The organism is Ensifer sp. Root423 (genome assembly GCF_001426275.1).
Taxonomy (GTDB): Bacteria; Pseudomonadota; Alphaproteobacteria; order Rhizobiales; family Rhizobiaceae; genus Ensifer; species Ensifer adhaerens.
In genome coordinates, this window is record NZ_LMEG01000015.1 from 1 (window position 1) to 57,167 (window position 57,167).

Annotated in this window: 47 protein-coding genes, 1 tRNA gene and 3 pseudogenes; 29 read left to right on the plus strand and 22 right to left on the minus strand. The window is 61.6% G+C overall.

Annotated features, from left to right (window positions below; translation table 11 throughout):
• Positions 1-672: 672 nt before the first annotated feature.
• The 3 genes from ASD01_RS15785 to ASD01_RS15795 all read left to right on the plus strand — a co-directional run bounded on the left by ASD01_RS15785 (position 673) and on the right by ASD01_RS15795 (position 2,734).
• Positions 673-1,293 (plus strand): helix-turn-helix domain-containing protein, encoded by a 621-nt coding sequence (locus tag ASD01_RS15785; protein ID WP_034791373.1) that lies wholly within the window; start codon positions 673-675, stop codon positions 1,291-1,293.
• A gap of 11 nt (positions 1,294-1,304) precedes the next feature.
• Positions 1,305-2,102 carry an SRPBCC family protein gene (locus tag ASD01_RS15790; protein ID WP_034791371.1) on the plus strand — a complete coding sequence of 266 codons (798 nt, stop codon included), beginning with the start codon at positions 1,305-1,307 and terminating at the stop codon, positions 2,100-2,102.
• Positions 2,103-2,311: 209 nt separating this feature from the next.
• The gene (locus tag ASD01_RS15795; protein WP_034791369.1) at positions 2,312-2,734 is read left to right on the plus strand and encodes a DUF4864 domain-containing protein; all 423 of its coding nucleotides are present in this window, start codon (positions 2,312-2,314) and stop codon (positions 2,732-2,734) included.
• Positions 2,735-2,756: 22 nt separating this feature from the next.
• On the opposite strand, the gene tgt is transcribed toward ASD01_RS15795, so the two are convergent.
• From tgt to coaD, 5 genes are all read right to left on the minus strand, one after another.
• Positions 2,757-3,887, minus strand: coding sequence for a tRNA guanosine(34) transglycosylase Tgt (tgt, locus tag ASD01_RS15800; RefSeq protein WP_034791366.1), 1,131 nt, complete (start codon positions 3,885-3,887; stop codon positions 2,757-2,759).
• Entirely contained in the window at positions 3,888-4,970 is a 1,083-nt protein-coding gene (gene queA / locus ASD01_RS15805) for a tRNA preQ1(34) S-adenosylmethionine ribosyltransferase-isomerase QueA (protein WP_034791364.1), read from the minus strand.
• A 73-nt stretch (positions 4,971-5,043) separates the two neighbouring features.
• Positions 5,044-5,553: a peptidylprolyl isomerase gene (locus ASD01_RS15810; protein WP_034791362.1), complete on the minus strand. Its 510-nt coding sequence runs from the start codon at positions 5,551-5,553 to the stop codon at positions 5,044-5,046.
• Positions 5,554-5,575: 22 nt separating this feature from the next.
• The gene (locus ASD01_RS15815) at positions 5,576-6,148 is read right to left on the minus strand and encodes a peptidylprolyl isomerase (RefSeq protein ID WP_034791360.1); all 573 of its coding nucleotides are present in this window, start codon (positions 6,146-6,148) and stop codon (positions 5,576-5,578) included.
• A gap of 35 nt (positions 6,149-6,183) precedes the next feature.
• The gene (gene coaD / locus ASD01_RS15820) at positions 6,184-6,678 is read right to left on the minus strand and encodes a pantetheine-phosphate adenylyltransferase (protein ID WP_034791358.1); all 495 of its coding nucleotides are present in this window, start codon (positions 6,676-6,678) and stop codon (positions 6,184-6,186) included.
• A gap of 226 nt (positions 6,679-6,904) precedes the next feature.
• On the opposite strand from coaD, the gene ASD01_RS37265 reads away from it, so the two are divergent.
• Both ASD01_RS37265 and ASD01_RS37270 read left to right on the plus strand, forming a co-directional pair.
• Complete coding sequence (locus ASD01_RS37265; RefSeq protein WP_277112095.1) at positions 6,905-7,027, plus strand: hypothetical protein; 123 nt, start codon at positions 6,905-6,907, stop codon at positions 7,025-7,027.
• A gap of 11 nt (positions 7,028-7,038) precedes the next feature.
• Positions 7,039-7,167 carry a hypothetical protein gene (locus ASD01_RS37270; protein WP_255380878.1) on the plus strand — a complete coding sequence of 43 codons (129 nt, stop codon included), beginning with the start codon at positions 7,039-7,041 and terminating at the stop codon, positions 7,165-7,167.
• Positions 7,168-7,300: 133 nt separating this feature from the next.
• On the opposite strand, the gene ASD01_RS15825 is transcribed toward ASD01_RS37270, so the two are convergent.
• The 3 genes from ASD01_RS15825 to ASD01_RS15835 all read right to left on the minus strand — a co-directional run bounded on the left by ASD01_RS15825 (position 7,301) and on the right by ASD01_RS15835 (position 11,242).
• Complete coding sequence (locus tag ASD01_RS15825; protein WP_034791355.1) at positions 7,301-8,710, minus strand: MATE family efflux transporter; 1,410 nt, start codon at positions 8,708-8,710, stop codon at positions 7,301-7,303.
• A gap of 143 nt (positions 8,711-8,853) precedes the next feature.
• The gene (locus ASD01_RS15830) at positions 8,854-10,167 is read right to left on the minus strand and encodes a TCR/Tet family MFS transporter (RefSeq protein WP_082573008.1); all 1,314 of its coding nucleotides are present in this window, start codon (positions 10,165-10,167) and stop codon (positions 8,854-8,856) included.
• 166 nt (positions 10,168-10,333) lie between these two features.
• Positions 10,334-11,242 carry a LysR family transcriptional regulator gene (locus ASD01_RS15835; RefSeq protein WP_034791353.1) on the minus strand — a complete coding sequence of 303 codons (909 nt, stop codon included), beginning with the start codon at positions 11,240-11,242 and terminating at the stop codon, positions 10,334-10,336.
• A gap of 121 nt (positions 11,243-11,363) precedes the next feature.
• On the opposite strand from ASD01_RS15835, the pseudogene ASD01_RS15840 reads away from it, so the two are divergent.
• Positions 11,364-12,356, plus strand: a pseudogene (locus ASD01_RS15840) (aldo/keto reductase).
• A gap of 61 nt (positions 12,357-12,417) precedes the next feature.
• On the opposite strand, the gene ypfJ reads toward ASD01_RS15840, so the two are convergent.
• On the minus strand, positions 12,418-13,356 hold the full coding sequence (gene ypfJ, locus ASD01_RS15845; RefSeq protein ID WP_034791344.1) for a KPN_02809 family neutral zinc metallopeptidase: 939 nt from the start codon (positions 13,354-13,356) through the stop codon (positions 12,418-12,420).
• A 263-nt stretch (positions 13,357-13,619) separates the two neighbouring features.
• Between ypfJ and ASD01_RS15850 the strand changes: the two genes are divergently transcribed.
• From ASD01_RS15850 to ASD01_RS15860, 3 genes and pseudogenes are all read left to right on the plus strand, one after another.
• On the plus strand, positions 13,620-14,648 hold the full coding sequence (locus ASD01_RS15850) for a zinc-dependent alcohol dehydrogenase family protein (RefSeq protein ID WP_034791309.1): 1,029 nt from the start codon (positions 13,620-13,622) through the stop codon (positions 14,646-14,648).
• 218 nt (positions 14,649-14,866) lie between these two features.
• The gene (gene carB, locus ASD01_RS15855) at positions 14,867-18,358 is read left to right on the plus strand and encodes a carbamoyl-phosphate synthase large subunit (protein ID WP_034791307.1); all 3,492 of its coding nucleotides are present in this window, start codon (positions 14,867-14,869) and stop codon (positions 18,356-18,358) included.
• Between the two features lie 134 nt (positions 18,359-18,492).
• A pseudogene (locus ASD01_RS15860) lies at positions 18,493-18,852 on the plus strand (hypothetical protein); the annotation flags it as partial.
• A gap of 31 nt (positions 18,853-18,883) precedes the next feature.
• Here the strand turns inward: ASD01_RS15860 and ASD01_RS15865 are convergent.
• The gene (locus ASD01_RS15865) at positions 18,884-20,377 is read right to left on the minus strand and encodes an MFS transporter (RefSeq protein WP_051659216.1); all 1,494 of its coding nucleotides are present in this window, start codon (positions 20,375-20,377) and stop codon (positions 18,884-18,886) included.
• Positions 20,378-20,670: 293 nt separating this feature from the next.
• Here ASD01_RS15865 and greA point away from each other — a divergent pair, with 293 nt between their 5' ends.
• Complete coding sequence (gene greA / locus ASD01_RS15870; RefSeq protein WP_034791305.1) at positions 20,671-21,147, plus strand: transcription elongation factor GreA; 477 nt, start codon at positions 20,671-20,673, stop codon at positions 21,145-21,147.
• Between the two features lie 87 nt (positions 21,148-21,234).
• Positions 21,235-22,293: a glycosyltransferase family 4 protein gene (locus tag ASD01_RS15875; RefSeq protein ID WP_034791298.1), complete on the plus strand. Its 1,059-nt coding sequence runs from the start codon at positions 21,235-21,237 to the stop codon at positions 22,291-22,293.
• 38 nt (positions 22,294-22,331) lie between these two features.
• On the opposite strand, the gene ASD01_RS15880 is transcribed toward ASD01_RS15875, so the two are convergent.
• Genes ASD01_RS15880 through ASD01_RS15890 form a run of 3 tightly spaced genes read right to left on the minus strand, consistent with a single transcriptional unit; the run spans position 22,332 to position 24,663 of the window.
• Positions 22,332-23,354 carry a glycosyltransferase gene (locus ASD01_RS15880; protein WP_034791296.1) on the minus strand — a complete coding sequence of 341 codons (1,023 nt, stop codon included), beginning with the start codon at positions 23,352-23,354 and terminating at the stop codon, positions 22,332-22,334.
• Between the two features lie 7 nt (positions 23,355-23,361).
• Positions 23,362-24,183 carry a glycosyltransferase family 2 protein gene (locus ASD01_RS15885; RefSeq protein WP_034791294.1) on the minus strand — a complete coding sequence of 274 codons (822 nt, stop codon included), beginning with the start codon at positions 24,181-24,183 and terminating at the stop codon, positions 23,362-23,364.
• Positions 24,184-24,192: 9 nt separating this feature from the next.
• Entirely contained in the window at positions 24,193-24,663 is a 471-nt protein-coding gene (locus ASD01_RS15890; RefSeq protein ID WP_034791292.1) for an Lrp/AsnC family transcriptional regulator, read from the minus strand.
• Positions 24,664-25,287: 624 nt separating this feature from the next.
• On the opposite strand from ASD01_RS15890, the gene trxB reads away from it, so the two are divergent.
• The 5 genes from trxB (at position 25,288) to ASD01_RS15915 (ending at position 30,213) form a co-directional block, all read left to right on the plus strand.
• The gene (trxB, locus tag ASD01_RS15895) at positions 25,288-26,262 is read left to right on the plus strand and encodes a thioredoxin-disulfide reductase (RefSeq protein ID WP_034791290.1); all 975 of its coding nucleotides are present in this window, start codon (positions 25,288-25,290) and stop codon (positions 26,260-26,262) included.
• A 116-nt stretch (positions 26,263-26,378) separates the two neighbouring features.
• Positions 26,379-27,275, plus strand: a complete 897-nt coding sequence (locus tag ASD01_RS15900) for a LysR family transcriptional regulator VtlR (RefSeq protein ID WP_034791460.1) — start codon at positions 26,379-26,381, stop codon at positions 27,273-27,275.
• 614 nt (positions 27,276-27,889) lie between these two features.
• The gene (locus ASD01_RS15905) at positions 27,890-28,180 is read left to right on the plus strand and encodes an ArsR/SmtB family transcription factor (protein ID WP_034791288.1); all 291 of its coding nucleotides are present in this window, start codon (positions 27,890-27,892) and stop codon (positions 28,178-28,180) included.
• A gap of 44 nt (positions 28,181-28,224) precedes the next feature.
• Positions 28,225-29,346: an alkene reductase gene (locus tag ASD01_RS15910; RefSeq protein ID WP_034791286.1), complete on the plus strand. Its 1,122-nt coding sequence runs from the start codon at positions 28,225-28,227 to the stop codon at positions 29,344-29,346.
• A gap of 63 nt (positions 29,347-29,409) precedes the next feature.
• Positions 29,410-30,213, plus strand: coding sequence for an aminoglycoside phosphotransferase family protein (locus ASD01_RS15915; protein ID WP_034791415.1), 804 nt, complete (start codon positions 29,410-29,412; stop codon positions 30,211-30,213).
• 2 nt (positions 30,214-30,215) lie between these two features.
• On the opposite strand, the gene ASD01_RS15920 is transcribed toward ASD01_RS15915, so the two are convergent.
• Positions 30,216-30,785 carry a helix-turn-helix domain-containing protein gene (locus tag ASD01_RS15920; protein WP_034791283.1) on the minus strand — a complete coding sequence of 190 codons (570 nt, stop codon included), beginning with the start codon at positions 30,783-30,785 and terminating at the stop codon, positions 30,216-30,218.
• Positions 30,786-30,822: 37 nt separating this feature from the next.
• On the opposite strand from ASD01_RS15920, the gene ASD01_RS15925 reads away from it, so the two are divergent.
• A complete protein-coding gene (locus tag ASD01_RS15925; RefSeq protein WP_034791281.1) occupies positions 30,823-31,332 on the plus strand; it encodes a GNAT family N-acetyltransferase in 510 nt (169 codons plus the stop codon).
• A gap of 178 nt (positions 31,333-31,510) precedes the next feature.
• A complete protein-coding gene (locus ASD01_RS15930; protein ID WP_082566343.1) occupies positions 31,511-32,383 on the plus strand; it encodes a lytic transglycosylase domain-containing protein in 873 nt (290 codons plus the stop codon).
• Between the two features lie 45 nt (positions 32,384-32,428).
• Here ASD01_RS15930 and ASD01_RS15935 read toward each other — a convergent pair whose 3' ends face one another.
• A complete protein-coding gene (locus tag ASD01_RS15935; protein ID WP_034791269.1) occupies positions 32,429-33,436 on the minus strand; it encodes an NAD-dependent epimerase/dehydratase family protein in 1,008 nt (335 codons plus the stop codon).
• Between the two features lie 101 nt (positions 33,437-33,537).
• On the opposite strand from ASD01_RS15935, the pseudogene ASD01_RS15940 reads away from it, so the two are divergent.
• A pseudogene (locus ASD01_RS15940) lies at positions 33,538-34,453 on the plus strand (LysR family transcriptional regulator).
• 101 nt (positions 34,454-34,554) lie between these two features.
• Here the strand turns inward: ASD01_RS15940 and gyrA are convergent.
• On the minus strand, positions 34,555-37,335 hold the full coding sequence (gene gyrA / locus ASD01_RS15945; protein ID WP_060644132.1) for a DNA gyrase subunit A: 2,781 nt from the start codon (positions 37,333-37,335) through the stop codon (positions 34,555-34,557).
• A 421-nt stretch (positions 37,336-37,756) separates the two neighbouring features.
• Here gyrA and ASD01_RS15950 point away from each other — a divergent pair, with 421 nt between their 5' ends.
• Positions 37,757-38,386: a MarC family protein gene (locus ASD01_RS15950; protein WP_034791266.1), complete on the plus strand. Its 630-nt coding sequence runs from the start codon at positions 37,757-37,759 to the stop codon at positions 38,384-38,386.
• A 112-nt stretch (positions 38,387-38,498) separates the two neighbouring features.
• On the opposite strand, the gene ASD01_RS15955 is transcribed toward ASD01_RS15950, so the two are convergent.
• Positions 38,499-39,059 carry a single-stranded DNA-binding protein gene (locus tag ASD01_RS15955; RefSeq protein ID WP_034791264.1) on the minus strand — a complete coding sequence of 187 codons (561 nt, stop codon included), beginning with the start codon at positions 39,057-39,059 and terminating at the stop codon, positions 38,499-38,501.
• Between the two features lie 279 nt (positions 39,060-39,338).
• On the opposite strand from ASD01_RS15955, the gene uvrA reads away from it, so the two are divergent.
• From uvrA to ASD01_RS15985, 5 genes are all read left to right on the plus strand, one after another.
• Positions 39,339-42,260 carry an excinuclease ABC subunit UvrA gene (uvrA, locus tag ASD01_RS15960; RefSeq protein WP_034791261.1) on the plus strand — a complete coding sequence of 974 codons (2,922 nt, stop codon included), beginning with the start codon at positions 39,339-39,341 and terminating at the stop codon, positions 42,258-42,260.
• A gap of 44 nt (positions 42,261-42,304) precedes the next feature.
• Positions 42,305-42,757 carry a GNAT family N-acetyltransferase gene (locus ASD01_RS15965; protein WP_051659220.1) on the plus strand — a complete coding sequence of 151 codons (453 nt, stop codon included), beginning with the start codon at positions 42,305-42,307 and terminating at the stop codon, positions 42,755-42,757.
• 42 nt (positions 42,758-42,799) lie between these two features.
• Positions 42,800-43,603 (plus strand): DUF72 domain-containing protein, encoded by an 804-nt coding sequence (locus ASD01_RS15970; RefSeq protein ID WP_034791394.1) that lies wholly within the window; start codon positions 42,800-42,802, stop codon positions 43,601-43,603.
• A gap of 787 nt (positions 43,604-44,390) precedes the next feature.
• The gene (locus ASD01_RS15980; RefSeq protein ID WP_034791212.1) at positions 44,391-48,188 is read left to right on the plus strand and encodes a vitamin B12-dependent ribonucleotide reductase; all 3,798 of its coding nucleotides are present in this window, start codon (positions 44,391-44,393) and stop codon (positions 48,186-48,188) included.
• Positions 48,189-48,321: 133 nt separating this feature from the next.
• Positions 48,322-48,750, plus strand: coding sequence for a GNAT family N-acetyltransferase (locus ASD01_RS15985; protein WP_034791210.1), 429 nt, complete (start codon positions 48,322-48,324; stop codon positions 48,748-48,750).
• A 137-nt stretch (positions 48,751-48,887) separates the two neighbouring features.
• Here ASD01_RS15985 and eutB read toward each other — a convergent pair whose 3' ends face one another.
• The gene (eutB, locus tag ASD01_RS15990; protein WP_034791208.1) at positions 48,888-51,236 is read right to left on the minus strand and encodes an ethanolamine ammonia-lyase subunit EutB; all 2,349 of its coding nucleotides are present in this window, start codon (positions 51,234-51,236) and stop codon (positions 48,888-48,890) included.
• Positions 51,237-51,397: 161 nt separating this feature from the next.
• Positions 51,398-52,423: an alcohol dehydrogenase AdhP gene (gene adhP, locus ASD01_RS15995; protein ID WP_034791206.1), complete on the minus strand. Its 1,026-nt coding sequence runs from the start codon at positions 52,421-52,423 to the stop codon at positions 51,398-51,400.
• A 376-nt stretch (positions 52,424-52,799) separates the two neighbouring features.
• Between adhP and ASD01_RS16000 the strand changes: the two genes are divergently transcribed.
• Positions 52,800-52,875, plus strand: a tRNA-Ala gene (locus tag ASD01_RS16000).
• Between the two features lie 491 nt (positions 52,876-53,366).
• Here ASD01_RS16000 and ASD01_RS35595 read toward each other — a convergent pair.
• A complete protein-coding gene (locus ASD01_RS35595) occupies positions 53,367-54,068 on the minus strand; it encodes a hypothetical protein (RefSeq protein WP_156623654.1) in 702 nt (233 codons plus the stop codon).
• Between the two features lie 255 nt (positions 54,069-54,323).
• Positions 54,324-54,452: a hypothetical protein gene (locus tag ASD01_RS37275; RefSeq protein WP_280138781.1), complete on the minus strand. Its 129-nt coding sequence runs from the start codon at positions 54,450-54,452 to the stop codon at positions 54,324-54,326.
• 181 nt (positions 54,453-54,633) lie between these two features.
• Between ASD01_RS37275 and ASD01_RS16015 the strand changes: the two genes are divergently transcribed.
• Complete coding sequence (locus ASD01_RS16015) at positions 54,634-55,476, plus strand: hypothetical protein (RefSeq protein ID WP_060644135.1); 843 nt, start codon at positions 54,634-54,636, stop codon at positions 55,474-55,476.
• A 184-nt stretch (positions 55,477-55,660) separates the two neighbouring features.
• On the opposite strand, the gene ASD01_RS16020 is transcribed toward ASD01_RS16015, so the two are convergent.
• Positions 55,661-55,888: a hypothetical protein gene (locus ASD01_RS16020; RefSeq protein ID WP_060644136.1), complete on the minus strand. Its 228-nt coding sequence runs from the start codon at positions 55,886-55,888 to the stop codon at positions 55,661-55,663.
• A 124-nt stretch (positions 55,889-56,012) separates the two neighbouring features.
• On the opposite strand from ASD01_RS16020, the gene ASD01_RS16025 reads away from it, so the two are divergent.
• Together ASD01_RS16025 and ASD01_RS35600 are read left to right on the plus strand one after the other, a co-directional pair.
• A complete protein-coding gene (locus tag ASD01_RS16025; RefSeq protein WP_060644137.1) occupies positions 56,013-56,384 on the plus strand; it encodes a hypothetical protein in 372 nt (123 codons plus the stop codon).
• A 306-nt stretch (positions 56,385-56,690) separates the two neighbouring features.
• Entirely contained in the window at positions 56,691-56,945 is a 255-nt protein-coding gene (locus ASD01_RS35600; RefSeq protein WP_156623655.1) for a hypothetical protein, read from the plus strand.
• The last annotated feature ends 222 nt before the right edge of the window (positions 56,946-57,167 follow it).

Sequence of the window (57,167 nt, forward strand, 5' to 3'; positions counted from 1 at the left end):
AGCTAAAGCCGATGGGTGCGTCTCATCCGCCCCCTCCCTTCCCTTGCAACCCGGTCCAGCCGGTTCGGTCGGGGGCTTGCCTCAGCGCCAACGGAGATGTCGAGTGTCGCATGTCTAAATGGCTGACGACGCGCCGCCCAAATTGACATTTTAACTTTGCGCCAAAGCGGACAGTTCAACTTGGCTGCCACATTGCATGTGGTCGGGCGGGTTCAAGGATGACATGCGACCCTCTTTCCAACGTTTGCGCAAGGCGCGCGCTCGTCACTTGCAGCACGCCCCTGGCGCTCAAGCCGTCCCAAACGCGGCACGCTCTTCCATGTAGGCCAATGGATCAGGTTCGTCTTTCATCATCGATCGTTCCGGCATTCATCGGCGCGCTTCCATCGATACATTGCCTCCCGCTACCTTGGGTGGTGACATTCAGAGAAAAACGACGACCTGCCAAGCGGTCGGCAAACGTTAGCGTCGCGTCGCGTGGAGAAGCTCAACCGGGAACCTAACCCGGCTCAGCGCCTTTCCGCATAGCTGGCTCCATTGGGCGAGCCTGAATGGTTGGAAGGCTCCGCAAAGCTGAGGTCGCGCATGCCAGCGGGCACTCGGCATTCCCCTACCCGCATTAGGTGCAATCATCGCCTTGACAAAAAAATCTGTCAAGGCAATGATTGCACCATGCTCGATCTCGATGTCATAGACGCGCCGGCCGCCGCCGCACTTGCCCTGGAGCCGATCAAGGCCCGTTTGCTGGCGGAACTTGCCGCGCCCGCATCGGCTGCCGCGCTGGCTGTGCGGGTGGGGCTGACGCGCCAGAAGGTCAACTACCATCTGCGTGCGCTCGAAGAGCACAAACTGATAGAACCGGCAGAGCAACGCCGCTGGGGCGGGTTGACCGAGCGCCTGATGGTCGCAACCGCCACGTCCTATGTAGTTTCGCCGGCGGCGCTGGGGCCGATTGCTGCCGACCCCGGGCGGAGCAGCGATCGCCTGTCTGCGAGCTATCTGGTCGCACTGGCGGCTCGCATGGTCCGTGAGGTCGGCGGACTGCTGCGCAGCGCCCGTACGCAGGACAAGCGCCTGGCGACGCTGTCGATCGACACCGTGATCAACTTTCGTTCGCCTGCGGAGCGCGCCGCCTTTACCGCCGATCTCGCCCAGGCGGTGAGCGCGCTCGCCGCGCGCTACCACGACGAAGGCGCGCCGGACGCCCGGCCGCACCGGCTCATCATCGCCTCCTACCCTGCGCCGAGCGACGAGAGCGCAGCCAAGGGCGAACCCGACGACACCAACTCCTGAAAGGATATCCCATGCCGATCAAGAAGGATGGCAGCGGAAAGCGCTGGGTTGAAATGGAACTGATCTTGCCCGGCTCGCCCGAAGAGGTCTGGCAGGCGATCGCAACCGGCAGCGGCAACAATGCCTGGTTCACCAAGACGGAAATCGATGAGCGGGTCGGAGGCAAGATCGCCTTCGACTTCGGTCCGAACGGCAGCTCGACCGGCGAGGTGACGCATTGGGAGCCGCCTGCCCGCTTTGCCTATGTGGAACGCGAGTGGAGCGAGGGCGCGCCGCCGGTCGCAACCGAAATCACCGTCACGGCGCGTTCCGGCGATCGCTGCGTGCTGCGCATGGTGCATTCGCTGTTCACAGCGAATGACGACTGGGACGACCAGTTGGAAGGCTTCGAGGGCGGATGGCCGGCGTTCTTCGAGATCCTGAAGATCTATCTCGTACATTTCGCCGGCGAGAAGGCGGTCAGCAGCTTCGCCATGGTTTCAACCGGGGAACCGCAGGCAAGAGTCTGGGAACGCCTGACCGAAGCGCTGGGACTTCTCGGCGCCAATGTCGGCGAGGAGCGCAGCACGCCACCACGGCCCGAACGCCTTGCCGGCATCGTCGAACGGGTACAGCAGGACACCAAGCAACGCTATCTGCTGCTGCGCCTGAAGGAACCCGGCGCCGGCATCGCGCTCTTCGGAAGCTACTCGACCGGCGAAGGCACCAATGCCAGCATCGCGCTCTATCACTATGGAGACGGTGCCAAGGCGCGCGCGAAAGACAGCGAGCCGAAATGGCAGGAATGGATGGCGACAACGTTCAACTAGATCGCCGCCGCCAGTCTGAGCACGCCATTACGCGGACATCACCAACTTATGATATCTGAGATCTGGCTTTCATATCACCAGACAACAAATTGAATTAACACGATTTACATAGACAGATCTGAGCCATTATCTGAAGCTGTCACCAAAGCTCCTGTTTCCAAAAGCCGCGACTGTCCTATGGTCTTTCATTGCGGCTATGGAGATCGACGATGTTCAGGAGCTTTGCGATTGCCCTCGGTATGGTGGCACAACTGGCAGCCGCGACTGCCGCTTGTGCGGAGGAACCCGTCGATACGGCGCGAACGATCATACGGGAACAGATCACTGCCTTTCTGCAGGATGACGCCGAGACCGCCTACTCCTTCGCTTCACCCGCGATCCGCAGCAAGTTTCCCGACAAGGCAAGCTTCTTCGAGATGGTGAAGCGCGGCTACCAGCCCGTCTACCGGCCCGGCAACTTTGCTTTTGGTCGATCGAAGGTGGTTGGCGACCAGGTGCTGCAGGAAGTTCTGATCTCGGCGCCAGACGGCAAGGACTGGACCGCAGTTTACGAACTCGTGAAACAGCCGGATGGCAGCTACAAGATCAACGGCGTGATGATTTTGCAGTCGGCGTCGGGACCGGCCATCTGAGACACCGGTCCGCTGGCGGCCATCAGACCGGGGGAAGGTCCCCTCGCCGCCAGGTTTCCTGCGTTTCGGCCATGAAATCAGCGAAGCGACCTTCTTCGATCGCCAGGCGAATTCCGGCCATCAGTTCCTGATAGTAGGCCAGATTGTTCCAGCTGAGCAGCATGCCGCCGAGCGATTCGTTCGAGCGGATCAGATGGTGCAGATAGGCACGCGAATAGTCGCGCGTCGCAGGGCAAGAGGATTGCTCGTCGAGCGGACGCATGTCTTCGGCGTGGCGGGCATTGCGCAGGTTGATGCGGCCGTGGCGCGTGAACGCGAGGCCGTGGCGTCCCGAGCGAGTCGGCATCACGCAGTCGAACATGTCGATGCCCTCGGCGACCGACCGCAGGATGTCGTCTGGCGTGCCGACGCCCATCAGGTAACGGGGCTTGTCCACCGGCATGATCGGGCAGGTAATGTCGAGCATGCGCAGCATCACCTCCTGCGGCTCGCCGACGGCGAGACCGCCCACCGCATAGCCCTTGAGATCGAGGCCCTTCAGTGCTTCAGCCGAGCGTTCGCGCAGCTTCGGGATATCGCCGCCCTGCACGATGCCGAACATCGCCTTGCCCGGCTGGTCGCCGAAGGCGACCTTGCAGCGCTCGGCCCAACGCAGCGACATTTCCATCGCGCGCTCGATTTCCTTTGGCTCGGCCGGCAGCGCCACGCATTCGTCGAGCTGCATCTGGATGTCGCTGTCGAGCAAGCCTTGAATCTCGATCGAGCGCTCCGGCGACATATGGAAGAGCGCGCCATCGACGTGGCTCTTGAAGGTGACGCCCTGCTCGTCGAGCTTGCGAAGGCCCGCCAGCGACATGACCTGGAAGCCGCCCGAATCCGTCAGGATCGGGCCCTGCCAGCGGATCAGGCCATGCAGACCGCCGAGCCGCGCAACGCGTTCGGCGCCTGGGCGCAGCATCAGGTGGTAGGTATTGCCGAGAATGATGTCGGCGCCAAGATCCTTCACCTGGTCGAGATACATCGCCTTGACCGTGCCGACGGTACCGACGGGCATGAAGGCCGGTGTGCGGATGGTGCCGCGCGGCATGGACACTTCGCCGCGACGGGCCTTGCCGTCGGTCTTGTGTAGCTTGAACTGGAAGGTCTCGGTCATTTAGTCTTTCCGGAAAAGCAGGCTGGCGTCGCCATAGGAATAGAAGCGGTAGCCGGTTTCGATCGCATGCGCGTAGGCCGCGCGCATCGTGTCCAGGCCGCTGAAGGCCGAAACCAGCATGAACAGCGTTGATTTCGGCAGATGGAAATTGGTCATCAGCATGTCCACCGCGCGGAAGCGGTAGCCGGGCGTGATGAAGATACCCGTCGGACCGGACCAGGACTTGACCGTGCCGTCTTCCGAGGTGGCGCTTTCGATCAACCGCAGCGAGGTCGTGCCGACGCAGACGATGCGCCCGCCCCTCGCCTTGACGGCGTTCAGCCTCTCGGCGGTCCGGGCATCGACGTGGCCGATCTCCTGGTGCATCACGTGGTCGTCGGTATCATCAGCCTTGACCGGCAGGAACGTGCCCGCACCCACATGCAACGTCACGAAGTGGCGCTCGATGCCGGCCTCGTCGAGCTTGGCGAAAAGACGGTCGGTGAAATGCAGACCGGCGGTCGGCGCCGCAACGGCGCCCTCCTCTCGGGCATACATGGTCTGGTAGTCGGCGCGGTCCTGCGCATCCTCGGCGCGCTTGGAGGCGATGTAAGGCGGCAAGGGAATGTGGCCGACCGCCATGATCGCCTCGTCAAGCGAGGGACCCGAGAGATCGAAGCGCAGCGTCACTTCGCCGGCATCGCCCTTTTCCTCGACGGTCGCGTCGAGCGTTCCGAGAAAGCAGCTTGAGCCACCGTGGCCGAAGGCAATGCGGTCGCCGACCTTGAGGCGTCGTGCCGGGCGGGCGAAAGCCTTCCAGCGGTCGGGTGCGACCCGCATATGCAGCGTCAGCGAAACTTGCGTCGCGATCTCCTCGCCGCGGCGGCGGATGCCTTCGAGCTGCGCCGGGATCACCTTGGTGTCGTTGAAGACAAGCGCGTCGCCTTCCCTCAGGAACGACGGCAGGTCGAGCACGCCCCTGTCCGCAAGAACGTCGGCGCCATCGGGGCGCACCACGAGCATACGGGCGCTGTCGCGCGGGCTTGCGGGCCGAAGCGCAATCGAAGTTTCCGGGAGGTCGAAGTCGAACAGCTCTACGCGCATTGTTATCTTCAGACAAAAGCAAACCCGCCCCGGCGCAGTTGGCGACCGGGGCGGGTTCGTGCATTAGCGCAAATCAGGCGTCTGCGGCAACCCGCATCGTGACGATCGTATCGGGATCGCGCACCGGCTCGCCGCGCTTGATCTTGTCGATGTTGTCCATGCCTTCGATGACCTGGCCCCAGACAGAGTACTGCTTGTTGAGCCACGGCGCGTCGGTGAAGCAGATGAAGAACTGCGAGTTGGCCGAGTTCGGCATCTGGCTACGGGCCATCGAGCACGTGCCGCGAACGTGGCTGACGTTCGAGAATTCGGCCTTCAGGTCCGGCTTTGAGGACCCGCCCATGCCGGCGCGGGCCGGGTTGAAGTGCTCGCCGCCGGTCTTGCCGTACTGCACGTCGCCGGTCTGGGCCATGAAGTCCTCGATCACGCGGTGGAATACCACGCCGTCATAGGCGCCTTCGCGGGCCAGTTCCTTGATGCGAGCGACATGCCCCGGAGCGACGTCGGGCAGAAGCTCGATGACGACTTTGCCCTTGGTGGTCTCCAGGATGATCGTGTTTTCCGGATCCTTGATCTCGGCCATGGGTTTTCTCCTTCTGTTGATTTTACTTGCCGACCTTGACGCTGATCATGCGGTCGGGATCGGTGACGGAGCCGTTGTTGGCGTCGTCGCCGAGCTTGATCTTGTCGACATTCTCCATGCCGGAGACGACCTTGCCGACGACCGTGTACTGGCCGTTGAGGAAGTCGCCCGGGGCGAACATGATGAAGAACTGCGAATTCGCGCTGTTCGGGTCCTGCGAGCGGGCCATGCCGACCGTGCCGCGTTCAAACGGGACGTCGGAGAACTCTGCCGGGACGTCCGGACGCGACGAACCGCCGGTGCCGGCAGCCTGCGGCTGGTAGCCGTTTTCCATGTCGCCATACTGCACGTCGCCGGTCTGCGCCATGAAGCCCTTGATCACGCGATGGAAAGCGACGTTGTCGTATTCACCGGCCGCGGCCAGCGCCTTGATCTGCTCGACATGCTTCGGCGCGATGTCAGGCCTGAGTTCGACGACGACCGGACCATCCTTGAGCGTGATGGTGATGAAGTTGTCGGCCGCTTGCGCAAGCGCCGTGCCCGTGAAGGAGGCAAGCGCGATGGCGCCGGCAAATGCGAGGTGGAGGATTTTCATGGTTTCTCCCTGCGTGGTGAATTTGGGGCCGCCCGTCAGGTACGGCGTTTGGCCTGCAGTGCTTCGTAGACGGACTTGGGCACGAAGGCACTGACGTCGCCGCCCATGGCCGCGATCTGGCGGACCAATGTGGCCGTAATGGGCCGTGATGCCGTGCCCGCCGGCAAGAACAAGGTCTGGATATCCGGCGCCATCTGCCGGTTCATCCCGGCCATCTGCATCTCGTAGTCGAGGTCGGTGCCATCGCGAAGGCCGCGCACAAGCAGCTTTGCGCCGCGCTCTCGCGCCGCGTCGACGACCAGATTGTCGAAGGAAACGACATCGATGTCGCCTGCCCTGTCCGGCAGAAATTCGTGGAGCGAGCGGCGGATGAGCTCGGCGCGTTCGTCGAAGGAGAAGAGAGGTGCTTTGCCGGGGTGGATGCCGATCGCGACAATGACTTTCGCCGCCACGTTCAGCGCCTGCACGAGCACATCGAGATGCCCGTTCGTCATCGGATCGAAGGAGCCGGGATAAAATGCCGTGGTCATCGCACCTGTTTCCGTTTGGTGAAGCCTTTTGTCACGGACGGCGACAGATCGCAAGAGTTGTACGGCGGTTGACCCTGTTCCCTGGGAAACAGCGGGACAGAAAGAATGAATGCTAGATGAATGCCATGTTCAACGGTGCTTCACAGCAAAGACGTTAAGTGTAGTGCCAGTAACAACGGAACTTTTTTGAACGTACTGCCGTTTAGGATGCGAAAGGATTACGGCTATGGGACTTGCTCTGTTTTCGATGGCGATGTTTTTCGCGATGATCTTTGCGACGATACATGGACTGCGCAACGAGTCCCGTGACCGGCGCGACCGCTACGCGACACAGAAAATCTTCCGTTGATGGAGGGCACTATGGCCACCCTATTCATGATCGCGGCAGCGGTCATCAGTCTCGTATTCTTGATCGACTTTGCCCGGACGATACGCGACCTCCAGCGCGATCGCCAGGGTTCGGAACGGCTCGACGGCTTTAACGTCTAGCAGTTCCAAAGCTTCGTAAAACGAAGCGTGGTAGTAAGCGGCCGTCGTTCCCTTCCCCTGAGGCGACCGCCATTGTAAGCCGGACGGCATCCCCTGCCCGTCCGGCTTTTTCTTTGCTCTTCTTCGCCCCAAGTCAGGCGCCCTTGGCGGCAGCCTTCGCCGTTATCTCGCCGAGCATCCGGAAGAAGCGCCAGTTCAACAGCACCGCGGCGGCTGCAAGCCCGAGGACGAAGCCGAACCACACGCCGATCCCGCCGAAATTGAAGGGAAAGGCAAAGAGCCAGGCGCAGACGAAGCCGATCGGCCAATAAGAAACCATCGCCAGCAGCATCGGCACCTTGGTGTCCTTCAGGCCGCGCAGCATGCCGGCGGCGATCGCCTGCATGCCATCGACGAGCTGAAACGCACCGGCAATGACAATGAGCGGAGCCGCGAAGGCAAGCACCGCCGCAGCGTCCGGACGGGCTGTGTCGAGATAAAGGGCAGCCAGTTGGCTGGGGAAGAATGCGAAGATGGCGCTGCCGACAATGGCAAAGCCGGCGCCGAGCACCAGCGAAGCGATCGCCGCGCGCCGAACGCCCAGGAGGTCACCGCGGCCATAGGCAAGCCCGACCCGCACCGTGGCGGCCTGCGCAAGCCCGAGCGGGATCATGAAGGCCATCGAGGCGAATTGCAGCGCGATGCCGTGCGCCGCAAGCTCGACCGTGCCGATCGTGCCCATCAGCAGCGAGGCGACGGTGAACAGGCTGACCTCGGCAAGGATCGTCAGCGAAATCGGAATTCCGAGAAAAACGACTTCGCGGAAGGCGACCCAGTCGGGCCGCCAGAAGCGGACGAAGAGTTCGTACTGGTTGAGCTCCGGCTTGCTCTTGATATAGCCGATCGTCAACGCCGCGCCGAGCACGGCAACGCCAAGCGCTGCGACCGCCGCACCGAAGATTCCGAGTTTCGGGAAGCCGAAGTGGCCGAAGATCAGCACGTAGCAGAGCGCGGCATTGAGCACGAGCGTCGCCAGCGTGACATAGAGAATGATCCCTGCCCTCTCCAGGCCACTTAGGAAGGCCCTCAGCACCATGAAGATGAGACCGGGGAAGATCGCCCATTGCGCGATGCGGACATATTCTCCTGCAAGGGCTGCGACCTTGGGCTGTTGGCCGGCAAATAGCAGGATCGGCTCGGCCATCCAGAGGATCGGCGCGGTCAACAGGCCGTAGAGCATCACCACCCACATGCCCATGCGCACCGAGCGGCGCACCGAAACCTTGTCGCCACGGCCGACGGCCTGTGCTGCCATCGGCACCACCGCATTGGCAAATCCGTTGCCGAAAACATAGACGGTGAAATACATCTGGGTCGCGAGGATGATCGCCGCGAGCTCGGTGGCGCCGAGCTTACCGACCATCAGGACGTCCGTCGTGTTGATCGCGAGCTGCGCAAGCTGCGCACCGATGAACGGCACGCCCAGATAGAAGCTCGCGCGATAGTGCGTCCGCCAGGAATTGTCGGTCGTCAACGGTATCGGGCTCGCATTCGCGGTCAGCATGGCAGATTCCTGGCAGTCAATGCGGCTCCGGGCCGCAACCGAAGATCGGGGGGGAGGAATCCGGAAATAGAATACCGTCGGGCAAAGAGCCAGACGCAAGGGCGAGGTTGCTCAAAGTTTCATCGATAGATCACGAAAATTGATCAATTTCCGTGCAATCGTGGCCGCTCCATCGCCTCTGGCTCGTCCGGCGCTACGGCGTCGGCCGGCCCGGCATTCTCCGCGCCTTCCGGTCCGACCGCCCTGCTTCTCGGTATCTTCAGGAAGAACACGATAAGCGCGCCGACGAGGAAGGAACTGGCGAGTGCATAGGGCGCGCCGGCAAAGGCGACGGGCGCGGCAGGGCTGGTGAAATAACCGAAGGCCTGGGTGAAGATCAACGGACCGATGATCGTGGTGATGCTGCCGATGCTGGTCAGCGCGCCCTGAAGCTCGCCTTGTGCCGACGACGGCACGTGGGCCGCGGCGATACTGCGCAGCGGCGGATCGGCGAGGCTTTCGAGCGCGGTCGCGATGATCACCGCATAGATCATCCACCCCTGCCAGGCGCCGGCATAGCCGATGGCTCCGAGCGTGGTGAAGGTCAGGCCGAGCACGGCCGTGCGCCACTCCCCAAGCCGCGGCACCACACGCGGCAGGATGACGGCCATGACGAAGGCACCGCCGATACCGAAGATCCCGAGCGAAAGTCCGATCTGCCCCTCGCTCCAGCCGTAGCGGTAGCTGGAAACGAAGGACCAGACGGCCGGATAGACCGAATGGGCAAGCCAAAAGAGAAAGAACACCAGCCCCACCCAGCCGATGCCGGGGTAATTGCACATCTGCTTGAGGGCGCCGAGCGGGTTGGCGCGTTTCCACTCGAACCGGCGGCGGTTGGCGCTGTCGAGTGTCTCGGGCAGCAGGAATACGCCAAGGATAAAGTTGACGAAGGACAGCGCTGCCGCGCCGTAGAACGGGACCCGCGGGCCGAGTTCGCCAAGCAGACCGCCAAGCACCGGCCCGAGCGCGAAGCCGGTACCAAAGGCAATGCCGATCAGCCCGAAATTCTTGGCTCGGTTCCCGTCATGACTGATGTCGGCGATGTAGGCCGATGCCGTGCCGAAGCTGGCGCCGCTGACGCCGGCGAGTACACGACCGATGAACAGCATCCAGTAGCTGGTGGCGAGCGCGCAGATCAGGTTGTCGAGCGCGAAAGTGAAGACGGATGCGAGCAGCACCGGTCGGCGGCCGAATCGATCGCTGAGATTGCCGATCAGCGGCGCAAAGAGAAACTGCATCGCCGCATAGACGAGCAGCAGCCATCCACCATCGATCGCCGCCTCGCTGACATTGGCGCCGGTCAATTCCTCGAGATAGGCCGGCAGCACCGGCACGATGATTGCGATGCCAATGATATCGAGAAACAGGATGAGGAAGACGAGGAACAGGCCGCGTCGCACAAATTTCTCGTCGCGCATGCGATCCCTCCCCGGCGGCCTGCCCCGGGAAAAGAGACAGAACGTGAACAACGCTACCAATTTAGGTGTAACGGATCATTTCGCACGAAACAATCCGTGAACGTCCCAAATTTTCTGATGGGACTATCGCAATGGTTGATAGGTCGGGCCGCTTACAGCCCATGCCTCAGCGGTGGTCCCGCCGCTGTTCGCGCTTCAGGAAGTCCACGAAGGCACGCAACGCCGCTGGCATATGCTTGCGGCTTGCATAATAGAGAAGCGGACCGGAGAAGCTCGTCGTCCACGCCTCAAGGATGAGCACCAGACGCCCTGCGGCGACCGCGGGCGCGATGAATTCCTCGAAGGTCCGGATCACGCCAAGGCCGTCGATGGCCGCCCCGAGTTCGAGATCGATCGTGTTGGCGGTGACGACGGCTGGCGGCGCGATCGTCAGCGCCGCCTCGCCCTCGCCGAACTCCCAGGGAAGCGAGAAGCCGCTGGCGAAGCGGTGGCGAATGCAGGCGTGTTCAAGCAGGTCGCGCGGATGGCCGGGCACGCCGCGCCTTTCGAGATAATCCGGCGCCGCGGCTGTGACATAACGCTGGCGGCTCGGCCCGATCGGGATCGCGATCATGTCGCGCTCGACGCGTTCCTCGTAGCGGACGCCCGCATCGAAACCGGCAGCGAGGACATCGACGAAACCGTCCTCCGCCGTCACCTCCAGGGAAATTGCCGGGTGCTCGCGCAAGAACCGGCCGATGATCGGTGGTAGAATTTCGCGCGCGACGATGGTCGGAACGTTCAGTTTTAGCGTTCCCGCCGGACTGTCGCGCATCTCGTTGACCTGATCGAGCGCACCGGCGATCTCGCCGAGGGCCGGCGTCAGCCGATCGAGCAGCCGCGTGCCCGCCTCCGTCAGGGTGACGCTGCGGGTCGTGCGGTTGAGCAGGCGCACCTGCAGCTTCGCTTCAAGGCGGCGGAGCGCCTCGCTCAGCGCCGACGCGGAAACGCCGCGCTTCTTCGCAGCCGCGCGGAAGCTCCGCGCCGCGGCCACTGCGGTGAAGGCATCGAGATCAGCAAGCGGCAAGTCGTCCATTGTGCGGAATTTCGTACAAGTCGTTCGATTGAGATCGGATTATCGCACGGCATCGGACGAAGTAAACAGGAGACCGAGCAAACGGCCGGCTGGTTTTCGGCCTTGTCGAAGGAGAACGAAGATGGATTACGTTTCACTCGGAAAGTCCGGTCCCTCGGTTTCGGCGCTCGGCCTCGGTTGCATGGGCATGTCCGGCATGTACGGCCCTGCGGACCGGGCCGAAAGCATCGCCACGATCCATGCAGCGCTGGAAGCCGGCATCACGCTGCTCGACACCGGCGATTTCTACGGCATGGGTCACAACGAGATGCTGATCGGCGAAGCGTTGAAGGGCGGAAGGCGCGACAAGGGCGCTGCTGAGCGTGAAGTTCGGCGCCCTGCGCGATGCCGCCGGCAACTGGTTGGGCTACGATTGCCGGCCCAAGGCCGTTCGCAATTTTCTCGCCTACACGCTGCAGAGGCTCGGCGTCGACCATATCGACATCTATCGTCCCGCCCGGCTCGACCCGGATGTGCCGATCGAGGACACCATTGGCGCAATTGCCGATCTGGTGAAGGCGGGTTACGTCAGGCATGTCGGCCTCTCGGAAGTCGGATCAGAAACCATCCGGCGTGCGGCGGCCGTGCATCCGATCGTCGACCTGCAGATCGAGTATTCGCTGATTTCGCGCGGCATCGAGGATGAGATCCTGCCGACCTGCCGCGAACTCGGTATCGGCATCACCGCCTACGGCGTCCTTTCACGCGGGCTGATCAGCGGCCATTGGCAGAAAGGCGCGGCCGGCAAGGGCGATTTCCGCGCCATGAGCCCGCGGTTTCAGGAAGGCAACATCGATCGAAACCTCGCCCTCGTGAGGCTTTGAGACGAATCGCCGAAGGCAAGGGCGTGTCGGTGGCACAGATCGCGATCGCTTGGGTTGCGGCCAAGGGCAAGGACATCGTACCGCTCGTCGGCGCGCGGCGGCGCGATCGACTGGCAGAGGCCCTGTCGTCGCGCGACGTCCATCTCAGCGCAGACGATCTGGCGGTGATCGAACAGTCAGTGCCGAAGAATGCGGCAGCCGGCGCGCGGTATCCAGAAGCCCAGCTCGCCCACATGGATAGCGAGCGCTAAGCCACAAACGAAAGGGCCGGCAGACAAGCCGGCCCTTTCGAATGATTCTGGTTCAAAGAAATCAGGCCGCGCCCGAGAAAGTATCACAGGCCGTCATCTTGCCGCTGTCGAAGCCGCGCTTGAACCAGCGCATGCGCTGCTCGGAGGTCCCGTGATTGAAGCTCTCGGGAACGACATAGCCCTGCATGCGCTTCTGCAGCGTATCATCGCCGATCTGGGTGGCCGCGTTCAGCGCCTCTTCAAGGTCGCCCTGTTCGAGCAGGCCCTTCTGCTGGGTATACTTGCCCCAGACACCGGCGAAGCAATCGGCCTGCAGTTCGACGCGCACCGACATCTGGTTGGCTTCGGTCTCGCTCATCGACTGGCGCATCTGGTTGAACTTCGGCAGAACGCCGATCAGGTTCTGGACATGATGGCCGACCTCATGCGCGACGACATAGGCCTGGGCGAAATCGCCGGCCGCATCGAACTTCTGCGCGAGTTCGTCGAAGAAGCTCATGTCAAGATAGACCTTGCGGTCGCCCGGGCAATAGAACGGCCCGGAGGCAGCCGAAGCAAAGCCGCAGGCGGAACGCACCTGGCCACGGAAAAGCACCATCTTCGGCTCTTCATACTGCTGGCCGTTTGCCTGGAAAATGCCGTTCCAGGTGTCTTCAGTCTCGGCGAGCACCGTCGCCATGAACTGCTTCATTTCCTCTTCCTGGGCGGATCCGCGCGGTGCCGGCGAACCATCGCTCTGCTCGAAGCCCGGCATCTGCACCTGGCCGCCGCCGCCTTCCAGCACCTGCAGCATGTCGATGCCCATGGCCTTGAGGATGAAATAGAGCACGACGAGGAAGATAATCGTACCGAAGCTCATACCGCCTCCGGCGCGCCGCATGCCGCCGCCACCGCCTGGCATGCGAAAACCGCCCCCGCGCCCAAACGGGTTGCCGCCACCGGGGCTCGCGCCGCGCTGGTCTTCGATATTGTCGGATTGGCGGCGGCCCTTCCATTCCATGATCTGTCCTCCCCGGCCTCTGAAAGGCGTTGTCGGTCTGCTCTTTTATAAGACGGCCCTAACGTCGTTGTAAAACGCAATCGCGCCCCGTAAGTTCGCGATCTCACCAATCTTTTTGACAAGGCGACCACTTCGCCAAGGCGCTGCCGGCAGCCGGGCCGCCGGCCCGACCGGCCGCCCTCTCTTGAACAGCCGCGCTCGCCTTGACGCAAACCTGCTTTGCGGCTCCTATGCCCATGCGGACAGGGCGAGGAGGCAGGGCGATGAAGGCATTGCGGCTCAAAGGTATCGGTCAGCTGCGGGTCGCAGAAGTGCCAAAGCCCCTACCCGGCCCGGACGATCTGCTGGTGCGGGTCGAAGCCTGCGGCATCTGCGGCACGGACCGGCATCTGCTGCACGGCGAATTCCCCTCGACCCCGCCGGTGACGCTCGGCCACGAATTCTGCGGCATCGTCGAGGCGGTGGGAAGCAGGGTCTCCGATATCGCAATCGGCGCGAGAATCACCGGCGACCCCAACATCGCTTGCGGTACCTGTCCGCAATGTACCGCCGGGCGCATCAATCTCTGCCGCAATCTCCGGGCGATCGGCATCCATCGTGACGGTGGTTTTGCCGAGTACGTGGTTATGCCCCGCAAGCAGGCCCATGACATACCACTGAGCCTCGCCCCCGTTCATGGCGCCTTCTGCGAGCCGCTCGCCTGCTGCCTGCATGGCGTGGATATGGCGGGCATTCGCGCCGGCTCCTCCGTCGTCGTCCTTGGCGGCGGTGTGATCGGCCTACTGGTCGTGCAGCTCGTCCGCCTCGCCGGCGCAACGACGGTCATTCTTTCCACACGACAGGCGGCAAAGCGCCGCCTTGCCGAAGAGGTCGGCGCAACGGCGACGGTCGATCCTTCCTCTACCGATATCATCGAACAGATCGCCGGTGACACCGGGCTCGTTCCCGGCGGGGTCGATGTCGTCATCGAATGCGCCGGCGTTGCCGAAACCGTCATGCAGTCGACTCGCCTTGCCAGGTCCGGTGGCACCGTCGTGATCCTCGGCGTCATGCCGAAGGGCGAGACCGTGGAAATCGAACCGTTCGACATTCTCTTTCGCGAACTGCGGGTGCTCGGATCCTTCATCAACCCCTTCGTCCACCGCCGTGCAGCAGACCTCGTCGCCTCAGGCGCCATCGAGATCGACAAGCTGATTTCGCGGCGGGTGACGCTCGGCGAAGCAGCCAACGTCATTGCGCATCCGCCGGCGGCCGGAGAGGTCAAGGTTCTCGTCATCCCCGGCCGCCCCTGACATTTCCGGCGCTGTTTCGCCGTGCGCGAAGCGCTCTGCATGGCCGGAGGTGCGCAAATATGGCTGGTTCCTGTCGATTCCGGAATTTTCGGGGTTTCGCTTGCAGAAACATTTGCCTATAAGCCGCTTCTAGCCTGAAAAGACCCATCAATGCGTGCCCGGCCGGTGACCTCCCACCTCGGCCGGTTTTTCGCGCAGCTAGAAACGGATGATCGACCATGCCGAAGCGCCAAGATATCAAGTCCATTCTTATCATCGGCGCGGGGCCGATCGTCATCGGTCAGGCTTGCGAATTCGACTATTCCGGCACCCAGGCCTGTAAGGCGCTGAAGGAGGAAGGCTACCGCGTCATCCTCGTCAACTCCAACCCGGCGACGATCATGACCGATCCGGGTCTGGCGGACGCAACCTATGTCGAGCCGATCACCCCGGAAGTCGTCGCGAAGATCATCGCCAAGGAGCGCCCGGACGCGCTGCTGCCGACCATGGGCGGCCAGACTGCGCTCAACACGGCGCTCTCGCTGCGCCGCATGGGCGTTCTCGACCGCTACAATGTCGAGATGATCGGCGCCAAGCCGGACGCCATCGACAAGGCCGAAGACCGCGCCCTCTTCCGCGAAGCCATGGCGAAGATCGGCCTCGAAACGCCGAAGTCGCGGCTGGCGAATGCCACCGACATCAAGGACCATGACCGCAAGACGCACGAGGCCGAGCGCGCCGAACTGAAGAGCCGGCTTTCCGGCGCCGAGCTCGACAAGGCGCTCGATGACCTCGAGAACCAGTGGAACCTTGGCGAAGGCGACCGCAAGCAGCGCTACATGAACCACGCGATGGCGATTGCCGCGCAGGCGCTTGACGATGTCGGCCTGCCCGCCATCATCCGTCCGTCCTTCACGCTCGGCGGTACCGGCGGCGGCATTGCCTATAACCGCACGGAATTCTTCGACATCGTCGGCAGCGGTCTCGATGCGTCGCCGACCACCGAAGTGCTGATCGAAGAATCGGTGCTCGGCTGGAAGGAGTACGAGATGGAAGTGGTCCGCGACACGGCGGACAACTGCATCATCATCTGCTCGATCGAAAACATCGACCCCATGGGCGTGCACACCGGTGATTCGATCACCGTTGCGCCGGCGCTGACGCTGACCGATAAAGAATATCAGATCATGCGCAACGCCTCGATCGCGGTTCTGCGCGAGATCGGCGTCGAGACCGGCGGCTCGAACGTGCAGTTCGCCGTCAATCCGAAGGACGGCCGTCTCGTCGTCATCGAAATGAACCCGCGCGTGTCGCGCTCGTCGGCCCTCGCCTCCAAGGCGACCGGCTTCCCGATCGCCAAGATCGCGGCGAAGCTTGCGATCGGTTACACCCTCGACGAACTCGACAACGACATCACCGGCGGCGCGACCCCGGCCTCGTTCGAACCGTCGATCGACTACGTCGTCACCAAGATCCCGCGCTTCGCCTTTGAAAAATTCCCGGGCGCATCGCCGGTTCTGACCACCGCCATGAAGTCGGTCGGCGAAGTCATGGCGATCGGCCGTACCTTTGCCGAATCGCTGCAGAAGGCGCTGCGCGGCCTCGAGACCGGCCTTACCGGCCTCGACGAAATCGAAATCCCCGACATGGACGAGAACGGCGATGGCCGTAACGCCATTCGTGCGGCGATCGGCACGCCGACGCCGGACCGACTGCGCATGGTTGCGCAGGCGCTGCGCTTTGGCATGAGCGAAGCCGAGGTTCACGAGGCGAGCAAGATCGACCCGTGGTTCATCGCCCAGTTCAAGGCGATCGTCGACATGGAAGCGCGCATCCGCGAGCACGGCCTGCCTGCCGATGCCGAGAACCTGCGCATGCTGAAGGCGATGGGCTTCTCCGACGCCCGCCTCGCAACGCTCGGCGGCAAGCGCCCGAAGGAAGTGGCGGAACTGCGCAATGCGCTTAATGTCCGCCCGGTCTACAAGCGCATCGACACCTGCGCTGCCGAATTCGCCTCGCCGACCGCCTACATGTACTCGACCTACGAAACGCCTTTCGTCGGTGCCGCCCGCTCGGAAGCTGAAGTGTCTGACCGCAAGAAGGTCGTCATTCTCGGCGGCGGTCCGAACCGCATCGGTCAGGGCATCGAGTTCGACTATTGCTGCTGCCACGCCGCCTTCGCGCTGAAGGATGCCGGCTACGAAGCGATCATGATCAACTGCAACCCGGAAACGGTCTCGACCGACTACGACACCTCCGACCGCCTCTACTTCGAACCGCTGACGGCCGAGGACGTGATCGAGATCATGCGCGCCGAGCAGGAAAAGGGCGAACTCGTCGGCGTCATCGTCCAGTTCGGTGGCCAGACGCCGCTGAAGCTCGCCGAAGCGCTGGAAAAGAACGGCATCCCGATCCTCGGCACGGCACCCGACGCGATCGACCTTGCCGAAGACCGCGACCGCTTCCAGAAGCTTCTGATGAAGCTCGACCTCAACCAGCCTAACAATGGCATTGCCTACTCGGTCGAGCAGGCCCGCCTCGTCGCTGCCGAAATCGGCTTCCCGCTGGTCGTGCGCCCGTCCTACGTTCTCGGCGGCCGCGCCATGCAGATCATCCATTCGGAAAGCATGCTGCAGAGCTACCTGCTCGACACGGTTCCGGGCCTCGTTCCTGAGGACATCAAGCAGCGCTATCCGAACGACAAGACCGGCCAGATCAACACGCTGCTCGGCAAGAATCCGCTGCTGTTCGACAGCTACCTGACCAACGCGACGGAAGTCGACGTCGACTGCCTGTGCGACGGCAAGGATGTCTTCGTCTCGGGCATCATGGAGCACATCGAGGAAGCCGGCATCCACTCGGGCGACAGCGCCTGCTCGCTGCCGGTGCACACGCTCGACAAGGACATGGTCGACGAACTCGAACGCCAGACGGCAGCCCTTGCCAAGGCGCTCAATGTCGGCGGCCTGATGAACGTGCAGTTCGCGATCAAGGACGGCACGATCTACGTGCTCGAAGTCAACCCGCGCGCTTCGCGCACCGTACCCTTCGTCGCCAAGACGATCGGTGCGCCGATCGCGAAGATCGCGGCCCGCGTCATGACCGGCGAAGCGCTCGATGTCGCGATCGCCGCCTATGGCGAAAAGCCGGATCCGCGCAACCTCAAGCACATCGCGGTCAAGGAAGCAGTCTTCCCGTTCGCACGTTTCCCCGGCGTCGATACGCTGCTTGGCCCGGAAATGCGCTCGACCGGCGAAGTCATCGGTCTCGACACCGACTATGCACTGGCCTTTGCCAAGTCGCAGCTCGGCGCCGGCGTCGACCTGCCGCGCGATGGAACAGTGTTCGTTTCGGTGCGCGACGAGGACAAGACCCGGGTGTTGCCGGCAATCCGCATCCTCGTCGACATCGGCTTCAAGGTCATGGCGACCAGCGGCACGGCTCGATTCCTCGGTGAACACGGCATTGCCGCCACCAAGATCAACAAGGTTCAGGAAGGTCGTCCGCACGTCGAGGATGCGATCCGCAACCGTCACGTTCAGCTCGTCATCAACACGACGGACGGCAACAAGGCGATCTCGGACTCCAAGTCGCTGCGCCGCGCCACGCTGATGCAAAAGGTGCCCTACTACACCACCATGTCCGGTGCTGAAGCGGCTGCGCACGCAATCAAGGCTCTGAAGGCAGGCAGCCTCGAAGTGCGCCCGCTGCAGAGCTACTTCAAGGCCTAAGAAAGACCGCGGCGCGCGAAACCCTCGCGCGCCGCCGCCATCCCCGAGGGTGTGATGCGCTTCAACAGCCCGCCCCTCCGCTGAACGCCGCATGAACGACCGGTTCAGCCTGCATTCCCCCGGCACATGTTTCTATGACCCTGCGCACTGAGAGATCGGCGGCTTCGCCGGTGGGCGCGACATGGGGCAAGATCGTGCAACTCTATTTCTTTGATTTGCTGTGGGGCGACGAGCACTTCGTCGATGAAGACGGTATCAGCCATTTCGACGAGGGATCGGCCCTCTATTACGGCCAGCGGATCGCAGACAAGATCGGCCGCGATGCCGATTATGGTTCGCTGAAGGTCCAGGTCCGTTCCAGCAACCGCAGGCTGCTGGCAACAATCGTGCCCTCCATCGGCCGCGGCGCCGAACAGCGGGCTCTGCTTGCCCGCCGCCAGGTCGGCGCCTCTCTCTCTACGCTGCAGCCTGAAGCAGCGCCACGAGCAAAGCGCAGGAACATCCATCCTGCGCTTGATCACACTGTTAGTCTGCCGCCAGGGCCTCGGCAGCAGTTCTGCCCCGATCACGACGCGCGTGGCTCGCTGCGAGCCGCACGGTTCTGACGCCCAGATACAGAGAAGCCGTGGAGATCAGGAACGCGACGACGAAAACCGTGAACAAGGCGGCGTGCATCGTGGCAACGTTCGCCTTCTCGTCGAAACCGCGAAGATTGGCCGTCAGCCCGCAGATCGCCGCGCCGATCGCATAACCGGCCGACTGCAACGTCGGCAGAAACGCTGAGGTCTTGTCCCGCTCTCCTCGCAAGGAGACGTCCATCATCAGCTGGCTGAGCGTGCCCCACGACATGCCGAACCCGGCCCCGACCGCGATCTGGCTCGGGAAGACCAGCCGGTAATCGTCGATCGCGAAGGCGATCATCAGACCGGCAAGCCCGAGGCTGAGAAGCGCAGGTCCCGCAGGGATGAGCTTCACGCGCAGAGCGTGCGAGTGCAGGCTTGCGACGGCGATAGCGGTCACACTCCAGGAGATCGCCATCAATGCCGCCGAAAAACCGGCGGCCGTGGGGCTGAAATTCCAGACATGTTGCAGGCCATAAATGAGGTACACCGAGCCGGACGCTTGAGCGAGGGGCATCAGCAGCACGACCCAAAGTCCGGTGCCGAGCGGTTTTGTGAGCTGAAAGGCGCCCGCGGGCAGGATCGGATGCTCCGACCGACGGTCGGTTGCGACGGCCGCCCAGAGGATGGTCAGCGCCGTCGCCAGCGCCGCCGCCATCAAGGGGACGCTGCTCGCCGTATTTGAGACCGATATCAGCAATATGCCGGAACCGACCACGGTCAGCCGCAGCAGCGGGATTGGACGAGGCGTGTCGGTCGATGGCACCTTGCGTGCCGGTACGATCAGCAGAACGAGCGCAACGAAGATGACGGTTGCGGGAACGTTGACGGCGAAAGCCGCCCGCCATGACCAGTGTTCCGTCAGGAATCCGGACACGAGTGGCCCGCCAAAGGCCGCCGTTGCCCAGACGATGGCCTCGGCTCCGAATACCTTTGGGACCAGGCGCGGCGGGAAGAGTTCGGGAATCAGCGCGTAGCAGACCGCAGCAATGATCCCCTCGCCGAATCCCTGAAACACGCGACCGGCGAGGACCTGCGGCATGCTGCCGGCGGCGGTCGCGATGAGGGTGCCGACGACAAAGATGAGCGCGGCCGTAATCAGCGTCCCTCGTGCGCCGAACCTTGACTTGAGCGTGGCGGCAACAGCGCCGCCGAGAATGGCAAAGACGAGATAGAGCGTGACGGCCCAGGACAACAGCGTAGCGCCGCCGATCTCTTCGACGGCTGTGGGCAGCGCGGTCGCTACGAAAAACTCGTTGAATGCGAACAACGCGACCCCGAGGCAAAGGGCAGCCGTCGTCGCCAGATAGTCCGGCCGCAACAGTTCGCTCCAGCGGCCGTCCTCCTGAAGTGCGGTATTGCCTTCGCCTGCCTTGGTTTCGTCCCTCGCCAGAACCATGCCCAACGTTCCTCGCTGCTATCTCTTAGGAACACCTTTGTTACGACCTCAACCGCGGTTGAGGTAAAGCGCTTTCTGCGTAGCTTGCCACCCCATCGCTTCCCCCACAAGTTGCAGTGGCCTTTCAGGGTTCGGTGGATGATGGCGAAATATCTGGCTTTCGCGCTTCCGTTTCTGCTATAACCAAGGTTCGAAGTTTCGGACGGTTCCGGCGTTTACGCGCCGGAGACCGTTTTCTTTTGCGTTGGCGCCGCCCTAAGGGCGGCGCCTCGTGCTTGATGAAGGACATTGAAATGGTCGAAAAAGTGCCGATGACACAGGGCGGATTCGTCAACCTGCAGGAGGAGCTGCGCTGGCGCCAGCAGGAAGAACGACCGCGAATCATCGAGGCGATTGCCGAAGCCCGTGCACATGGCGACCTGTCGGAAAATGCCGAGTACCACGCGGCCAAGGAAGCGCAGAGCCACAACGAGGGCCGGATCACCGAGCTCGAAGACTTGATCGCCCGCGCGGAAGTCATTGATCTCTCGAAGATGTCCGGCTCCAAGATCAAGTTCGGCGCCAAGGTCAAACTCGTCGACGAAGACACTGAAGAAGAAAAGACCTACCAGATCGTTGGCGACCAGGAAGCCGACGTGAAGGCTGGCCGCATTTCGATCTCGTCGCCGATCGCGCGCGCGCTCATCGGCAAGGAAGTCGGCGATTCCATCGAAGTGAACGCGCCTGGCGGTTCCAAGGCCTACGAAATTCTCGCCGTCAACTGGGGCTGATCTGCCCTAGCCAAGGGGCGAAGCCTGCCTTCGCCCCGTTTCTCCTTTTCAAAAGACGATCGTTGCTCGCGCAAGGAGTGCGCTTTCGTGGCCGATATCCGGAACGTCGAGGTCATCGCTCCCAATTTCAAGCGCCGCCTCTCGGGCGTGACGTCCACCATCATCCAGTTGATTCCGATCCAGCGCGCGCTCGGCGAAAAGATCGCCGTGCTTGGCCCGGGTTTGCCTGACACCCTGCCCTCGATCCGCTTCCGCGATCTCCTGCGCCTGTGGAGCGCACCGGACGGACGGCCCTGCCGGGTCTGGCATGCGCGCCGCAATGTCGAAATGCTGCCGGCGATCGTGCTGCGCGACCTTCTCGGCATGAAGCTGAGGATCGTCTTCACCTCTGCGTCGCAGCGCCGCCACACCGGCTGGAGCAAGTTTCTGATTTCGCGCATGGACGCGGTAATCGCGACCAGCGGCAAGACCGCCGCCTATCTGCAGGTGCCGAACACGGTGATCCTGCACGGCATCGATACCAAGCGCTTCCAGCCGCCGGTTGACACAGCGGCAGCCAAAGCTGCGCTCGGGCTCGACCCCAACCAAAAATATGTCGGCTGCTTCGGGCGGGTGCGTAAGCAGAAGGGCACGGATCTCTTCGTCGACAGCATGATTGGGCTTCTGCCGTGCCGGCCCGGCTGGAGTGCCATCGTCGCCGGTCGCGCCACCGGCCCGCACGTCGCCTTCGAGAACGAATTGAAAGAGCGGGTCGCAAAGGCCGGGCTCACCGACCGCATCCGTTTCGTTGGCGAACACACCAACATTCCGGACTGGTATCGTGGGCTCGATCTCTTCATCGCGCCGCAGCGCTGGGAAGGTTTCGGGCTGACGCCGCTCGAAGCGATGGCGACAGGCGTGCCCGTTATCGCAACCGACGTCGGCGCGTTTTCGGAACTGGTCGTCGTCGGAGAGCAGGAAACCGGCGCCGTGATCGCCGCCAACGATCTACAGGCAATGGTCGAGGCAACGGCTGGCTTCATGGACGATGATCATCGCCGGACCTTGGCTGGCGCGAACGGTCTGGGGCTGACCCGCGCATCCTTTGCGATCGAGGGCGAGGCCCGCGCGATCAACGCGGTCTATGAACGCCTGATGCGTCCCTGACAGGCTGCCACCGCGTGGCAGCCTCGCACTAGACTCTCTCAGCGCTTCGAAGCGAAGAGCTTCAGATAGGCGTCGGTAATCGCCTGCTTCGAGAACTGGTTCATCAGGGTCTCGTGCCCACGTTCGGCAAGCCGTTCACCGAGCGACGTATCGCCCGCGATGCGGTCGATTGCCTGGGCAAAGCCGTCAGCGTCACCGATATCGACCATCAAGCCGTTTTCGCCATCGCGCATGAACCATTGCGGCCCTTCTGAACGGCTGGAAACAACCGGTGTCCCTTGCGCCCAGGATTCGAGGATTACGTTGCCGAGCGGCTCGTGGCTCGATGCCATCACGAAGATGTCGGAAGCGGCAAGGAAAGGCCGCGTGTCCTTCTGCCAGCCGGCGAAACGCACGCGCTTTGCCACGCCGAGGTCGGCGGCCAGTTTCTCCAGATTTGCACGTTCTTCGCCATCGCCGACGAGCCACAGATAGGCATCCGGCACCTTGGCGATCGCCTGGATCAGCGTGTGGAAGCCCTTGCGCGGAACGAAGCGCCCCATTGACATGACCACAGGCACGTTCTCAGGCGTGTCGAGCGTGGCGCGGCTGATGGGCGCGACCGGCTCGGTTCCGGTGAAGTTGGAGATGACTTCGACGTCGCGCTTCCAGCCGATCTTGCGCACATGCTCGGCAATGCCCGGCGTGTTGCAGACGAGGCAATCGGTGTTGCGGAAATAGTCGAGCCGCAGCGGATAGTCGCCGAGACGCGAGATCTTGATGCAGCCCTTGTAGTTGGGCATCAGGCGGCTGGCGCGCGGCATCCAGGCAAACAGCGCATCCGGCTTTTCGCGGCGTGCCATGCTGCTGACCTTCATCGGCAGGAGGATCCGGTCGAGCGACAGGTTACGGAAGTTGCTTTCGATGATGCGCGTCGCACCCTCGATGTCCTTCTTCCAGATACGACCATGGCGGATGACCGAGGTCTGCTCGACGCCACGCTCGGCGAGCGCGTTGACCAGGTGGACGAAGAAACGCTCAGCGCCGCCATCCTTGCCGAAGTGAAAATGCATGACTTTCATGAAAACCTCACCGCTTGCTGGCGCGCCGATCCATGTCGTCATGGTTCGGATGCCGCTTGAGCGCGTGCCTCTGATAGATCTTGGCGGCGGTCAGGAAAGCGTACACCGCTCCCGTCATCGCCTCAATGAAGCCTGGAAAACCGCAGCGCCACAGGCCGTTGCGGAAATAAAGCCTAAGGAAATAGAGTGGCGGGCTGAACAGCATTTTGTAAGGGCGCGCCGACTTACCGGCGGCGAACTGCTGATCGGCCTTCAGCGTCGAATACTTGTTTTCCTTGAGGATCTGCTCGTCGATGATCAGCGGCCGATAGTGCAGCAGGCTGCCCTTGGCAGCGGCGCCGACCGCGCCATCCGGCACGATCCCCTCGTGGACTTTCTGATTGAGATCGTATCGTCCCCTGCCCTGGCGGATCAGACGCAGGTTTCGCCGCTCGTGCGCCCGCTCCGGCGTGTAGCCGTAGCCGATGAGGTAGGGCCTGCGCGCGACGCGCCAGCCGACCGTCTCCGGCGGCGCATCGAGCAGCGAGGGCAGCAGTGCCTTCAGCGGTTCGTCCAGGCGTTCGTCGGAATCGATGTTGAAGCACCAGGGCTGCGTACATTGGTCGAGCGCGAACTGCTTCTGGCCGGCATAGCCCCGCCACGGCTCATGCAGGAAACGGATCGGCCAACCCTTGTCGATGTAGGACTGCACGAGTGCTGCCGTTCCGTCGGTCGAGCCGGAATCGACGATGACGATTTCTGAGCATTGCTCGAGGCTCTCGATGCAATTGCCGAGATAGGCTTCTTCGTTCTGGCAGATGATGAAGGCGGACAGCGGAAGCTTGTTCATGGGCGGGCCTTAGATCTGGACGAGGCCGATATCCTTGACCTGGCGAATGGTCAGCATCGTGCGCACCGTGTCGACCCGTTCATTGGCCGTCAGCACTTCGATGACGAAATCCTGGAAAGTCGTGAGGTTTTCGGCGACACAATGCAGCAGGAAGTCGCTTTCGCCGGAAACCGTCCAGGCCTGCCGGACGATCTGCCATTCTGCAGTAGCGGCCGAGAACGCCTTGAGGTCGGCCTCCGACTGACGCTTCAGGCCGACCATGCAGAAAGCGACGAGATCGAAGCCGAGCGCCGGTGCGTTCAGCAGTGCGTGATAGCCCTTGATGACGCCGGTCTCTTCGAGCTTGCGCACGCGCCGGAGGCAGGGCGGCGCGGAGATGCCGACCCTTTGCGCGAGATCGACATTGGTCATCCGGCCATCACGCTGGAGCTCGCGAAGGATCTTGAGATCGATAGCGTCGAGCTCGACTTGTTTCGTCATGAACGTTCGTCCTTTTCGTGGTGACTTTGAGCGCGAGGCAAAGTCGAAAACTTGTGTCTGCCGATGGTGAGGTTGCCCCGATGGCGGGCGACGTCGACTGATGTCCGCCTATCCCGGCGCTGCCGCGATCATCTCGGTCGAGATTTTCAGCAAGGCGCGCTCGTCAAGGGCAAGGTCGTCTCGAGTCGGTGCGTGGCCGAGCGCAGCGCTTTCGCAGTGCAACCATGCACGGCCGGCATTCAACCCCATATGCTTCTCCAGCAAAGTGAATCCGCGTGAAATATCGTCAAACCCGCTGGACAACAAGCAGCCCGGCCGACTATTCGCGGGAAAATGGCGTTGGCGATGCCGGTAGATGCGCAAATAGAGGTGGACATCTTCAGGAGCGACGCAAGGAGCGCTCCATTGTCGGGGTGCGGCGCGGATCGATGCCGGGCCGACGCCTGTGCCCTAAGCGCGTCATCTGGTGGCAAAAGCGGGCTTGAGGCTCAAGCACTTGTGTGTATCAGGCTGCGCACTCTTGAAAGTCATGGTGGGGAATACCTAAAGTATGGGACGATTTCCCATTGACGCAATGGAATCGGATGTGGAGGCAATCCTCTCCGATGAGCGAAGGACAAGATTATGACTGCCCGTCACGTGAAAGTGCTGATCATCGGCTCCGGCCCGGCTGGCTATACCGCCGCCATCTATACGGCGCGCGCCATGCTCGAGCCCGTACTGATCGCCGGTATGGAACAGGGCGGCCAGTTGATGATCACGACTGACGTCGAAAACTACCCGGGCTATGCCGATCCGGTCCAAGGCCCGTGGATGATGGAACAGATGCTGAAGCAGGCGACCCATGTCGGCGCCGAGATCGTCAACGATCTCGTGACCGATGTCGACCTGTCGGTGCGCCCGTTCCGCATCAAGACCGACAGCGGTAACGACTGGACGGCGGACGCGCTGATCATCGCAACCGGCGCCAAGGCCAAGTGGCTCGGCATCGAGACCGAACCGACCTTCATGGGCTTCGGCGTCTCGGCCTGCGCCACCTGTGACGGCTTCTTCTATCGCAACAAGGACGTGATCGTCGTCGGCGGCGGCAACTCGGCCGTTGAGGAAGCGCTCTATCTCTCGAATCTCGCCAAGACGGTCACTGTCGTTCACCGCCGTGATAGCTTCCGCGCCGAGAAGATCCTGCAAGAGCGCCTGTTCGCCAAGCCGAACGTCAAGGTGATCTGGGATCACGAGGTCACGGAATACCTGGGTGCGCCGGCCAAGCCGCCGATGCCCGCTTCCGTCAACGGCGTGAAGCTGCGCAACACCAAGACCGGCGAAACCTCCGACATGGTCACCGACGGCGTGTTCGTCGCGATCGGCCACGCGCCGGCAGTCGAACTTTTCAAAGGCAAGCTTCGGCAGAAGTCCAACGGCTATCTTTGGACCGCGGCCGATTCGACGGCGACCGACGTGCCCGGCGTTTTTGCCGCAGGCGACGTGACGGACGACATTTACCGTCAAGCGGTTACGGCGGCCGGCATGGGCTGCATGGCAGCGCTTGAGGCCGAGAAATACCTGGCGGGTCATATGCCCGTCGCAATTGCAGCCGAATAGAAGCTGCGAATCGGGGTGGTGCCGCTGAGGCACCTCGCCCGTGTGGGAACAGATGCATCAGCCACGCCCGGAAGACAGGACCCCGTCTTCCGGAGTGGTTTCTTATGGGGGACTACATGTCGCTGGACTGGGACAAACTGCGCATTTTTCACGCGGCGGCCGAGGCTGGGTCGTTCACCCATGCGGCAGACAAGCTTCATCTTTCGCAGTCCGCAATCAGCCGGCAGGTGAGTTCGCTGGAGCAGGATGTCGGCATCAAGCTGTTCCACCGCCATGCGCGCGGCCTGATCCTCACCGAACAGGGCGAGATCCTCTATCGCACCGCGCATGAAGTGCTGATGAAGCTCGAGAGTGTCAAGGTCCAACTGAGCGAAACCACGGACAAGCCGAGCGGCAAGCTGCGCATCACCACCACGGTCGGGCTCGGCCAGGGCTGGCTCACCGACAAGATCCAGGAGTTCATGTCGCTGCACCCGGACGTGCAGGTTCAGCTCATCCTCGACAATGAGGAGCTGGACGTGAACATGCGCCACGCGGACTGTGCCATCCGCCTGCGTCAGCCGCAGCAGTCGGACCTCATCCAGCGCAAGCTCTTCACCGTGCACATGCACGTTTACGCCGCCCCCTCCTACATCAACAAGTATGGCGAGCCGCAGTCGGTCGAGGACCTCGACAACCACCGCATCATCACATTCGGCGAGCCGGCGCCGAACTATCTGCTCGACGTGAACTGGCTCGAGATCGCCGGCCGCGATTCCGACAATCCACGCGTGTCGCACCTGCAGATCAACAGCCAGACCTCGATCAAGCGCGCCTGCCTGCTCGGCATCGGCGTCGCCATGCTGCCCGACTATATCGTCGGCCGCGATCCTGGCCTCATCCAGCTGCCGATCAGCGCCGACATCCCGTCCTTCGATACCTATTTCTGCTATCCGGACGAGATGAAGAACGCCGCGAAGCTCAAGGTCTTCCGCGACTACATCGTCGCCAAGGCCCGCAACTGGAACTTTTAAGACGCTTCGACGAATGCTCATTTTCCGAGCATTTCCCCAAGAGGCCGCCAACCATCTGTTTTTACATCGATATTACGGATGCGCCGTCTATATTGTGCGGCGCATTTTTATTGTTCGCCGCAGAAATAGGCAGGGATGCGCGCATGACATGGCTGTCATGCACAGAAAATGATTGTTGCGCGCCCAAAAAAGCAGCATACCAAACTCAGCTGATGCATCTTTGGTGGCTTCTCCTCCCAGTGCCACCGCAGCAGCTGTTCCCCTCTGGAGGTTTAATTACCTTCACAACTTATAAGGGCCCAAGTCATCTTGTGGCCCTCTTTTTTTGTCTACTGTTAGATACAGGCGAAACGTGACGAAAATCACAGCCGGCTATTGAAAGCCGATACTTCGCTTCCCATATTAAAATGCAGCTGATGCATTCTTGGTGGCTTCTCCTCCCCGCCACCGCATTAGCTGTTCCCCTCTGGAGGTTCTTATTACCTTCACAACTACAAGGGCCCAAGTTTTCTTGAGGCCCTCTTTTTTTGCCTGCAGCACGCTCACGGTCTTGTGATTTGAATATCGTGTTTTAGCGATACATCTATCGTTAAAACACGATATGGCGATATACCATGGACCGAGACGAAATCCTCAAGGCGCTTGCCCATCCCGTGCGGGTGAACATCCTCGCCTGGCTGAAGGAGCCGCAGCGCCATTTTCCGACCCAAGAGCATCCGCTCGATCTCGGCGTATGTGCCGGCCAGTTCGAACGCTGCGGCCTGTCGCAGTCGACCGTTTCCTCGCATCTCGCTGTGCTTCAGCGCGCCGGCCTCGTGACAACCCGCAAGGTTGGCCAATGGATCTTCTACCGCCGCGATGAAGAGACGATCGCCGCCTTCCTCGAGAGCATCGGCGATCTCTGAATCAACCACCTTCTCCCAAGCAGCCCCCCCTGAAAGGACCTCCCATGGCCTCGCTTTTCGACCCCATCACCATTGGTGACATCGCGCTGAAAAACCGCATCGTGATGGCGCCGCTGACCCGCAACCGATCCCCGGGCGCCGTTCCGAACACCCTGAATGTGACCTACTACGAGCAGCGCGCGACGGCAGGCCTGCTGATCTCGGAGGGAACGGCGATCACCCAGCAGGGCCAGGGCTATGCCGACGTTCCGGGCCTCTATACGCCGGAAGCGCTTGAAGGCTGGCGCAAGGTGACGGACGCAGTGCACGCCAAGGGCGGCCGGATCGTCGTCCAGATGTGGCATGTCGGCCGCATTTCGCATGATTCTCTGCAGCCGGGTGGCGGCAAGCCTGTTGCACCGTCGGCCGTTCGCGCTAAGTCGAAGACCTATCTGGTCAATTCGGACGGTACTGGCTCCTTTGCCGAAACCTCCGAGCCGCATGCACTGGAGACCGCCGAGATCGAAGCGATCGTCGAGGACTATCGCAAGGCTGCGCGCGCCGCGATCGACGCCGGCTTCGATGGCATCGAGATCCATGCGGCCAACGGCTATCTCATCGACCAGTTCCTGCGTTCGGGTTCGAACCACCGCACGGATACCTACGGCGGTTCGATCGAAAACCGCGCCCGCTTCCTGTTCGAGGTCATGGATGCCGTGACGAATGAAATCGGCGCCGGCCGGGTCGGTATCCGCCTTTCGCCCGTCACTCCCGCCAACGATGCCTTTGATCCGCAACCGCAGGAGGTGTTCGGCCATGTGGTCAAGAACCTCGCCCGCTACCCCCTCGCCTATATCCACATCATTGAAGGCGCGACCGGCGGCCCGCGCGACCACCAGCAGGGCGACCAGCCATTCGACTACGACGCCCTGCGTTCGACCTATGTCGCTGCCGGCGGCAAGGCTGCCTGGATGACCAATAATGGCTATGACAGGGCACTCGCGGTAAAGACGGTCAAGGACGGCGAAGCCGACCTCGTCGCTTTCGGCAAGCCGTTCATCGCCAACCCGGATCTCGTCGAACGGTTGAAGCGCGATGCGCCGCTCAACACGCCGGATCAGGCAACCTTCTACGGTGGTGGCGCCAAGGGCTATACCGACTATCCGGCCCTTGAACAGGTCGCCTGACACTCCCACATGGCAATGCTCCGCCTCTTCGGCGGGGCATTTGTCTTTGGGAATGAAGAGCTTATGTTTTCGCTATATTCAGAAAAATGGTCATTGCATCCTGACGGCGACGTCATCGTAACCCCCTCCAGCCGTCTTTACCCCGTCCGCTATCGCGGCCAGCAGGCGATGCTCAAGGTCGCCGAGGACCCGGAAGAGAAGTATGGTCGCCTGCCCCTGCTCTACTGGAACGGGCATGGCGCTGCAAAGGTCTATGAAGCCGATGGCGACGCGGTGCTGATGGAGCGCACGGACAGCCAGCGCAACCTCTTCCACATGGCGATGACCGGAAGCGACGAGGAAGTGACGCGCATCATCTGCCGCACCGTCGCCGAGCTCCATGCGCCGCGCTCGACACCGGTTCCCGGCGATCTCGTGCCACTCGACAAATGGTTCGCTTCCCTGGAGACGGCTGCTCCCGCTCAAGGCGGTCTCTTTGCCCGCGCGCTCGAGGCGGCGAAAAGCCTGTTTGCAGATCCCGAACCGCCGGTCGTGCTGCATGCCGACGTCCACCACGCCAACATCCTCGATTTTGGCGACCGCGGCTGGCTGGCGATCGATCCGAAACGCGTCCTCGGCGATCGCGGCTACGACTACGCCAACCTGTTCTGCAATCCAGAACTGCCCCTGGTCACCGCTCCGGGCCGGCTGCAGCGGCATCTGCCGATCGTCGCGAAGGAGACCGGGCTTCACCCGCAGCGCATTCTCAACTGGGTGCTTGCCTATGCCGGGCTTTCCGCAGCCTGGTTCCTGGAAGACAATGACGATTCCGGCGTCGAGAATGACCTTACGATGGCGCGAATCGCCATCGCCGAGCTCGGCATCTAGGCTCAACCCGTCCGCAACAGGACGACGGCGTAGATACAGGTCTCTCCGCCGACATTGCGGAAGACGCAATCCTCCGGCGGGCCGAGTTCCAGGCAATCCCCGATGCCGAGCGTATGGGTCTCCAGCCCTTCCACGAAGGTCAGGCGCCCCGCAGTCACCCATATCCACCGGCGATGGAGCGCATAGGCGGATGCCGGGATCGGCACCTCGGCGCCGGCCGGAAGTTCAACCTCGACAAGCTCGAGCGGCAGGTCCGACATCGGCGAGACATGGCGCCGAAGATATCCGGTCTGCGGATCGCGCCACACCGCCTGATCCTGGCGCCGCGACAGCCTGCCCTGGCTCATCTCCGCACGAGCGATCAGAGTGGACATGGTGAGCCCGAAAGCGCCGGCGAGCTTTGCCAGCAGCGTCGCCGTCGGGCTGCTATCGCCGCGCTCTACCTTGTGGATCATTGCGCGCGAGACGCCTGATCGCTCCGAAAGCTCGCTCAGTGACCAGCCGCGCGCCTCTCTTTCCAGACGAATTCGTTCACTGAGCCGTTGATCCAGACTGTCTACTTTAGTATTCATATCGTAGTCATATAGTGAACGAATGCGAGGAGCAAGCATGCTGATCCGGGCGGCCATCCAAGACGATATGCCAGTCATCTGCGAGATCTACAACGACGCCGTGGCGAACACGACGGCGATCTGGAACGAGACCCTGGTCGATGTCGCCAATCGCGTGGCCTGGCTGAAGGCGCGCACGGACGTGGGCTATCCTGTGCTGGTGGCGGTCTGCGAGGAAGGCGATGTCATCGGCTATGCGTCCTTCGGCGATTGGCGCGCCTTCGATGGCTATCGCCATACGGTCGAGCACTCCGTCTATGTTCACAAGGATCGGCGCGGTGGCGGCATCGGCCGGAAACTCATGGTCGCGTTGATCGCCGAGGCCGAACGGCTTGGCAAACATGTGATGATCGCCGGCATCGAATCGGAGAACGCAGCCTCGATCCGCCTTCATGCCCAACTGGGTTTCGAGGATACCGGCCGGCTGCGTGAGGTCGGCACGAAGTTCGGCCGCTGGCTTGATCTGACATTCATGCAACTGGTGCTTCCGACGGGCTCGCCGCGCTAACCCGCGGCGGCGCCTCGACAATGGCCGTTTGTCGAGGCGGCGGGAGATGCTATGAACCTTCAAGGACTGTTTCTGGAAATATTTTGACGTGGGTCTTCGGCGGAAGGTCAGATCGGGCGCCTGGGCACGTGTCGCGAGAGCGGCACTGGCGTTGGCTGCCAGCATTCCTGCATTAAACATGACCGAGGCAGAGGCTCGTATCGACGACTTCGCCGCGCAGCCCAAGTGCGTCTATTCCGGCCCGTCGGCCACCGACTCCGCCAAGTCGCTCTGCATCAGCAAGGAAAACTTCGCCCGCGATATCTGCGGCGTGATCGACCACTATGCGACGGTCAACGACCTGCCCGCGGCCTTCTTCGCCCGGCTCATCTGGCGCGAAAGCCTGTTCCGGCCCAATGCCGTCAGCCCCAAGGGTGCCGAAGGCATCGCGCAATTCATGCCGGGAACGGCGAAGATGCGAGGGCTCAACAACAGCTTCGATGTCGTCGAGGCGCTCGGCAAGTCGGCAGAGTATCTGAACGAACTGAAGTCGCGCTACGGCAATCTCGGCTATGCGGCTGCCGCCTACAATGCCGGCGAGAACGGGCTGGAGCGTTTTCTCGAGGTCGATTGGCTGCCGGCGGAAACGCGCAACTACGTGCTCGCGATCACCGCCTACAGCGTCGAGGACTGGCGCGACAATCCGCCGAAGATCCTCGACCTGACGCTCGACAAGAACAAGAGCTTCATCGACGGCTGTGTGGCGCTCGCCAGCACCCGCAACCTCCGCGACATCGAGGTGATCGACGAAGCCGAATGGGCGCCCTGGGGCGTACAGCTTGCCGCGCATTTCCAGAAATCAGTGGCGCAGCGACTGTTCGTCAGCGCCGTCAAGCGCCTGCCGGAGCCGATCCGCAGCGAGAAGGCGCTTCTCCTGCGCGAGCGCAATGCCAGCTTCGGCCTGCGAATCCGCTACGCCGCACGCATCGGCCGCGAGACCCAGGCGGACGCGAACAAGCTTTGCGCCACCATCCGCAAGAGCGGCGGCGCTTGCCTCGTCTTCCGGAACTGACTGCTATCGAGGCCTGCCCGAAATTGATCCTGACATGCGCGCGCGCTAGCCTGCGGCAATCCCTTGCGGAAGCGCCCGCGGGGCGTTCAGGCAACCAAGTCCGACGAGCGTCGTTGCAACCGCCTCGTCGATCGGCGTGTGCGGCTCTTCGCCGAGCACGGCAAGCAGCCGCTCGTTCGGCATTCTCAACGGTTCGCGCCAGAGATAGCGCATCTTGCGCAACTCCCTGAAGAGCGGAACGAAGGGCGAAGCCAAGTCGATCAGCCACCACGGGAAGGCCCGGACGGGAAGCGCCGGCTTGCCGACAACCCGGCGGATCGCCGCGATCATCTCGGTTCCATTGCGGTCGAGGAAGCCGCGCATGTGGTAAACGGCGAAAGGCGGCAGGTCCTCGGCGCGCTCGACGAGGCGGATCATGGTTTCGGCGACATCGGGCAGATAGGCCCATTGGTGGCCGATCCCCTCGCGGCCCGGGTAGGAAATCGCGCCCAACGCTCTGCCCGGCTTTACCAGCCCTTGCGAAAACCAGTTATTGGCCGCACCGGGACCGAAGAAGTCGCCTGCCCTCACGATGATGACGCCGACACCTGCCTCCGAAGCGTCCTTCAGACGGCGCTCCATCTCCCTGCGGATCAGACCCTTGTCGGTATCCGGGTTCTGCGGCGCGTCCTCCGTTAGGACGGGAAAGGCGTCGCGGCCGAAATTGTAGATCGTTCCCGGTAAGAGGATGCGTGCACCGGTGGACTTGGCCGCGGCGATCGTATTGTCCAGCATCGGCAGCACCAAGGTGCCCCAATTGCGGTAACCCGACGGATTGACCGCGTGCACGATCAGATCCACCCCTTCGGCAGCAGTGCGAACGTCGTCCGCGTTCATGGCATCGCCTTGCCGCCAGTCGAACGCCGGCTCGGCCTGCGCCGTCGTCGCGGCGTTTCGGTTCAAGGCACGCACCTGCCAGCCGCGCCTGCGGAGCCCACGGGCGACGGCGCTGCCGATACCGCCCGTCGCGCCGAGCACCAGCACACGTCTTGTTCTCTGCTGCATCTCGGTCATGTCACACTCCATCCGTTTCGATGAAGGCAGGATCACGCATTCACGAGCTAAACGGAATTGCCGAAAAATCTTGCGTAGCTATACTGAAATCCATGAGCAAGATGGATTTGAGCTGGGATTTCTACCGAACATTCCTCGCCGTGCTTAAGGAGGGATCGTTGTCAGCCGCCGCCCGCGAGCTTGGCCTGACGCAACCGACCGTTGGCCGGCACGTGGACGCCATGGAAGCGACACTCGGCTATCCGCTGTTCGTGCGCTCGCCGCACGGTCTGTTGCCGACCGACGCCGCGCTGGCACTCAAGCCCTATGCCGAGACGCTCGCCGCGACATCGGCTGCGCTCTTGCGCGCGGCGTCGGGCCGGCGCGATACGGTCAGCGGCACTTGTGCGTATCAGCGCTAGCGAAGTCATCGGCATCGAGGTCCTGCCGCCGATCCTTTCAGAACTGCACGCCGCCTATCCTGCATTGACGATCGAGCTTTCCGCCTCGGACACGGTCGAGGACCTCTTGCGCCAGGAGGCCGATATCGCGGTGCGCATGGTGGCGCCCGCACAGGATGCGCTAATCGCCCGACATCTCGGCGCGGTTCCCTTAGGCTTTCACGCCCATCGCCGCTACATTGAGCGACGCGGCATGCCGCAGACACTGGCAGACCTTAGCAATCACAGCCTGATCGGTTACGACCGAGAGACTGCGGCGATCCGGGCGATCATCGCCCGCTCGCCCGAACTGCCGGCCACACGCTTTGCGCTGAGGGCCGACAGCAATCTTGCCCAATTGGCCGCAATCCGCGCCGGCTTCGGCGTCGGAATCTGCCAGAGCGGACTTGCGGCACGCGACCCCGACCTGCTCCCAGTGCTGCCCGGCTTGTTCGAGATGAAGCTCGATACCTGGCTGGTGATGCATGAGAACCTGAAGACGGCTCCCCGCTGTCGCGTCACGTTCGACGCACTTGCCGCGGGACTGCGGGCCTATATTCGTGGCACTGCGCATGCAGACGCGAATACCGAAATCTGACTTTCAGACACCTCCCGCTGCTGCTCAATACTAGTCCTACGCACGAAAAAGCCCGCCAAAATGGCGGGCTTTCAGTTTCCTTGGCACTTCAAGTCTAGCGCTTAATCCTCGGATTCGGCTGGCGTTTCCGCTGCGCCGTTCTCGACGGCCGCCTCTTCGCCTTCCTCTTCGTCGCTTTCCGGTTCGCTGATGCTCTCGACCGAAACGACCTTCTCGTCCTTGGCGGTCGAGAAGATGGTAACGCCCTTGGTCGCGCGGCTCGCAAGCCGGACGCCATTGATCGGCACGCGGATCAATTGGCCACCGTCGGATACAAGCATGATCTGGTCGTTGTCTTCGATCGGGAAGGCCGCGACGAGCACGCCAATTTCCGTCGTCTTCGACGTGTCGGTGGCACGGATGCCCTTGCCGCCACGGCCCGAAGTCCGGAAATCGTAGGACGACGAGCGCTTGCCGAAGCCCTTCTCCGAGACCGTCAGCACGAACTGTTCGCGTGCCTTCAGTTCCTCGAAGCGTTCGTTCGACAGTTCTCCGCCGTCAGCGACTTCCTCGCCGACCAGAGCGATTTCTTCCTCGTCGCCGTTCGTCGCCCGACGTTCCGCTGCAGCGCGCTTGAGATAGGCGGCACGCTCCCACGGTTCGGCCTCGACATGGCCAAGGATCGCCATCGAGATGATGCGGTCGCCGTCGCCGAGATTGATGCCACGAACGCCGATCGAGTTGCGGCCGGCAAAGACGCGCACGTCGTCGACCGGGAAGCGGATGCACTGGCCGAGCGCTGTCGTCAGCATGACGTCGTCATGCTCCGTACAGGTGTCGACGGAAAGGATCTCGTCGCCCTCTTCCTCGAGCTTCATCGCGATCTTTCCGTTGCGGTTGACCTGAACGAAGTCCGACAGCTTGTTGCGGCGAACCGTGCCGCGGGTCGTCGAGAACATGACGTCGAGGTTTTCCCAGGTTGCCTCATCCTCGGGCAGCGGCATGATTGTCGTGATGCGTTCGCCGGGTTCCAGCGGCAGCATGTTGATCAGCGCCTTGCCGCGCGATTGCGGCGTGCCTATCGGCAGGCGCCAGACCTTCTCCTTGTAGACGATGCCACGCGAGGAGAAGAACAGAACCGGCGTATGGGTATTGGCAACGAATAGCCGGGTAACGAAATCCTCGTCCCGGGTCGCCATGCCCGAACGGCCCTTGCCACCACGGCGCTGCGCGCGGTAGGTCGTCAGCGGCACGCGTTTGATATAGCCGAGATGCGAGACGGTCACGACCATGTCTTCACGGGCGATGAGATCCTCATCGTCCATGTCGGGGCCGCCTTCCATGATCTCGGACCGGCGCGGGGTGCCGAACTCGTCGCGGATGGCGACGAGTTCGTCCTTGACGATGCTCATGATACGCAGGCGCGACGACAGGATGTCGAGGTAATCCTTGATTTCCTCGCCGATCTTGTTGAGTTCGTCGCCGATTTCGTCGCGGCCGAGCGCTGTCAGGCGCTGCAGGCGCAGGTCGAGGATGGCGCGGGCCTGCTCTTCCGAGAGGTTGTAGGTGCCGTCCTCGTTGATGCGGTGGCGCGGGTCGTCGATGAGGCGGATGAGGCTCTCGACGTCATGGGCCGGCCAGCGGCGCTCCATCAACTGCTCGCGCGCCGTCTGCGGGTCGGGCGCATGGCGGATGAGCTTGATGATTTCGTCGATGTTGGCAACCGCGATGGCAAGACCGACGAGCACATGGGCACGGTCGCGCGCCTTGCGCAGCAGGTACTTCGTACGCCGGCTAACAACTTCCTCGCGGAACGAGACAAAGGCACGCAGCATGTCGAGCAGCGTCATGTGCTCGGGCTTGCCGCCGTTCAGTGCCACCATGTTGCAGCCAAACGAGGTCTGCAGCGGCGTGTAGCGGTAAAGCTGGTTCAGGATGACATCGGCATTGGCATCGCGCTTCAGTTCGATGACGACGCGGTAGCCCTGGCGGTCCGATTCGTCACGCAGGTCCGAGATGCCTTCGATACGCTTCTCGCGGACCAGCTCGGCCATCTTCTCGATCATCGTCGCCTTGTTCACCTGGAACGGGATCTCGGTGATGATGATCTGCTCGCGGTCGCCGCGCATCGGCTCGATATGGGCGCGGCCGCGCATGATGACGGAGCCGCGGCCGGTCTCATAGGCCGAGCGGATGCCCGAGCGGCCAAGGATCAGCGCGCCAGTCGGGAAATCCGGGCCGGGGATGATTTCCATCAGTTCCGGCAGTTCGATCGCCGGATTGTCGATCAGCGCCATGCAGCCGTTGATGACTTCGACCAGGTTGTGCGGCGGAATGTTCGTCGCCATGCCGACGGCAATACCGCCGGCGCCGTTGACGAGCAGGTTCGGGAACTTCGCGGGAACGACCGCCGGCTCCTGCAGGGTGCCGTCATAGTTGTCGCGGAAGTCGACCGTTTCCTTGTCGAGATCGTCGAGCAGCGAATGCGCGGCCTTCTGCAGGCGGCATTCGGTGTAGCGCTCGGCCGCCGGCGGGTCGCCGTCGACCGAACCGAAGTTGCCCTGGCCGTCGATCAGCGGCAGGCGGAGCGACCAGTCCTGCGCCATGCGCGCCAGCGCGTCGTAGATCGCGGCGTTGCCGTGCGGGTGGTACTTACCCATCACGTCCCCGGTCACACGGGCGCATTTGACGTATTTCTTGTTCCAGTCGATGCCGAGCTCGCTCATCCCGTAGAGGATGCGGCGGTGCACGGGTTTCAGACCGTCACGCACGTCGGGAAGCGCGCGGCTGACGATAACGCTCATCGCGTAATCGAGATAGGACCGCTGCATTTCCTCGATGATGGAAATCGGCTCGATGCCTGGCGGAGTTTTTCCGCCGCCGGGGGTGCTTTGCTCAGTCAATGGTGATCACGATCTTTGTTCAGAATCAGTCGGATATTTATAGCGGATTGCCATCGGAAGCGCCAATTTGCGGCCTTTGGCGCCACTTGCCCCCCGGACTGTGAAGATGTCCTTGTAATGCCTTGATTCGCTGTACGATTCACCCAGTTATCCCGATCGGGATCGATGAGCCGCACAGCAGTTGTGAACAGTCTTTTGCCGCCGGAGCAGGCTTTTCTAGGGCATCGCGCCGGAAATCGGAAGACCCTGTCCGTCAAAGCCCGACTCGCCGCGGATTTCCAGCCTCTACGCTCGCAGCGATTGCTGATTAAGTCATTGCTGAGACTTTGTTTGTCTGCCCCTTCCCAATGCCCGGCCGCTTGCCTAACAATGTAGACATGCCACCGGGAAAACCCGGGGCAAAATCCGGAAGGGGAAACGGATGTTCAATGTCGACCTCCTGGTCAATGCGCTGACGACGCTTCTCGTCACGCTCGATCCGCCTGGCCTCGCGCCGATCTTCCTGAGCCTCACGGTCGGCCTCAGCCGGCAGGAGCGCTTTCAGGTGGCCACCCGTGGCTCGCTGATCGCCTTCTTCATCCTGGCGGCCTTTGCGCTCTTCGGAAACAGCATCCTCGGCCTGCTCGGCATCTCGATCGGCGCCTTCCGTATCGCCGGCGGCCTGCTGCTCTTCTGGATCGCCTTCGAGATGATTTTCGAGAAGCGCCAGGAGCGCAAGGAAAAGACCGGCGAGAATGCGACAGTCAAGGACCACATTCACAACATCGCGGTCTTCCCGCTGGCCCTGCCGCTCATTGCCGGGCCAGGCGCGATTTCGGCAACGATCCTGCTTGCCGGCTCGTTCCCGACCGCTGTCGAGCGCACTCAGCTCCTGATCGTCATCGCGCTGTCGATGCTCAGCCTGTTTCTGGCGCTGGTCATCGCTGAACGCGTCGATCGCTTTCTCGGCGTCACCGGCCGCGCCATCCTCACCCGACTGCTCGGCGTAATCCTGGCAGCACTCGCGGTGCAGTTCGTCGTCGACGGCGTCAAATCCGCGATGACGACCTGAGGTCGGATGGCTGGGCGCATCCTTCGCCCGATGCAGTCGAAGAAGACCGGAAACGAAAAACGCCACGTCCCGAGGACGTGGCGTTTTTTCTGTAAATAGGATCCGCTTGCGATCAGAACGGAATATCGTCGTCCATGTCGCGCGAGAAGCCGCCGCCCTGGCCGCCTTGACCGCCCTGGCCACCGCCCGAGCGACCGCCGCCAGAGGACTGGCGCGGCTGGTCGTAATCGTCGTAACCGCCGCCGCCATAGTTGCCGCCGCCGCCGAAGTCACCCGCTCCACCGCCGCCGCCACGGCTGACACCGGAGCCGCCGCCTTCGCCGCGGCCGTCAAGCATGGTCAGCGTCGAGTTGAAGCCCTGCAGCACGACTTCGGTCGAGTAACGGTCGTTGCCGTTCTGGTCCTGCCACTTGCGGGTCTGCAGCGCGCCCTCGATGTAGAGCTTGGCGCCCTTCTTCACATATTGCTCGACAACCTTGCAGAGGCCTTCGTTGAAGACCACGACCGTGTGCCATTCGGTCTTTTCCTTGCGCTCACCGCTGTTGCGGTCGCGCCAGGTCTCCGACGTTGCAATGCGCAGGTTGGCGATCGGCCGGCCGTCCTGCGTGCGCCGGATTTCCGGGTCTGCCCCGACATTTCCGATCAAGATCACCTTGTTGACGCTTCCAGCCATGTTGCTTTTCCCGTGGTTTCACCGGGCCATGGACCCGGCTTGGAATTTCAAGAGCGCGCATCTTAGCGGCCTGATGCCGCCGATACGCCCCGCCTCGCACATAATCCACAACAGTTTTGGTCGTTTTATGGGCGATTTGTTCTTTATTTGTTCTAGTATTTGGCTATGATCCTGTCAACCGACTCGAATTGGCCGCCTGTTTTGCCGATTGCGCCTCGACATGGGCGTTGGCGTCATTACATAGGGGGCTTTCAACCGACATGCAAAAGCTGGCTTCCGATGAGTGAACTCAAGACCATCTCCATTCGTGGTGCGCGCGAGCACAATCTGAAAGGCATCGACCTCGATCTGCCGCGCAACAAGCTGATCGTGATGACCGGCCTTTCCGGCTCGGGCAAGTCCTCGCTTGCTTTCGATACGATCTATGCCGAAGGCCAGCGCCGCTATGTCGAAAGCCTTTCGGCCTATGCGCGCCAGTTCCTCGAAATGATGCAGAAGCCGGACGTCGACCAGATCGACGGCCTGTCTCCGGCGATCTCGATCGAGCAGAAGACGACGTCGCGCAATCCGCGCTCGACGGTCGGTACCGTCACCGAAATCTACGACTATATGCGCCTGCTCTTTGCGCGCGTCGGGGTCCCCTATTCGCCGGCGACGGGTCTGCCGATCGAAAGCCAGACGGTGAGCCAGATGGTCGACCGGGTGCTCGAATTCGGTGAAGGCACGCGCCTCTATATTCTTGCGCCGCTCGTGCGCGGCCGCAAGGGCGAGTACAAGAAAGAACTCGCCGAACTGATGAAGAAGGGCTTTCAACGCGTCAAGGTCGACGGCACCTTCTACGAGATCGCCGAGGTGCCCGCACTCGACAAGAAGTACAAGCATGACATCGACGTCGTGGTCGACCGCGTGGTCGTGCGGCCCGACCTCGCCTCGCGCCTTGCCGACAGCCTTGAGACCTGCCTGACGCTCGCCGATGGCCTCGCAGTCGCCGAATTCGCCGACAAGCCGCTGCCACCCGAGGAGACCGCTGCCGGCGGCTCGGCCAACAAGTCGCTGAACGAAACCCACGAGCGCGTGCTGTTTTCGGAAAAGTTCGCCTGCCCGGTTTCCGGCTTCACCATTTCCGAGATCGAGCCGCGGCTGTTCTCGTTCAACAACCCCTTCGGCGCGTGCCCGACCTGCGACGGTCTCGGCAGCCAGCAGAAGATCGACACGGCGCTGATCGTGCCGGAAGAGCACCGGACGCTGCGCGACGGCGCAATTGCGCCCTGGGCGAAATCCTCCTCTCCCTACTACAACCAGACGCTGGAAGCGCTCGGCAAGGTCTTCGGCTTCAAACTCGGCAGCCGCTGGAACGAGCTGTCGACTGCGGCGCAGAACGCGATCCTGCACGGAACGGAAGAGAAGATCGTCTTCCATTACGAGGACGGTGCCCGCTCCTACAACACCACCAAGAACTTCGAGGGCATCGTGCCCAACCTCGAGCGCCGCTGGAAGGAAACCGACAGCGCCTGGGCGCGCGAGGAGATCGAGCGCTACATGTCGGCTGCGCCCTGCCCGGCTTGCGCCGGTTTCCGCCTGAAGCCGGAAGCGCTGGCGGTCAAGATCGACAAGCTGCATATCGGTCAGGTGACCGAAATGTCGATCCGCGTTGCACGCGACTGGTTCGAGGTCCTGCCGGAGCATCTGAATGCCAAGCAGAACGAAATCGCCGTCCGCATCCTGAAGGAAATCCGTGACCGACTGCGCTTCCTCAACGACGTCGGTCTCGAATATCTGAGCCTGTCGCGCAATTCCGGAACGCTCTCAGGCGGTGAAAGCCAGCGCATTCGGCTGGCCTCGCAGATCGGCTCCGGCCTCACCGGCGTTCTCTACGTGCTCGACGAGCCGTCGATCGGCCTGCACCAGCGCGACAACGCCCGCCTGCTGGACACGCTTCGGCATCTGCGCGACATCGGCAACACGGTGATCGTCGTCGAACATGACGAAGACGCGATCCTGACGTCCGACTATGTCGTCGATATCGGCCCGGCTGCCGGCATCCATGGCGGCGAAGTCATCGCGCAAGGGTCGCCGTCGGACATCATGGCCAATCCGAAATCGCTGACCGGCAAGTATCTGTCCGGCGAGCTTTCGGTTGCCGTTCCCTCCGAACGCCGCAAGCCGAAGAAGAAAAAGGAAATCACCGTCGTCGGCGCCCGCGCCAACAACCTGAAGAACGTCACCGCCTCGATCCCGCTCGGCGTCTTCACCGCCGTTACCGGTGTCTCCGGCGGCGGCAAGTCGACCTTCCTGATCGAGACGCTCTACAAGGCCGCCGCCCGCCGCATCATGGGCGCGCGCGAAAACCCGGCCGAGCACGACCGCATCGATGGCTTCGAGCATATCGACAAGGTGATCGACATCGACCAGTCGCCGATCGGTCGTACCCCGCGCTCGAACCCGGCAACCTATACCGGCGCCTTCACGCCGATCCGTGACTGGTTCGCCGGCCTGCCGGAAGCCAAGGCACGTGGATATCAGCCGGGCCGGTTCTCCTTCAACGTCAAGGGCGGCCGCTGCGAGGCCTGCCAAGGCGACGGCGTCATCAAAATCGAGATGCACTTCCTGCCGGATGTCTACGTCACCTGCGACGTCTGCCACGGCAAGCGCTACAACCGCGAAACGCTCGACGTGCATTTCAAGGGCAAGTCGATCGCCGACGTGCTCGACATGACCGTCGAGGAAGGCGTCGACTTTTTCGCCGCCGTTCCCTCGGTGCGCGACAAGCTCGTCACGCTCAACCAGGTCGGCCTCGGCTATATCAAGGTCGGCCAGCAGGCCAACACGCTCTCGGGCGGTGAGGCCCAGCGCGTCAAGCTCGCCAAGGAACTGTCGAAGCGCTCGACCGGTCGCACGCTCTACATTCTCGACGAGCCGACCACCGGCTTGCATTTCCACGATGTCGCCAAGCTTCTTGAAGTTCTGCATGAGCTCGTCAACCAGGGCAATTCGGTCGTCGTCATCGAGCACAATCTCGAAGTCATCAAGACTGCCGACTGGGTGATCGACTTCGGCCCTGAAGGCGGCGACGGCGGCGGCGAAGTCATCGCCAAGGGCACGCCGGAAGACGTGGTCAAGGAAAAGCGGTCCTATACCGGCCAGTTCCTGAAGGAGCTGCTGGAGCGCCGGCCGATGAAGAAGGTCGAAGCAGCAGAGTAAGTCTGCCGATCTGGTCGGCGCGCTTTAGGAGCGATCACGGCATGATGCGGCCTGCTCGTCTGGAAGATCTGGCCGCCGTTCAAAGCGTGACGGAGGCGGCCTATGAGCCCTATCGGGCGCTCTTTGGTGGGCCGCCGCTCCCGGTCACCGAGGACTACGCGCCTCGCATCCTTCGCGACGAGGTCTGGCTTCGGGAGCGAGATGAGGTTGTCTCGGCACTTGCCGTTTTCGAACGGCACGCCGATCACCTTATGATCTTCAGCCTTGCGGTTGCCCCGGCCTATCAGCGCCAGGGGTTCGGCATCGAATTGCTGCGCTTCGTGGATGCCAAAGCGGCCGAGTGGGGCTTGCCGGAGGTGCGGCTCTACACCAAGTCACGCATGGAGCGAAACATCGCGCTCTATCGCGCCTATGGATTTCAAGAAACGGGTCGCCGACCCAATCCCTATCGTCCAGGGTGGGCACTCGTGGACATGACGAAATCGATCAAAGACTGAAAAGCACGCGGTCAAGCGATGGCCGTTGTTGAGGAGGATGGCATGGCAAAATCCGGAAAGATCCGCGTTGGTATCGGCGGCTGGACCTTCGAGCCCTGGGAAGGCACCTTCTATCCCGACACGCTGGCAAAGAAGCGGCAGCTCGAATATGCCGGCAAGCAGTTGCGGGCAATCGAGGTGAACGGCACCTACTATTCGTCGCAGAAGCCGGAGACCTTCGCCAAGTGGGCGTCGGAAGTGCCCGACGATTTCATCTTCTCCCTGAAGGCGAGCCGCTTCGTCACCAACCGCAAGGTTCTCTCGGAAGCCGGTGAATCCATGGAGCGATTCCTGACGCAGGGACTGACCGAGCTTGGGCCTCATCTCGGCCCCATCCTCTGGCAGTTCGCGCCGACGAAGAAGTTCGAGCCCGACGATTTCGAAGGCTTTTTGAAGCTTCTGCCGGATAAGCAGGACGGCTTGCCGCTGCGCCATGTGGTCGAGGTCCGCAACCCGACCTTTCAGTCTCCGGATTTTGTCTCCCTGTTGGAGAAATACGGCGTCGCCGTGGTGCTCGCCGAGCATGCGGACTATCCGATGATCGCCGATGTCACTGCCGATTTTGTCTATCTGCGCCTGCAAAAGGGCAGCGACGACATCAAGACTTGCTATGCTGCCGACAAGCTCGACCTCTGGGCCGAACGCGCCAAGGCGTTTGCGGCGGGCGACGAGCCGAGTGGGCTTGAAAAAAGCGCGCCTGATCGCACGGCCAAGAAGGAGCCGCGTGACGTGTTTGCCTACTTCATCACCGAGGGCAAGGTGAATGCGCCGAACGGCGCACGCGAGCTGCAAAAGCGCGTCGATTGAGATCAGCAGGGCCAGACCGCGCGCAGACGCGTCTGGCCCGCCTAGGGCGCATCCGCGCCCGAGAGCCCCACCACGCTTGGAGTCTCGTGCCTGTCGCAAGGCGTTGATGTTCAGGCGTGCCGAGGCCGCGCCGACGTCGGCTGCGAACCAAATGCCGGTGCTTACGGGACCGCCAAAAAACGAATCACTGCCCCACCCCATATCGCTTTCACCGATGCAACCGAGCCTGCCGTAAGGGACACTTTTTATGCGGGTTTTTACCCGTCAAAATTTCGATTGCGTGCCAACCGTTGCGTCAGTCTCACAGGCAACCTCCGGAAGTGCCTGATTTTCATGGCGTTGACCGATGTCCCCGTTTTCCACAGCCGGTCCACACAACATCTAGGGCTCAAACTTCCGTCACAAACCACCCCTTGACGCCTCCGGACGATTCACGGTTAATGGATTTCACGTTGCAACGGCGGCGGACCGGATTGTTCAAGTCCCGGTTCCTCTCCCCAAATCGGCGGTTCTGAAAGGCGGCAGTCATGGATTTCACCATGGGGTCGCCCTGAGGATTTCTGTGCGATTTTTCGGGTCCACCGGGGCAATATTTGGCTGGCATGAAGAAGTTGTTGATACTATATTTAGTATTTGCAGACAGCCTATCTCACAAGATACAGGGTCACCCAGTTATGGGTTTCTCTCCAAGGACGGAAGCTGAGACTGGCTGCGGGATGCCCCTCGCGGCCGGGCGGGGACAATTGCGCCTGTGGCGGGCGCTAGGCAACACGAAGGACCAGGGACAATGAAGATCGAACGTCGTTTCACAAAAGCCGGGCAATCCGCTTATGCGGAGATCGAATTCCGCAAGGCTACGAGTGAAATCAAGAACCCCGATGGTTCGATCGTTTTCCGCCTTGCCGATATCGACGTGCCGGCTCAGTTCAGCCAGGTTGCCGCCGACATTCTCGCCCAGAAGTATTTCCGCAAGGCCGGCGTTCCCGCCAAGATGAAGCGCGTCGAGGAGAACGATGTCCCCTCCTTCCTCTGGCGCGCGGTTCCCGACACGGATGCGCTGAAGGCGCTGCCGAAGGATGAGCAGTACGGTTCCGAAACCGATGCCCGTCAGGTCTTCGATCGCCTGGCCGGCACCTGGGCCTATTGGGGCTGGAAGGGCGGCTACTTCGACACCGAGGAAGACGCTTCGGCCTTCCAGGACGAACTTGCCTACATGCTCGCCACCCAGCGCGTCGCGCCGAACTCGCCGCAATGGTTCAACACCGGCCTCCACTGGGCCTATGGCATCGACGGCCCCGGCCAGGGCCACTTCTATGTCGACCCCTTTACCGGCAAGCTGACCAAGTCCAAGTCAGCCTATGAGCATCCGCAACCGCATGCTTGCTTCATCCAGTCGGTCGGTGACGATCTCGTCAACGAAGGCGGCATCATGGATCTGTGGGTGCGTGAAGCGCGCCTGTTCAAGTACGGTTCTGGCACCGGCTCCAACTTCTCTTATCTGCGCAGCGAAGGCGAAAAGCTCTCGGGCGGCGGCAAATCCTCCGGCCTGATGTCGTTCCTGAAGATCGGCGACCGTGCTGCCGGTGCCATCAAGTCGGGCGGCACCACCCGCCGCGCCGCCAAGATGGTCGTCGTCGACATCGACCATCCGGATATCGAGGAATACATCAACTGGAAGGTCAAGGAAGAGCAGAAGGTTGCCGCCCTCGTCACCGGTTCCAAGGTCGTCGCCAAGCATCTGAAGGCGATCATGAAGGCCTGCGTCAACTGCGAAGGCACCGACGACGCCTGCTATGACCCGAAGCAGAACCCGGCGCTGAAGCGCGAGATCCGCGCGGCCAAGCAGGCGCTGGTTCCGGAAAACTACGTCCAGCGCGTTATCCAGTTCGCGAAGCAAGGCTACAAGGACCTTGAGTTCAAGACCTACGACACCGACTGGGATTCGGAAGCCTACCTCACGGTTTCGGGCCAGAACTCCAACAACTCGGTCTCGATCAAGGACGACTTCCTGCGCGCCGTCGAAGCCGATGGCGACTGGCACCTGACCGCCCGCAAGGACGGCCGCGTCATGAAGACGCTGAAGGCACGCGACCTCTGGGAATCGATTTCCTACGCCGCCTGGGCGTCGGCCGATCCGGGCCTGCACTTCAACACGACCATGAACGACTGGCACACGAGCCCCGCTGCCGGCCCGATCCGCGCATCGAACCCGTGCTCGGAGTACATGTTCCTCGACGACACCGCCTGCAACCTCGCCTCCCTGAACCTGATGATGTTCAAGGACGCGGCGACCAAGCGCATCAACATTGCAGACTACGAGCACGCCGTCCGCCTGTGGACGATCGTTCTCGAAGTCTCGGTCATGATGGCGCAGTTCCCGTCCCGCGAGATTGCCGAGCTTTCCTACGAATACCGCACGCTCGGCCTTGGCTACGCCAACATCGGCGGCCTCTTGATGTCCTCGGGCATTCCCTATGACTCGACCGAAGGCCGCGCCATCGCCGGTGCGCTGACGGCGATCATGACCGGTGTCTCCTATGCCACCTCGGCCGAGATGGCCGAAAAGCTCGGTCCGTTCCCGGGCTTTGCGCCAAACCGCGACAACATGCTGCGCGTCATCCGCAACCATCGCCGCGCCGCCTATGGCGAGACGACCGGTTACGAAGCGCTTTCGGTCAACCCGGTCGCGCTCATCCATGCCGACAATCCGGACCAGGACCTCGTCATCCACGCCATGAGCGCCTGGGACAAGGCACTGGAACTCGGCGAAAAGCACGGCTATCGCAACGCCCAGGCAACGGTTATCGCGCCGACCGGCACGATCGGCCTCGTCATGGACTGCGACACGACCGGCATCGAGCCTGACTTCGCGCTGGTCAAGTTCAAGAAGCTCGCCGGCGGCGGCTACTTCAAGATCATCAACCGCGCCGTTCCGGAAGCGCTGCGCTCTCTCGGCTACAGCGAAAGCCAGATCGCCGAAATCGAAGCTTACGCAGTCGGTCACGGCAACCTGAACCAGGCTCCGGCGATCAACCCGTCGACGCTGAAGGCCAAGGGCTTCACCGACGAGAAGGCGGAAGCCGTCAACGCCGCGCTGAAGTCCGCTTTCGACATCAAGTTCGTCTTCAACCAGTGGACGCTCGGCGCCGACTTCCTCAAGGGCACGCTGAAGGTCTCCGACGAACAGCTCGCTGCGATGGACTTCAACCTGCTCGACCACATGGGCTTCTCCAAGAAGGACATCGAAGCGGCGAACATTCACGTCTGCGGCGCGATGACACTCGAAGGTGCACCGTTCCTGAAGAACGAGCACCTGCCCGTCTTCGATTGCGCCAACCCCTGCGGCAAGATCGGCAAGCGTTATCTCTCGGTCGAAAGCCACATCCGCATGATGGCGGCCGCCCAGCCGTTCATCTCGGGCGCGATCTCCAAGACGATCAACATGCCGAACGAGGCGACCGTCGAGGACTGCAAGAACGCCTATATGCTTTCGTGGAAGCTGGCGCTGAAGGCAAACGCGCTCTACCGTGACGGCTCCAAGCTGTCGCAGCCGCTGAATGCCTCGCTGATCGAGGACGACAAGGACGAGGATGCACTGGAGGATCTGATCCAGGCGCCCGCCGCCGCCCAGGCCGTCACCATCACCGAGAAGATCGTCGAGCGCGTCATCGAGAAGGTGATCCGCGCCCGCGAAAAGCTGCCGAACCGCCGCCAGGGCTACACCCAGAAGGCCGTCGTCGGTGGTCACAAGGTGTATCTGCGCACCGGCGAATTCGGTGACGGCCGCCTCGGCGAGATCTTCATCGACATGCACAAGGAAGGGGCCGCCTTCCGTGCGATGATGAACAACTTTGCCATCGCCATCTCGCTCGGCCTGCAGTACGGCGTGCCGCTCGAAGAATATGTGGAGGCCTTCACCTTCACCAAGTTCGAGCCGGCCGGCATGGTCCAGGGCAACGACGCGATCAAGAACGCGACGTCGATCCTCGACTACGTCTTCCGCGAACTGGCGGTTTCCTATCTCGGCCGTCACGACCTCGCCCATGTCGACACGTCAGACTTCGGCAACACCGCGCTCGGCAAGGGCATTCAGGAAGGCAAGACCAACCTGATCTCGACCGGCTGGACCCGCGGCTACAAGCCGACGATCGTCGGCGGCACCGGTGACCGGGCCTCCAGCGAGCCGAAGGGCTCGTCGACGGCAGCCCCTGCCCGCGCCTCCTCTGGCGCAACCGTAACGGCGATCGCCGGAAACACGGTGCGCAAGATCGAGACGACGACGGCGATCGCAACCTCCGAAATCGTCGCCTTCAAGCGCGACTATGAAGAGCGCGCTGCTGAACTGGCAGAAGAGATCGCCGACGAAGTCGAGCAGGAAGTAACCGCCCTCTTCTCCGACAAGGCGGCCGCCGAAGCGGCATCGGCCAAGTCGGACGCCAAGAAGGTGGAAGCTGAGCGCCGCGCCCGCTCGATCATGCAGGGCTACACCGGCAACATGTGCACCGAATGCCAAAACTTCACGATGGTGCGCAACGGTACCTGCGAGAAGTGCGACACCTGCGGCGCGACGAGCGGCTGCAGCTAAGCGGCCCGTCGTCGTCGTTGATGACGACGACGACCACCATCATTGCCAACCCGAGGTTTTCCTCGGGTTGGATTTCTCTAGAGAACAAAACGAGAATTTATAGACCGAACCACCATTCGACCAAGTTCCCATCATGCTCACCCCGATCATAGACATCCTTCTCGAAGACCCCAATCGGGATGACCTCAGCGGCATCGTTGCGCCGCTGGATGCCTATAACGATGCCCATAGCGGCATGGTCGACCTGCCCGGTTTTGCCATCGTGCTTCGCGATCCGGAGACGAAAGTCGCGACGGGTGGGCTCTATGCGACGGATGGCTATGGCTGGGGCTTTATCCGTTACCTCGCGGTCCCGGATGAGTACCGCGGCCAGGGCCTTGGCCGGCGCCTTGTCGAAGAAGCGGAGAAGATCGCGCGCCAGCGCGGCTATGTCGGCCTTTGGCTCGACACCTTCGAATTCCAGGCCAGGCCCTTTTATGAAAAACTCGGCTTCGAAGTTTTCGGCGAGCTTGAAGGTGGTGATGGGGCGATTGCGCGCTACTTTCTAAAGAAGCGATTCTGACGCCGGAAAGCCACGATCCGAAGAAGCAACCGCGCTTTGGGGGCCCGAAAGCGAGAGTATGCGGCTGCCCCAACGGTATACACGGCCCGACGCTTATTCCGGACGGACGCCCTTGTTGCCCTGTAGCGCGTTTGTGGTCACCCGAATCGCCGGCTGCCGTTTACGTCCTTGCCGATGATCTCCCGGATAATGGTCAGGGTTTCCTTCGCCGCCTCCCTGGGTGCGAGTGCGGTATCGGCGACGTTGCTGACCAGCTTCGTCATATCGTGATCGATATCCTTCTCAGCCCAACGCTTGCCCTTCGCAACCGTGATGTAGACCGAGTAGGCGTGGTGCATGGTTCCGGGCCGCTCGCCGATGATGTGGAGAATTCCGCGAAACGTGTTGGGATCGGCGTCGGCAAACAGCATCTCGCCAATCCGGTAGCCGGCCCGCACTCTGCCGCTGGTGACCAGGATATTCTTGTCGCTCACCGACACGCCGGCATCGCCGAGCAGCCTGCGCATCTCCTCCAGGTAGGGCGAAAGATGGCCGTCATCCATGATGGCCTTGGCGTTCAGACCATCTGAGATGACAATCTGGCCCTTGGGCATATCGCCTTTCCAGGACGTCCTGATCGCGTCAATCGCCCTGATTGAGTCCGGGCTCAGCGTTTCACCGGTCGTCGGATGCGCGATGTAGTCGTTCCGGTCCTTGGACAGGGTGCGAACCGGAACGACGCTGGGCACTGCCGCTATGAACTCCGGCGTAAGCTCGGCCCAAAGAGAGAGTTTGGCGTCGTCATAAAGACCCCTCACTTTCGTCGCGAGCGACGGGTTGAGATCCCATATCTTCTCACCGTGGCCCGTGGCCAGGTCGACGCCTCTTGCCTCGACCTCCGTCATCATCCGCCTGCCCTCGGCGTAAACGGCGTCCTTGGAGCGCTTGTCCCCCTTGGCGAGGCGGTACTGATAATAGACCCAAAGAGGATCGCCGTATTTTGACGTGTAGCTGTTGTCCTTGCCGACAATTCCAAGGCGTTTGTAGAAATCCCACATCGCATCGTTGACCTTGAAGCCGAACTTATCCCTCACGCGTACGTGGTCCTGGAATGCGGTCGTGAGATAGCTCAACATCGGGTCGTTCTTGGTCGGCAGAGCAATCAGATAGGCCGGATTGGCCGGCATGATCTGATCCTGGCACCAATCCAGATCGTCCAGGCTGACGGTCATGTGCAGGGTCGTGCATATATCGAGACCGATGGTCAGCCCATGGAGCTTGCCCATGACCATGTCCTCGAGGCAGCACCGAACGAGTTGTTCTCGGCTCTTGAAGACCTCCGGCCCAATGAAGCCGGCGACGTCGTTGACATGCAGCCATGCGCCTTTCGGCTGCACTTTCGCAAGCTCCATGCCGACAGCCCGGCTGAACCCGTACTTCCGGGACTCAAGCACCATCATGTCGACGCCGTTTGCCGCGCCGTTGGTGAATTCCGAGCCCTGTCCGGTTTCGAAGTAAAGGCCGTACCGCTCCCCTGCCTTGGCGCGCGCATATTTCAGGATCTTCTCATTGGTGATGTCGAAGATCTTGTTGCAATCATCCGTACCGGCAAGGCTCTGGAACACGGTGGAAACTGTGCCGGGGAAGTCTTCGCTTACCTCACCTTGGACGTCGATGTGAGCGAGCACGCACCACGGAATGACGTCGACCAGCTTGAACGTATCCGCGATGTCCTTGAGCGCCCGCTCCACCGTGACGACGCTGTCGACGGTGCTGTCCACCGGGTTGGTGCCGATGACGATGTCGCCGGTCGCATAGGAAAACGCATCGAAGACCTGCCACATGATGTCGTCGGGGTGGTCGGTCGGCGAATTCGGCTGGATACGTGCGCCCATGTATCCCTTGGCCCCCAACTTGGTGCCGGGCATGACATTGAAAATCTTCTGGCTGACGGCGATCAACTCTTCATTGCTCATCAGCTTCGGCACGCAGCCGATGGTATCGCTGGTCAGGCCATGCATGACGCCTTTGATCTCATCTTCCGATTTGGTCAGAAGAAATTCCTTCAGCTGGCCCATCGTCCAGTCTTTCAGCTTTTCTTGTTGAGCCCTGTCGGTGGTCTGCCAAATCAGTCGTTGCAGATCGTCCTCAAACAGCGGGTGCTGATCGAGGTCTGCGATCTTCGTTCTTGCCAGGAGGGCTCGGGCGTTCGTTCGGGACGTATCATTTTCCGCAGCCACAGCGATCGTCTGGTCTCCTTCCTTGAACGCATTCGCGCATCCCAGAACTTGCCGATAGGTCGTCTCGTCAAAGCCGCCCTTGATCCTGCTGATATAGGCAAAGATGTCCTCATCCTGCTTCACGTCGTCGATCACGAGGTTGCTTGGGCCTGGCGCGGCACGGGCAGCATGACTGTAGGCTGTAAGCGTGGCCGCCGCAGTTCCCGCCACCAGCAGGAGATCGCGCCTGGACAGTGCATGCTGGTCTGAGAACATGCCTTTGCTCATTGCCATTTCCTTTCTGCAAAAGGTCTATCGGCATCTCGCCCGACGGCCCTCTGGTGACCGGCGATCTAAGGAAGGCGCATAAGAGTAAATGCTCGACACGTGTCCCTTGGGCATCGACACGGACCCGGCGAGCCTCGACCAGCCGGGCCTGTCAAAGTCGATTACTGCAGGCTCATCACGATGCGACCGTCGATCTTCCCGGCTTCCATGCGGCGGAAGATCTCATTGATATTCTCGAGGCTATCCCACGAAAAATGCGGCGCGACTTTGCCTTCAGCGGCGAACTGGAGCGACTCTTCCAGGTCCTGGCGGGTGCCGACGATCGATCCACGCACGGTGATGCGCTTAAGAACAGTCTCAAAGACCGGCACCGAGATCATACCTGGGGGCAGGCCGACGAGCGCCATGGTGCCGCGCGAACGCAGGAAACCGAACGCCTGTTCCATCGCAGCGGGCGAGACTGCAGTCACAAGCGCTCCATGCACGCCGCCGGTGGCCTTGATCACCTGCTCGACCGCATCCTTGGCCTTGCCGTTGACTGTCAGGTCGGCGCCCAATTGCTTTGCAAGTGCCAGCTTGTCGTCGAAGATGTCCGCCGCGACGACATGCATGCCCATCGCCTTTGCGTACTGCACGGCCATGTGGCCAAGCCCCCCGATGCCGGAGATGGCAACCCATTCACCGGGACGGACTTCCGTTTCCTTCAACCCCTTGTAAACGGTGACCCCGGCACACAGAACCGGCGCGGCAGGACCGAACTCCAGCCCATTGGGCAGGCTGCCGACGAAATCAGGATCCGCCAGGCCATATTCGGCGAACGTCCCGTTGACCGAGTATCCCGTGTTCGACTGGGCCGCACACAGCGTCTCCCAACCGGTGCGGCAATGCGGACAGTAGCCGCAGGCGCTGTGAAGCCAGGGAACGCCGACCCTGTCGCCCTCTTTCACTCTTTTGACACCGGCGCCGACCGCCGAGACATAGCCGACCCCCTCGTGCCCGGGAATGAACGGTGGGCTGGGCTTCACCGGCCAGTCGCCATTTGCAGCATGGAGATCGGTATGGCAAACGCCCGTTGCTTCGTATTTCACCAGGATCTGTCCCGGCTGCGGCGTGGGCACTGCCACTTCCTCGATCGTCAGGGGCGCGCCGAATTGCCGAACGACGGCTGCCTTCATCGCCTGAGCCATTTGCCAATCCTCCTCCAATCGCCGGGCCACGGAGAGGTTTCTTTGGGAACAGTGGGGCGGCAGGGGCCTATCTCACATACGAAAATCGTGTAATTGGCTCGAGCATCATGGCGCTCACAGCCAGTGCCCGGACGTCATTTCCTGCTTGGCGTATACCGCCAACACTTCAACGCGGTTCACGTAGCGCCATCGTCAGGTTGCAGCGTAAACCCGCCGGCAGAGTTCGACAATGGGTGGAGTGCAGAAGCGGTTCAGAGACCGACCGCCTTCGGCGCCCGGCCGGATCGAACAACGCATATCGTGCAACGGCGTTCGAGCGGGCGCGCTGGCGCGCGTATTGACAGGATCGGCGCCGGTCGTGTTGACTGAATGCTACGGGGCCGTAGCTCAGTTGGGAGAGCGCCGCAATCGCACTGCGGAGGTCGAGGGTTCGACTCCCTTCGGCTCCACCACTGCTTCTTGCATGTATAATTTTATAGCAAATTCAATGTATTGCTATCGACATCTGAAAAGTGAGTACCCAAGAAAGTACCCACAGTGAGTACCCAAAACCGCGAACGATAGCAGCCCGTTAGACGCGGTCAGACAGGCGTCGTTGACGCGAGAGGCAAACCGGGCTGCGCCGAGGTTGTTCATGCCGATCTCTGACACTGGAAGTCAGCGGTGTGGTTAATCATTCTGTCCTTTGCGAAGATGCGCTCGGTCAGCGCCTTGCCTCCCTGCGCTACGATGTGGCCACCATCCCACACCAAGTAATCCCTGTGACGCGGGCGCCGGGTGAGCCGGGTGGTGCGAGGGTCCTTGATGACGAGGATTTCCCGGGGGGATCTAAAGTTCGCTCGAATACGCTCCAGTTGATCGTCATGGTTAGGACCCGCGGCTGTGAATTGCGTATAATCGAAAAACTTTCTTTTATTATTTCCACTAAATGTAATATCTTGAATCAGTGTTTAACTATAGAAGGCTCACTGATTTGGTCGAAATAGACAGCGGTTTCATCGGCGATTTTAAGCTTGGAGATAACATCAATCGAAATCTCTCTCTTCTCGCCGCGCTCTATATCGCACGCGAGCAGACGGCAAACGGCAGTCATCGCCGAGCGCTCTGCAAACCGATCTGCGTAACGTCGATATCTATTATTGAAGCCTTGCTTCACGACCTTCATTTCAAGGCGAGAACATTCACGCGGGAGGGGGTCCCGGGCTTGGTGAATTCTGTCGCGGAGTACATCCGCTCTAAGAAGCTTGACAAAATGGACCATTTGCTTACGAGCGCGAAGAAGCATGACCTTTTGAATGCTGATGAGGCTTTCTACGAAGAACTTGATTACTTGAGACTGGTTCGGAACCGCGTCCACATTCAAAACCACCCTCCAAAATTGGACCGTGATGAACATAATGTCTTCACGAACGAGGCCGTGATCCGGGCCGAGAAGGCGTTGGAGCGCGTTATGCGGACGATGTCTAAAGCACACCGTAGGCCGAACCACTGCGCCAATCATGTGTCCCCCTTCCAGCTCCCTTGGGAACCTCACTACGACGCTGACACATTCCAGCCGGTGAGAACAAGCACCGCAGCTTGATATAGGATTATCTTCCTCCCGGGATGGCTTGTTCCTGTCTTTCTCCGCATCCTTACGGATCATCGCGATCTCGATAGACACTCTCGGCAAGGCCGGTCTTCTGAACATGTTCGTGGTCGCGGAGTGCTGCCCTTGTAAGAAACAGGCGACCTTCGCAGCGTCGGACCTATGTCGGGTCTATGGGTTCGACCGCCATCCCCGAAAGCTGCGCTTCAAATGCGAGAGCTGCGACACTTACGAGTGCCGGATCATGATGGCCTTCCCCGACTTCGACAGGAAGCCGGACAAGGTCGTTTGGAAGCCGGTGAAGGTGAAAGGTTAGTTCGTCGGGACGGCTGCGGTCGGGGCGACCAGCGGGTTCGGAACCGTAGCCGGAACCCGCGGCCGCAACTCGTCCTTCTTCTCCGTGATGTCCTCGACGGCGTCAGAGGCGAACCAGCCCATCATGAACGCCGGGAGCTAGGACTGCGATGACCCGGGCCGCAGCGGGAGTAAGGGGTTGGAACGAGGGTCGGCTTTTCTAAGTATGACTGTGAGTTCACCCTCAGGCTTGAACTCGCTGCATTTTGGGGTCGAATTGGCTCTCCTCCACATTGATATTTCGATTAAGAAATGCTGACTTCTGAGCATGGATGACGAAGAGTACAACCGAAGACGCCACATCACCTTCTCACAAGCAGAAGGCATCGATCCGTTGCCAAGTCAGCTTAGACTTGGGGAACTGTCTGCGGCCGCCAAGGCCAGACTATGGGCTATCTTTCACGGACAGATTGACCGCAGTACCACGGACTACGGCCGCCGGGTTGGCGATCCAGTATTGTCCATCGCGAGAAGGCACTGGGTTCAAGCTCAACACCGCATGGTTGACGAGTTTGACTATCGTACTTCGAGCGTGACTGAGAATTGGAAAGCGTACTTTCACCGAGATACGCGATACGATATCTGCTTGGGATTCGTGCAGTGGATGCTGAGAGCATTCAAGAGCAATCAATTGGGGCAATCTGTCACCAACGCGTTGGCGGATACACACGTCGCTTATCGCGTCATCAACGGCGACACCATAATGCCAGTCGCTTCACAACAAGAAGCTGAGATCGTCAAGGTGGCTGTCGAGACCGCTGATAGGGCTCGGTTGCCAGCGGCAAGGCAGCACTTACTCGACGCAGCCGCAGAGCTCTCCAGCGGAAACTATGCGAACAGCGTCAGGGAAAGTATGAGCGCGGTCGAATCTGTGGCCTTCACGAGCACTGGCGAGACAAGCTTCGCAAAGGCGATCGGGGTTATGGACGCGAGGCGGCCTATGAACGGAGCTTTCAAGATCGCTATCAACCGGCTCTATGACTACACTTCTCAGGAGCCGGGTATCAGGCACGCCAAACAGGAACATGCCACCGCCGATGTCGAGGAACGCGAAGCGATATTTATGCTTGGCGTGTGCGCATCCTTCGTTTCATACGTTCTGGCTGAGTAGCTCAGAGACCTACGACCTCGGCCTTCTGCTTGGCATCCCTGACCTCGGCCCATGCTCGGGCCGCTTCTGCAGGGTTGCCGAACTGCGGGAGAACTTCGCGATCAGCCTCGGTCAATCCCAGCTGGGCCACGGTGGTAGGCAATGTAGACCTCGATCACGACCTTGCGGACAGCAAGGCTTTCGGTTAGGACAGGGGGCAGAGCAGAAGCGCCTGTTCCGCGTTGAGGTAGCACACCTTCGAGGGCCGACCGACCTTTCCAGCATTTGGGGTCGTCTCCCCCAAATCCCCGAAGCCAAGGAGTTCCTCCATATTCGACTTGATCAGGTCGTCGCGGATGTTGCGCGGGGTCTTCATCCCCAGCCGCTCGGCGAGGTCAGTGTCGAGGATGCGCTGCGCGTCGTTGGTCGTCATCAGTCCCTCCTTAGTTCGAACGGGCCCGCCGTGGTCGGCGCCAAACCTTTCGTCGGGGCCTCAGATCATTGCAACTCCAAGACGCCTACCTACATAGGTTGTCCCGCCTTCGAAGGAACGACTTATGCTCACAGCTCAGGAAATCGATAACGCAAAGAAATCCACCGTTTACAGCGGTGATGCTCATCACGAACACGACGACTGCATTCGAATTGCATTCGAGTGGCTGGACGCTCAGACGAAGATCGGCTCCCCCACCAGCAAGACACGACCGTTGAAGCACATCATCGAGAAATGGGGCGGCAGATACGTGTCTCAGTCGGACGTCGAGGTAGCCGCTCATATCCATCCTGAGATATTTGGACGGTACCCCCACTACAACATCGGAGCGAAACTGGTTCAGCCCTTATTCTCACGGCTCGATGGGGTTTCCGAGGTCAACACGCAGTCCCAACGGGAACGCTTCGACCCCGACACATACCAGCTCAAAGAATGAGGGGTAAGAGGTGCCCTGCGAGCGCAAAAGACACCGATGCGGACGCCCGGGGCCAAAACAAACTGATCCAACGGCAGGAGTGTCCCGGCAGGGAGGCCAGCGGGTTACCGCCGGTCCCCGCCAAGGAAGCGCTTTCAAGGTCTTCCGGCTTACCGGTGCTGTCCGAGGGCGCTAACCCCTCAGGAATGCCCCTACCACGTCCGGATATGGCCGATATTTCTGGACCCGCACCGACTTCGTTTCACTCTCGACACAATCGAGGTTAGCCCAAGTCTTCAACGCCCGATCTCGCTGGAAGACGGGAATGTGTCCGTCGCTGTCGAGGACCTTGCGGATGACGTGGACCTTCCCGCTCGGGTCGTGCCCAAGGTCAACGAGCTTCCGGCACAACGGGCAGATTGGGCCTCGGGTGGTGCTGCGGTTTCGACTGGAGGTGAGATCGACCGTGAGGCCGCTTTCGACGTGACGGGCTGCAAACGAGCCGATCAGTTCAACGGTGTGCATGGCGGTGATGACCGCAGGGTTCAATGCAGGATACCTTTCCTGTTGGTGATGATGTGATGATGAAGGGCGCACCGCGTCCAGCCGCAGCACTCAGACCGACGATCTTTCTGACGCGGAAGGCGATTTACGACCGCTGTCTCGCTGGGCGTTAGCACCGGATGCGAACCGGAGCCTTATCACGGATCGCCCTGGGTGAAGACGACAGCGTAGCTCCGGTAGACCTCAAGCGGACTACTGGTCAGGAGGGGATCGCTGATCCTCCTCATTACGGATCAGACC

What these genes read in the sequence shown, in the direction of transcription:
- carB (WP_034791307.1), top strand. Translation starts at nt 14,867, where the DNA reads ATGCCGAAGCGCCAAGATATCAAGTCCATTCTTATCATCGGCGCGGGG.
- ASD01_RS15810 (WP_034791362.1), bottom strand. Translation starts at nt 5,553, where the DNA reads ATGGCCGAGATCAAGGATCCGGAAAACACGATCATCCTGGAGACCACC.
- ASD01_RS15950 (WP_034791266.1), top strand. Translation starts at nt 37,757, where the DNA reads ATGTTCAATGTCGACCTCCTGGTCAATGCGCTGACGACGCTTCTCGTC.
- ASD01_RS15825 (WP_034791355.1), bottom strand. Translation starts at nt 8,710, where the DNA reads ATGCTGACCGCGAATGCGAGCCCGATACCGTTGACGACCGACAATTCC.
- ASD01_RS15835 (WP_034791353.1), bottom strand. Translation starts at nt 11,242, where the DNA reads ATGGACGACTTGCCGCTTGCTGATCTCGATGCCTTCACCGCAGTGGCC.
- ASD01_RS15955 (WP_034791264.1), bottom strand. Translation starts at nt 39,059, where the DNA reads ATGGCTGGAAGCGTCAACAAGGTGATCTTGATCGGAAATGTCGGGGCA.
- trxB (WP_034791290.1), top strand. Translation starts at nt 25,288, where the DNA reads ATGACTGCCCGTCACGTGAAAGTGCTGATCATCGGCTCCGGCCCGGCT.
- ASD01_RS37275 (WP_280138781.1), bottom strand. Translation starts at nt 54,452, where the DNA reads ATGATGGGCTGGTTCGCCTCTGACGCCGTCGAGGACATCACGGAGAAG.
- ASD01_RS15900 (WP_034791460.1), top strand. Translation starts at nt 26,379, where the DNA reads ATGTCGCTGGACTGGGACAAACTGCGCATTTTTCACGCGGCGGCCGAG.
- ASD01_RS15785 (WP_034791373.1), top strand. Translation starts at nt 673, where the DNA reads ATGCTCGATCTCGATGTCATAGACGCGCCGGCCGCCGCCGCACTTGCC.
- ypfJ (WP_034791344.1), bottom strand. Translation starts at nt 13,356, where the DNA reads ATGGAATGGAAGGGCCGCCGCCAATCCGACAATATCGAAGACCAGCGC.
- ASD01_RS15850 (WP_034791309.1), top strand. Translation starts at nt 13,620, where the DNA reads ATGAAGGCATTGCGGCTCAAAGGTATCGGTCAGCTGCGGGTCGCAGAA.
- ASD01_RS15905 (WP_034791288.1), top strand. Translation starts at nt 27,890, where the DNA reads ATGGACCGAGACGAAATCCTCAAGGCGCTTGCCCATCCCGTGCGGGTG.
- ASD01_RS35595 (WP_156623654.1), bottom strand. Translation starts at nt 54,068, where the DNA reads ATGATCCGTAAGGATGCGGAGAAAGACAGGAACAAGCCATCCCGGGAG.
- ASD01_RS15985 (WP_034791210.1), top strand. Translation starts at nt 48,322, where the DNA reads ATGCTCACCCCGATCATAGACATCCTTCTCGAAGACCCCAATCGGGAT.
- ASD01_RS15930 (WP_082566343.1), top strand. Translation starts at nt 31,511, where the DNA reads ATGACCGAGGCAGAGGCTCGTATCGACGACTTCGCCGCGCAGCCCAAG.
- uvrA (WP_034791261.1), top strand. Translation starts at nt 39,339, where the DNA reads ATGAGTGAACTCAAGACCATCTCCATTCGTGGTGCGCGCGAGCACAAT.
- ASD01_RS37265 (WP_277112095.1), top strand. Translation starts at nt 6,905, where the DNA reads ATGGGACTTGCTCTGTTTTCGATGGCGATGTTTTTCGCGATGATCTTT.
- ASD01_RS15920 (WP_034791283.1), bottom strand. Translation starts at nt 30,785, where the DNA reads ATGAATACTAAAGTAGACAGTCTGGATCAACGGCTCAGTGAACGAATT.
- ASD01_RS15815 (WP_034791360.1), bottom strand. Translation starts at nt 6,148, where the DNA reads ATGAAAATCCTCCACCTCGCATTTGCCGGCGCCATCGCGCTTGCCTCC.
- ASD01_RS15980 (WP_034791212.1), top strand. Translation starts at nt 44,391, where the DNA reads ATGAAGATCGAACGTCGTTTCACAAAAGCCGGGCAATCCGCTTATGCG.
- ASD01_RS16020 (WP_060644136.1), bottom strand. Translation starts at nt 55,888, where the DNA reads ATGACGACCAACGACGCGCAGCGCATCCTCGACACTGACCTCGCCGAG.
- ASD01_RS15910 (WP_034791286.1), top strand. Translation starts at nt 28,225, where the DNA reads ATGGCCTCGCTTTTCGACCCCATCACCATTGGTGACATCGCGCTGAAA.
- ASD01_RS16025 (WP_060644137.1), top strand. Translation starts at nt 56,013, where the DNA reads ATGCTCACAGCTCAGGAAATCGATAACGCAAAGAAATCCACCGTTTAC.
- ASD01_RS16015 (WP_060644135.1), top strand. Translation starts at nt 54,634, where the DNA reads ATGGATGACGAAGAGTACAACCGAAGACGCCACATCACCTTCTCACAA.
- ASD01_RS15970 (WP_034791394.1), top strand. Translation starts at nt 42,800, where the DNA reads ATGGCAAAATCCGGAAAGATCCGCGTTGGTATCGGCGGCTGGACCTTC.
- ASD01_RS15880 (WP_034791296.1), bottom strand. Translation starts at nt 23,354, where the DNA reads ATGAAAGTCATGCATTTTCACTTCGGCAAGGATGGCGGCGCTGAGCGT.
- greA (WP_034791305.1), top strand. Translation starts at nt 20,671, where the DNA reads ATGGTCGAAAAAGTGCCGATGACACAGGGCGGATTCGTCAACCTGCAG.
- ASD01_RS15965 (WP_051659220.1), top strand. Translation starts at nt 42,305, where the DNA reads ATGCGGCCTGCTCGTCTGGAAGATCTGGCCGCCGTTCAAAGCGTGACG.
- ASD01_RS15865 (WP_051659216.1), bottom strand. Translation starts at nt 20,377, where the DNA reads ATGGTTCTGGCGAGGGACGAAACCAAGGCAGGCGAAGGCAATACCGCA.
- queA (WP_034791364.1), bottom strand. Translation starts at nt 4,970, where the DNA reads ATGCGCGTAGAGCTGTTCGACTTCGACCTCCCGGAAACTTCGATTGCG.
- ASD01_RS15885 (WP_034791294.1), bottom strand. Translation starts at nt 24,183, where the DNA reads ATGAACAAGCTTCCGCTGTCCGCCTTCATCATCTGCCAGAACGAAGAA.
- ASD01_RS15830 (WP_082573008.1), bottom strand. Translation starts at nt 10,167, where the DNA reads ATGCGCGACGAGAAATTTGTGCGACGCGGCCTGTTCCTCGTCTTCCTC.
- ASD01_RS15795 (WP_034791369.1), top strand. Translation starts at nt 2,312, where the DNA reads ATGTTCAGGAGCTTTGCGATTGCCCTCGGTATGGTGGCACAACTGGCA.
- adhP (WP_034791206.1), bottom strand. Translation starts at nt 52,423, where the DNA reads ATGGCTCAGGCGATGAAGGCAGCCGTCGTTCGGCAATTCGGCGCGCCC.
- ASD01_RS15935 (WP_034791269.1), bottom strand. Translation starts at nt 33,436, where the DNA reads ATGACCGAGATGCAGCAGAGAACAAGACGTGTGCTGGTGCTCGGCGCG.
- eutB (WP_034791208.1), bottom strand. Translation starts at nt 51,236, where the DNA reads ATGAGCAAAGGCATGTTCTCAGACCAGCATGCACTGTCCAGGCGCGAT.
- ASD01_RS15890 (WP_034791292.1), bottom strand. Translation starts at nt 24,663, where the DNA reads ATGACGAAACAAGTCGAGCTCGACGCTATCGATCTCAAGATCCTTCGC.
- ASD01_RS37270 (WP_255380878.1), top strand. Translation starts at nt 7,039, where the DNA reads ATGGCCACCCTATTCATGATCGCGGCAGCGGTCATCAGTCTCGTATTC.
- coaD (WP_034791358.1), bottom strand. Translation starts at nt 6,678, where the DNA reads ATGACCACGGCATTTTATCCCGGCTCCTTCGATCCGATGACGAACGGG.
- tgt (WP_034791366.1), bottom strand. Translation starts at nt 3,887, where the DNA reads ATGACCGAGACCTTCCAGTTCAAGCTACACAAGACCGACGGCAAGGCC.
- ASD01_RS15790 (WP_034791371.1), top strand. Translation starts at nt 1,305, where the DNA reads ATGCCGATCAAGAAGGATGGCAGCGGAAAGCGCTGGGTTGAAATGGAA.
- ASD01_RS15915 (WP_034791415.1), top strand. Translation starts at nt 29,410, where the DNA reads ATGTTTTCGCTATATTCAGAAAAATGGTCATTGCATCCTGACGGCGAC.
- ASD01_RS15925 (WP_034791281.1), top strand. Translation starts at nt 30,823, where the DNA reads ATGCTGATCCGGGCGGCCATCCAAGACGATATGCCAGTCATCTGCGAG.